Source organism: Candidatus Poriferisodalis sp. (assembly GCF_965208925.1).
Taxonomy (GTDB): domain Bacteria; phylum Actinomycetota; class Acidimicrobiia; order Acidimicrobiales; family Poriferisodalaceae; genus Poriferisodalis.
In genome coordinates this window covers 1,605,894-1,663,564 of record NZ_OZ242364.1, presented here as the reverse complement: position 1 = coordinate 1,663,564, position 57,671 = coordinate 1,605,894, and the positions used below count along the sequence as shown (strand labels likewise).

The following is a 57,671-nucleotide window of genomic DNA, read 5'->3' as shown; positions in this document are numbered from 1 at the left end:
CCCGGTACATCCGAAACAGCAAGATGCGTATAAGTCCCCGCGCCGCCCGCCACGCCCAGTATCCGGCAAAGCCGTCATCGGCCAGCAACCCCCCGGGGCCGCGCAGCTTCCATCTGCTGGACTGTCGCGCCACACAGAGATTCTGGCCTCTCGCATGCGATCCGCGACGATCCAGAATCCGCAATGTCACTACGCTGCGCGTCATGCCGGTTCCTTCAGACATGGTGGGCGAGACGATCGGACCCATCGACCATGACGTCGACGAACGCTGGACGATGGCATATGCGGCCTCGCTCGGCGACACCCACGACTGCTATTTCGACACGCTCGCCGATGACGGAGTGGTGGCTCACCCGATGTTCGCTGTGTGCCCGGAGTGGCCGGTGATCGTGGCGGGCCGTGACGTCTCGGACCGCTGGGGCATCGCGCCCGACGAGGTCCGGCGCTCGGTGCACGCCACGCACGACCTGACGGTTCACCGGTTGGTGCGCCCGGGTGACCGCCTGAGGTCGAGCCTGACGTATTCCGGCGTCGAGCAGCGAAAGCCGGGCACGTTCCAGACCATGCGCATCGACACGGTCGATGCCGATGGAGAGCCAGTGGCGACGACCTACCAAGGCGGCATGTACCTCAACGTCGATACCGCCGGGGGCGACAGGCCCGATGCTGATGCACCTGCAGAGCCGGACTTCGGCGAGCTGCCCGCTGAGCCGCTCATGGAGATCCCCGTGCCCGTTGCGCACGGCGCCGCGCACAGCTACACCGAGTGCGCCCGCATCTGGAATCCGATCCATACCGACGCGGCCGTTGCCCGCAAGGCGGGGCTGCCGGGCATCATCCTGCACGGAACCGCGACGCTGGCTTTGGGTGTCTCGGCTGTCGTCGACGCCGTCGCCGACCGCGACCCGTCGAGGGTGCGCCGCATCGTCTGCCGCTTCCGCGCCATGGTGCTCATGCCGTCGACCATCACGGTGCGCATCTGGGACGAATTCCCGGTTACCGACTTCGGCCCAGCGACCCGCGCCGTGCGCTTCGACGTGCTCAACGCCGAAGGCGGCCCCGCCGTGGACCGGGGTGTCATTCTCCTGAGCTAGAGGACGGTTTGTCGAGGGTGGACGGCATCTCGGGGCTGTAGAGCCACGAGACGAGCAGGGCCACTGCCTCGGGTCCGCCGAGGTGCGCCACGATCGCCATGAAGTCGGGCGTGGTTGCGCTGCCCCCGGCTGATTGCCGGTAGTGGTGCCGGACGATCTCGAAGAACGTCTCATCGCCGAGATGGCGATGCAGGGCATGCAGGGTCAGCGTGGATCGCTGGTACACGGAGGGGAAGTCGAAGAGCTGCTCCACGGTGACGCTGCCAGGCGGCACGGCATTCGCGCCCCGTGCAGCCTGCAGCTCACCGGCCATCAACGCGCCGATGTCGTGGCCCCCGTAGTCGGCCAGGTACAGGAAGGCCAGGTAGTGCGCGAAACCCTCGTTGAGCCAGATGTCGCTCCAGTCCCCCGGCGACACCGAGTTGCCGAACCACGCGTGCGCCAGCTCGTGGGCGATGATCAGCGGGATCAGCGTCTGGTTGCCATGCAGCGAGAGCGTCTGGTTCTCCATGGCGAAGCCGATGCTGAACGGCAGCACGAGCGTGCCGTAGGCATCGAACGGGTACGGCCCGAGCAGCCCCTCGAAGAACGCTATGGCGCCGGGCGTGACCGACAGGGCATCGAGCGTCGCCTGACGTTGCTCGTCGGTCAATGAGCTGGGGATGTAGTCGCGAATCAACAGACCTTCCCGGGTCTCCTGTTCATGACGATCGAACTCGCCGATGTACACAGCAGCCAAGTACGTGGCCATGGGGTCGTCCGTGTGCCACGTCGCAGTTCGACGCCCGCTGGCGACCGTCTCGCTCACCAGCAGGCCGTTCGAGGCGGCCGTCACGTGCTCGGGCACGGTGATGCTGATCGTGAACGTGGCCTTGTCGCTCGGGTGGTTGTTGGACGGGAACCACGACATCGAGCCCGACGGCTCATTGGCGGTGTAGATCACTCCGTCCTGGTTGAACCAGCCGATCCGGACGAACGGCACCCCTGGGTCGTCGATGCGCTCCGGCACGCCGGAGTACGCCACTTCCACGGTGAAGCCGACGCCGGCGGGCACCGGCGCAGTGGGCTGCACGATCAGCTCGGTGCGCTCGCGCGAGAACTCGGCTGCGACGCCGTCCACCTTCACCGCGCTGACCTCAAGGCCGGACAGGTCCAGGTAGATCGTCTTGAGCTCAGCGGTGGACACCGCGTGGACGGTCGTGATGCCGTCGATGGCGTTGGCCTCCGGATCGACCTCGAGCACGAGGTCGTAGTGGGTGACGTCGTAGCCGCTATTGCCCAGCCACGGGTAAAAGCTGTCGCCCGCGCCCGCGCCGGGCGGGGGGGCCGGTTCCTCTTCTGCCGGCGGCGGCGCCACTGTCGTCGAGGCGGTAGCCGGTTCGGTGACGGCTGGTGCCGTTGTTGCAGGCGCGGGCGCCGCTGTCGTGGTCAGTGGAGACGTCGCTGCCGTGGGCGTTTCGACCACGACCTCGGCCGTCGTCGGGGGTGGCAAGGCTGTTTCGCCACGCTCGTCATCGGTGGTGCTGCACGCCGAGAACGCCAGCGCAACGGCAAGCGCTGGAACGGCCGTCTTCATCCATCTGCGCATCGGCGTCACTCTTGCAGACGAAGCCGACGCAGCGACATCACCCCGGTGCTCGGTTTATGGGCATCCGGAGACACCCCAACCGGGACCGTCAGCTCAGCTCAGGTGTTCGGCAAAGTGTTCAAGGGTGCGCTGTTTGGCCAGGCCTGCCGCATCGGGATGGAAGCTGGCCCTGGCGTCGCAGTTGAATCCGTGATCGGCGCCGTCGTAGATGTGCACGGCGATGTGGTCCCAGCGCTCGGCGATGGCCTGCACGTTCTCGAGGGGGATGCCATGGTCCTCGGTGCCGAAGTGCAGCAGCAGCGGAGCGGTGGGCCGCTCGTCGAGGTGCGGCATGATCTGCCCGCCGTAATAGCCGGACGCCGCGGCGATCTTGTCGGCCAGGCGGGCTGAGGCCACGTAGCACATCGACCCGCCCCAGCAGTAGCCCACGATGCCGACCTTGCCGCCCTCGGCGGCGCAATCAGCCGCTGCTGCGATGTCATCCATGACCTGATCCACGGTCAGGTCGTCGAAGGCGATCTTGCGTCCGACGTCGATGCCCTCGGCGTCGTAGCCCAGCTCGACGCCGCCCCGCACACGGTCGAACAGTGCCGGCGCCACCGCCAGGTAGCCGTCGGCCGCATAGCCGTCGGCCACGCTGCGGATGTGGTCGTTCACACCGAAGATCTCCTGCACGACCACGACACCGCCCTTCGGCGACCCCGCAGGCTCGGCCCGGTAAGCGCTGAACGTCACGCCGTCAGAAGCTGTCAACTCGATCGTCTGTCCCATGGCGCCAATGTCTAGCGGCCCCTGCACCGTCGATGTCATGGCCACCGCGATCTTGGCTGGCTCGGCTGAGTTTCCTAGGGTGCTCCGCCATGGAGAACGTCGGTGCAGCAGGCAGCGAGCATGACCTCGTCGCCGAGCGACACCGCTGCGAGCGGTGGTTCGTCCGCAGAGGCCTGCCGCATCTGATTCACGACTACTCCGCAAGTGCCGACGTGCTCACCCGTGCCGCGCCATTCCTGGCGCTGGTGGTGTTCATTGAATTCTTCTTCGTGTTCGGAGACCGCTGGACGGGGTGGGCCCAAGCAGCCGTCTTCGTGGTGGGCCTAGCGGTGATGGCGGGCGTCGTGGTGCTCGTGAATCTCTTGCGGGGACGACGTCTGTGGCAACTCCCCGACCGGTTCGGCATCTGGGAGGTGCTGGCCTACCTCGTGCTCGGGGCCGTCTTCGCCGGTCTGGGATCGTCCGATTCGGTCATCGTCGATGCCGCATTCGCCGCAGGCTTGAACGCAGTGCTGCTGGTCGGCGCCTACGTCGTGACCAGCTGGGGTCTGCTGCCGATGGTGCGATGGTCGGTGGGCCAACTGTGGCGTCAAGTGGGCCAAGTCATGACGCTGCTGGCCAAGTCGCTCCCGATCCTGCTGGTGTTCTCGGCGTTCATCTTCCTGAATGCCGAGATGTGGCAGGTGGCGAACGACTTCACGCTGCCGTTCTTCGGGATGATCGCCGCGCTGCTCGTGGCCGTTGGGGCGCTGTTCGTCATCATCTCGGTGCGGCGCCTTGCAGTGGACATGGCCCGCTTCTCGTCCTGGGCCGATGTGCGCTCTCGTTGTGCGGAGACGCCTATCGCGAACTTGGTCCCAGCGGATGATTCCCCGGCACCCGATTCACCGCCCCTAGGACGCCGGGCACGATTCAACGTCAGCCTGCTGCTGTTCGTGGCCCAGAGCATCCAGATCGCTCTGGTGGCGGTGATCGTCACGTGCTTCTACGTGCTCTTCGGCGTGTTCACCGTGCGAGAGAGCACCCTGCTGCAGTGGACGACGTTGAGCCAGCTCACCTGGGAGGACTCGTGGATGGTGAGTCTCCCGCTCTGGAGCGGGGAACTGCTCTTCAGCCGTCAGCTCGTGCTGGTGGCAGCCTTCATCGGGCTGTTCTCCGGGCTGCAGTTCGCCGTCTCGGTCGTGCTCGACTCCAGCTACCGCTCAGAGTTCGCCGAGGACATGACCGATGAGCTGCGCGAGGCGCTCGCCGTGCGGGCCGTCTACCACCGAACCCTGGTCACCGACACGCCCTGAAACCTCCTCGATCCGCGGACCGCTGGCAACGTCGCCCACTGGCCACCAAGCAACAGCGACCTCGACGCTCAGTTTCGTGGCCCGGGTTCAAGAAAATCGATGCTGTCGTTCTGGGAGGCTTGAGATATCGTGCGATATCCTGAGAAAACGGAGGCTTGGAAGTGACCGACATTTTGATTCGAAATGTTCCCGATGATGTCGTTGCTGCGGTCGACGCCAATGCGAACAGGGCTGAACTCTCCCGAGTCGAATACCTGCGTCGATTGCTCGAGCGCGAATGCACTCGAGCGCCCGAGGTGACAGTGGAGGACTTTCGCCGCCTTGCGGAAGTGTGTGCCGACGCGAAGGACCCCGAGTTCATTGCCTCCGCATGGCGATAACCGAGTGGCTCATCGACACATCAGCGCTGGTTCGGTTGGAAGTCGCGACCGACGCTGACGAGTGGACGACACGAGTCCAGCGTGGACTCGTTCGCATCACGACATCAACGAGGCTCGAACTTGGCTTCTCAGCCCGGTCAGTCGAGGATCACCGCAGCACGCTCGAAGCGCTCCCGGTCAGTGCCATGCCGATCGAGTACCTCACGCCTGCAGCGGAGGATCGGGCGATCGAAGTTCAGCGAGCGCTCGCGCAAGCTGGCCGGCACCGTGCTCCGTCGATCCCAGACCTCTTGCTCGCCGCATCGGCAGAACTTGCCGGACTTACCGTCCTGCACGTCGACAAGGACTTCGACCTCATCGCGGAGATCACCGGCCAACCCGTCGAGCGTCTCGCACTCGAACCGTCGCAGTGAGGTCAGCCAGACCCAGCTGACGCTGCCGCGTCGTCGGTCTCGTCGTCAAACGCGTCGGCCAGCCACCGCAATCTCTGCGCAACGAGACTCCCCGGCGCCGTAGCCACGAAATCACCTGATTGTGCTGCCCCTTCTTCGTTGCACGCGATGGCCCCGAGCCATGGACTCGCTAGGAGGTCAACTGCCGCAGCGATCTCGGAAGGAGACGCCTGGATTCCCTTCATCATGTTGAGTGCCACTGCAATCGCAGACAGGTCGGCCTTCAAGCCCTCGGTGACGACATCAGTTACCACCTGGTGTACGGCCGACAGCACTTCACGGCGACGCGCTTGCTGAGTTCGTGCGTCGTCGATCGGCTCAAGTTCCACGATGCCGCCACGCGACTGGCCGTTCTCGTCAACGAACAGCGCGTGATACTCCATCAGTGCCAGCGGCACCCCGGTGTGCGCAGTGACAAGATCGGCGAGGTTTTCGGCTGCCAGCACGCCGATCCGGGCCTTTGCCGCAAAATCAAGTAACTGACCGCTCGGAGACGGACCAACCAAGAGCGCATACTCGGCTTGATGCTGGTCCCGGTGCTTCTCGATAGCAGGCCAAGTGACTTGGCCAGATGTCAGCGAGCCCTTGCTGACGGCTTTCGCATCCACGACAGCCTTGTATCGCCAATGATCCGCTGAACGCTCGCCACTACCTGCTGTCGCTCGAACTCCACTGACCAGGACATCCGTCTCTCCAGGTCCAGACCGCAGTTGGGCCTCAAAGCCCAAGTATTCGAACGCGTCACAAACCGCCTTCTCGAAGTCCTTGTGCCTTGCACCATCAACTGCCAATCGTCGGAGCCGTTCGGCGCATTCAACCGCCGGATGTTCTGACGAGGAAGGAGGAGCGGGCGGTGGTTTCGGAGGTGACGGCGGCGCTTTGTCGGGCCGATGTAGGTCAAGGTGTTCCAAGAACTCCAGCCCCGCCGATGTGGCTTGGTAGGTGTTGCCGGGCTCTTGTCGCGCGAAACCCGCCGACCGTAGCCAACCCAAGCGGTACGCAATCTGCGAGTCCTTCTGCCATGCGAATCCGTAGAGATTGTTGGCTGCACCGAGTAGCGACTTACGCGTGCGCGGTCGCCGTACCTCATGAATCAACTCGCCCACGAGCTTGAGGTTCGCGTGCATGGCTCCGATGATGAATTCAGCGCGACCCGTGTCAAGCCAGCGAACACTCGGTGCGGTTGCGGTGAGGTGGTTCCGTTCCTTCTCCAAGAGACCGTACTTCTGCAACCCTTGGATCTGTACGAGCGCCACGTAGGAGTCCAAGGAGTAGGCCGCCAGATAGCGCTGCTGGAGTTCGCCTTGATCCAAGTGTTCATCGCGGCACTGCTGCAGAATCCAAGCCAGCGTGTCCAAGTACCGCTTGTACCCGCCTGCTAGCGGCAGTACGCCATTAGCTCGGTCTTCCCATGGCTTGACCCGGGGCAGTTCTGCGGCGAGATCGTCCGACAAGGGTTACGAAAGACCCATGAAGCGGCGGGCGTTGGTGTAGACGACCTCGTCGCGCAGGGCGCTCACCTCGTCGTCGAAACCCGCGAAGGTCTCGTTGAGCTCGGCCAGGGCGCCGGGGAAGGTGCAGTCGTAGTGGGGGTAGTCCGAGCCCCACACGACCGTGTGCGCCAGGCCCATCGCCGCGACCTGCTCGAAGGCCTCGCCCTCGCCGGCTTCCATGGTGACGAAGCACTGCTCGGAGAAGATCTCCGTGGGATCGCGCTTGAGCCGCGGCACGAGGTGGCCCATGGCCTCCTTGTGCTCGTCGAGGCGGTCGAGCCAGTACGGCAGCCAGCCGAGGCCAGACTCGAAGAAACCCACCCGCAGCATCGGGTGGTCGTCGAGCACGCCGGAGGCCACCATCTCCATCACCGAGGCCATCTGCTCGAACGGGTGGCACACCATGTGGACGTAGAACTGGTTCTCGTAGCGGGTCTTGGCGAAGCTCGGCATGCTCGAGCCGAAGCTGCCGTGGATGCCGACGGTCAGGTCGTGGTGCTCGGCCGCCGACCAGACGCGGTTCATCTCGTCGGAGAACAGCTCCATCCCGCGATACCGCTCGGGCCGGAACGTGATGCCGGTCAGCCCGGCATTCGCCACTTCTTCGATCACCGCGACCGCTCCGTCAACCGACTGCAGCGGGCAGACGCCCATACCGAAGAGCCGGTTCGGGTCTTCCGAGCAGAAGTCGGTCATCCAGCGGTTGTAGGCACGGGCATTCTCGACGGCGATGTCTGGGTCGTTGATGTCGCCCGAGATCAGCATGAGCGACGGGAACATCAGCGCCGCGTCGAGGCCCTCGTCGTCCATCACCGACAGACGGGCGGCCGGGTCGTAGCTGCCGGGCACGATGTCGTCCCAGGTGACGTCGGTGCCGTACGCGTGCGGGATGCAGGCCGGCGCGATGCCGTTGCGCAGCTTCTTGCCCTCGACGAACATGGCGTCGCTGCCGTCACCCATGATCCGGCACTGCGCGATCAGATCCCGGTACTTGGGATCGGCGTACTCCTCCCACACCGACGTCGGCTCGGCGATGTGCGCGTCCGCGTCGTATACGGGCACTGTCCCATTTGACGCCAATGGTCCCGCGCTCTTGCGTGCTTCTGTCATGGCCATGTCGCAGCCTCCCCCGTCGTCTTGGTGCGACGTCCCGGTGCACCCATTCTGCCCCACCCCCGAAGCCCGGCGCTCAACGATCAAGCGGGCGCGGGAGCCCCCTCGCTGACGCCGGTCATCAGCAGGCCGATGCGGTCGGTGGTGGCCTCCGAGCGAGGCAGATCGCACATGGCGCGGCCTTCAAAGAGCACGACGACCCGATCCGAGAGCTGCAGGGCCTCGTCCAGATCCTCGGTGATGAGCAGAATCGCTGCGCCGGCCGCGCGCTTCTCCAGCAGGCGCTCATGCACGTACTCTGCGGCGCCGATGTCGATCCCGCGGGTCGGCTGGGCCACGACGAGCACATCGGCGTCGGCCGAGAACTCACGAGCGATGACGACCTTCTGGATGTTCCCGCCCGACAGGTGCGAGGTCTCGGTGCTCAGGGCCGGCGTCTTCACTGTGAATCGGCGCACCAACTCCCAGCAGCGCTCAGCAATCGTTCCGAACTGGAGCAGCCCGGCGCGGGCGAAGGGTGGCTTGTGGTAGTCGACGAGCATCAGGTTCTCCGACACGCTCATCTCGCCGACGGCACCGTGGCGCATGCGTTCCTCGGGCACGAACGCCACGCCGCGCCGGCGCACCTGCTTCGGCGACGGTGCGGCGATGGTCTCGCCGGAGACCTGCACGCTGCCGGATTCGATGGGTCGCAGGCCGAAGATCGCCTCGGCCAGCTCCCGCTGCCCGTTGCCCGACACGCCGGCGATGCCGACGATCTCCCCGCTGGCCACGTGCACCGAGAAGTCGTCGAGCGAGATGTTTCCCCGATCGCCGCGGACGTGCAGGCGATCCACGACCAGGCGTCGGTCGCCGGTGTCCTGATCAGGCACCTCGCGGCCCAGCTTCACCTCCCGCCCGACCATCATCGAGGCCAGGCCTTCACGGGTGGTTTCCGCAGGCGTGGTGCGCCCCACCACCAAGCCATCCCGCAGCACCGTGATCTGGTCGGAGATGACCATGACCTCGGCCAGCTTGTGGGAGATGAAGATGAGCCCGCGACCCTCGTCGGTCAGCGACCGCAGCGTGGCAAACAGGTCATCAACTTCGGGAGGCGTCAGCACCGCCGTCGGCTCGTCGAGCACCAGGAGCTGTGCTTCCCGGTAGAGCGCCTTGAGAATTTCCGCCCGCTGACGCTCGCCGACGGCTAGCTGCCAGATGTACGCATCGGGGTCGATGGCGAGACCGTGGCGCTCGGACACCTCCATCAGCCGCTCCCGCACGGGACCCATGTCCGCCAGGCCCCGGCGCCCATGCAGGCCCAACGCCACGTTCTCGGCCACCGTCAGCGTCGGGACCAGCATGAAGTGCTGGTGGATCATGCCGATGCCATGGTCGATCGCAGCCGCCGGCGAGGGAATCTCGACCGGCTCTCCCTGGATCTTGATCTCGCCCTCGTCGGGCCGGTACAGGCCGTAGAGGATCTTCACCAGCGTGCTCTTGCCGGCCCCGTTCTCCCCCAGCAGGGTGTGCACCTCGCCGGGCTGGACCACCAGGTCGACGTTCTCATTCGCAACGACACCCGGGAAACGCTTGGTGATGCCGGTCATCTCCAGCATCGGCGAGGCCGGGGCCTGGCCCCGCGGCTCAGACGCAGCTGAGTGCGGTGCCGCGGCCCCGGCCGCCGTGTTGTCGGTTGGTTCGACCATCCCCGAAATGCTGCCGATCAGGCCGGCAGAATCTGCTCGCCGTGTCCGGCTGTTCGGTGCTGGCCGTTCAAGCTGATCGTGCCTGTTACTGGCCGGTCGAGATCGAGCCGTCTGCGATACCAGCGATGACTTCCTCCGCAGCCGCCTGGATCCCGGCATCGAGGCCATAGCCGTCGTTGAACTCGATCACGATGCCTCCATTGGCGAGCGTGGCGGTCATCACTTCGCCGCCGAGCGTGCCGCCCTCGATCTTGTCGATCATCTCGTTGAGCAGCACCTCCCAGTGATACACCTGCGAAGCCACCACAATGCTCTCGCCGAGCGCCGTCTGATTGGCCTGAGTGCCAAACCACGCCACGCCGTGCTCGTTGGCGACGCCGGTCGCACCTACGACCATCTGCGCCGAACCGGTCAGCACGTCGGCATCGTTGGAGATGTGGGCCTCGGCCGCTTCGGCCGCCAATGCCACATCGCTGAACGAGTCGGTGTACACGATGTTGGTCGTCACCGACGAGTTCTGTGCAGCGACACCGGCCGCGAATCCGTCGACATACAGCTTGGCGTCGCCGACCTCGATCGGGCCGATCACGCCCACGACGCCCGTGCCGGTGATCTGGGCCGCAACAGTGCCCGAGACGTACCCGCCCTGATCGGAACGGACCGTGTAGGCGAAGACGTTGTCGAGACCCTTGAAGTCAACGGCCGTGCCCCATGCGAACGAGGTGTCCGGGAAGTCAGGTGCGATTTCCTCGAGCGGACCGCCGTACTGGCTGCCGTGCGCGATCACCAGGTCGTAGCCGTCCTCGGCATAACCACGGATCGCCGCAGCGGCCTCCTCCACGATGAACGTGCCGTCGGTCACCGCAACTTCGATCTCGCGCGTCTCGCCGACCGCGTTCACTGCATCGACCATGCTCTGCGTGAATGCCAAGTCGTTGCTGGCGCTCGGCGCCACGATGGCAATCCGGATCGGACCGGCTTCCTCCTCATCGGCACCGGTGCAGCCCGCAGCGAGCAGCAGTACGACTGCGGCGACCGCTGCGAGCTTGGCTGCAAGCGATCTGCGTGTGGTTTTCCTGAACATGTGTTCCCTCCCGGATCGGCCCTGTCGCGTACTCTCGCCGGAACTGTGCGCTGCCTTGCGGCGCGGCTCAGCGGAGCCCCGGGCCTGCAGGCGATGCTAGGCGACCCCGAATAGGCGCGATGCTCCCGTGCCCGCAATGCCTCGCACGGCCCCGCATGCGGGAACCGGTGTGGCCGTCGTCAGTTGTCTCGTTCGAACGGAACCGTCAGAGCGGACGGCGCCCCGATGCGACGGCTGACGAGCACGAGCACCACGATGGTCAGGATTGCGGGCGCCATCGCGGCAATGGTCGAGTTGGCGCCGACGATGATGCCGAGCGTCTTGAGCTGCAGCACGGTGGATGACACGACGCCGAACAACAGCGCCCCCGCCATCACGCCGCTCGAGCGCCACGCCCCGAAGTACACGAGCGCTACGGCGATGAAGCCCTGGCCCGAGGTGAGGTTCTGCTGGAAGATGCCGACGTCAAGCGCCAGGGTCCCGCCCGCGAGGCCCGCCATCACATTGCCGATAATGATCGCCTGCGTGCGCACCACGTTGACGCGCACGCCAAGCGTGTCGGCGGCCTCGGGGGTTTCGCCTACAGCTCGCACATTCAGCCCGAAGGTCGTGCGGTTCATGGCGAACCACACCACCGGCACCAGGGCGAACGCCACGTAGGTGAGCACGCTGTGCTGGAAGAACAGCTCCCCCACGACTGGCAGGTCTGAGAGCGCGCCCATGTCGAGGCCCCGAAGGCCGTCGATCGGCACCGGGGTGCCCACTTGTTGACGGAAGAGCAGATCGGTGAAGCCCAGACCGAACAGGAAGATGCCGATGCCGCTGATGCCCTGGGTGGCGTGCATCACCACCGTGATGAAGGCGTACACCACGCCCATTGCCGCACCAGCGGCCATGGCCGCAATCACGCCGGCTACGACGCTGCCGGTCCGCAGCGCCGTGATGTAGGCGGCATACGCGCCGATGAGCATCACGCCCTCGACGCCCAGATTCAGCACGCCGGATCGTTGACCGATGGTCTCACCCAGCGCCGACAGCAGGAACGGCGTCGCCAGCCGGATGCCGGACGCCAGGGTGGCAACGAGCACGCTCACGGTGAAGAAATCGCTCACGCCCGGCCTCCGTAGCTCGAGACCTCGCCTGCCCAGGTCCTGAGCCGATCACGCAGCCGCAAGCTGCCCACCACGAACACCACGACGACGCCGTTCAGCGCCACTACCAGCGCGGCGGGCACCTGGACTGCCCGTTGCATGTCGCTGCCGCCGGTGAGCATCCCGCCGAACAGGAACGACGCAGGCACTGTGAAGATCGGATGGAGTGCACCGAACAGCGCCGCCACGATCCCGTTGAAGCCGGCGTTCTGGGTGAACGCCGCCGCGCCGCCCTCGCCGATAAGGCGGTGTGACTCACTGCCGAACACCAGCACAGCGCCGGCAATACCGCAGCAGGCCCCGCTGAAGGCAAGTGCTTGAGTGACGCTCTTCTTGACGGCCATCCCGGCGTACTGGGAGGCGTCCGGATTGTGGCCGACGGCGCGCAGTCGCATGCCGAGCGCGCTGCGGAACAGCAGGAGGTAGCCCAGCACTGCCACCAGGATCGCGATGAGCACACCGATGTGCAGCCGGGTCCCGCCGGGGAGCAGCGGCAAATCGGCGTTCTCGCTGAGACGCCGTGTCTGCTGGATCTTGATGGCGCCCGGCTCGATCAGGAGATCCTGAAGCAGGAAGCTCAGGAAGTGGAACGCAACGAGGTTCATCATGATGGTGGACAAGATCTCGTTGACACCCGCGTAGGCCTTGAGCGCCCCGGGAATTGCGCCCCAGAAGCCGCCGCCGATCGCCCCCGCGACGATCACCATCGGCACCAGCAACACCCGCGGCACGTCGTCGAAGGCCATCGAAGTAACTGTGGCGGTGATCGCGCCCAGGATGATCTGACCTTCGCCGCCGATGTTGATCACGTCGGTGCGGAAGGCGATGCAGATGCCGACGCCGACGAGGGCCAGAGGCATGGCCCGCACCGCGGTGTCCGCAAGATTGTCGGCGCTGCCGAACGCACCCGTGACCAGCTCGCCGTAGGCCACCAGGGGGTTTGCGCCGAACGAGAGCAGCATGACAGCGCCCACCAGCAGAGCGGCGACCGCAGCGAATGCAGGCACAGCGACGCCCACGAAGGGGCGCATCAGGCGTGCCAGCCGGCCGGCGGCTAGGTCGCCAGACGCGTCTGCGTCATCGGCTTGTGGTGCTGTGAGCGCCATTCCCCCGTCGCCTTCTGCGTTCCCGCTCGCAATCACGCGAACTTAGAGCGTCAGAAACCCCTCAGTCGGCGTAGAGGGTCCGCAGGCCCCGGCTCACGGCCGATCCGACGACGGTGTTGTGGTTCTCGCCCGGGAATACGTGCCAGGTCGCATCGATGTTGCGGTAACCGCGGGCCGAGAACTGGTCCCAGAACTTGGCCTGGGGCGAGTACTCGTCGGTCTCGTGCTCCCCCATCGACATGAACACCTTGACGGCGGGGTCGCCGCCGTCTGCGGCGTGCTCGGCTTCGAGCCGGAACATCACCCCGTCGCCTTGTTCTTCTCGGTCCCACCACACCGACGGGCTGGCCAGCAGGTAGCGAGCAAACATGTCGGGCGCGTTGAACAGCACGTGCAGGCCGAACAGCGCGGTGAACGAATGGCCGACATAGGTCGGCTCGCCGACGTGGTACCGGTTGTACAGCAGCGGCATCACGTCGCCCGCAAGCCACTGGCGGAACGGCTCGGCCTGGCCGGTCTCGGCGGCGGGCACCCGAATGCCGGTCATCGGCGGGGCCTCGGCAGGCGTCACCGTGTAGTCGACGGCGCGCAGGTCGAGCATCTCGCGCATGTCCGCGGTGTCGTGCGCGATGCCGGCGACCACGCAGCGCGGCGTCTCCCGCGACATCGACAGGATCCGGGTGGTGTCCACTGCGGTGCCGAACGTCCAGGGCGCGTCGCAGCACACCACGAGCGGGTACGGGTTGGAGGCGTCGGGCCGGTAGCCCATCGGCAGCGCCACCCACAACTGGTAACTGCGATCGACGTCGCGCCGTTGGAGGATGTGCGTGTCGATCGGCCACGCGCCCGGGTCAGCCACGGCCGGGATGCTATTGGCGGCGGCTGATCATCGTCAGGCCATCACGATGAGCATTCGCCCAGCGCGTCAAGCAGACTTCGGGGGTTCGCGCCGTAGCTTCGACCGGGCAGGCGGCACAGACATGCTCACGGCCGTCACGCGGGAGTCACATGCCAGTACTGCGATCCCACATCGACACCTCCGCCGAGTGGTTCACCGAGAACTGCGACGACATGCGCGAGCAGCTCGCTGAGCTCGACCACCTGCAGCAGCAGGCCGCAGCGGGCGGCGGGGCGCGTGCGATGGCTCGCATGCGCAGTCGGGACAAGATGCCGGTGCGGGAGCGCATCTCGATGCTGGTGGACCGCGACTCGCCCTTCTACGAGATCAGCTCGCTGGCCGGCTACTGCTCGAACTACGCCGTGGGCGGCGGGCTGGTGATGGGCATCGGCGTCGTGAACGGCGTCGAGTGCATGATCGAGGGCAACGATCCCACGGTGCTCGGCGGCGCCATCACGGTGTTCGCCGGCCGCAAGATCATGCGGGCCATCGAGATCTCTCGCGACAACCGGCTGCCGTACATCCAGTTCGTGGAGTCCGCCGGCGGCGACCTGCGGGGCGACGACGACCCCGAGCGCCAGATGCTCGAGCAAGAGAGCCACTTTGCTGAGTCCGGCAGGCTGTTCTACGACGTGACCGAGCTGTCGAAGATGAAGATCCCGTCGATCTCGGTGGTGTTCGGCAGTTCGACGGCGGGCGGTGCCTACCAGCCGGGGATGAGCGACTACAACATCTTCATCCGCAACCAGTCGAAGGTGTTCCTGGGCGGACCACCGCTCGTGAAGATGGCCACCGGCGAGGACTCTGACGACGAGACGCTGGGCGGGGCGCAGATGCACGCCGAGATCTCCGGGCTCGCCGACTACCTCGCCGAGGACGAGGCCGACGCGCTGCGCATCTGCCGGGAAGTGGTGGCGCACCTCAATTGGCGCAAGCTCGGCCCCGGGCCGACGATGCCGGCCGATCCACCGGTGCACGATCCCGAAGAGCTGCTCGGGCTGATGCCGCGGGATCTTCAGGCGATGATCGACTGCCGCGAGGTGATCGCACGCATCGTGGACGGCTCGCGTTTCGAGGAGTTCAAGGCTCGCTACGGCACCACGCTCATCTGCGGCTGGGCGTCCGTGCACGGTTTCCCGGTAGGGATCTTGGGCAACAACGGCCCGCTGTTCAGCGACAGCTCCGAGAAGGCCACCCAGTTCATCCAGCTCTGCAACCAGCAGGACATCCCGCTGGTATTCCTGCAGAACATCACCGGCTACATGGTCGGCAAGGACTTCGAGCAGGGCGGCATCGTCAAGAACGGCTCCAAGATGATCAACGCCGTCTCAAACTCCATGGTGCCCCACATCACCGTCATCTTGGGCAACAGCTACGGCGCCGGGAACTACGGCATGTCGGGACGGGCCTTCAACACCCGCTTTACCTACCTCTGGCCGACGGCCAAGATCGCGATCATGGGCCCGAAGCAGATCGCCGGCGTGATGTCGATCGTGCGGCGGGGCCAAGCGATGCGCCGAGGCGTCGAGTTCGACGAGCAAGCCGATCGGCAGATCACCAAGCAGGTCGAGCACTACCACGAGCTGAAGTCGCTGGCTCCCTATGCCACCGGGCGAGTGACCGACGATGGCGTGATCGACCCTCGCGACACCCGGGACGTGATCGCCATGTCCCTGTCGGCCTGTCACAACAACGTGGTCAAGGGCGCCGACGGGTTCGGCGTCTTCCGGATGTAAGGGCGAAGAGCAATGAGTGACACCTCCCTCCGCCCGATCCGGCGATTGCTCGTGGCGAACCGCGGCGAGATCGCGCGTCGAGTGTTCCGCACAGCGCAGTCGATGGGCATCTCGACGGTTGCCGTCTATGCCGATGGCGACGCTGAGGCGCCATTCGTGACCGACGCGGACCTGTCCGTGCCGCTCGGCGGCCGGACCGCGGCCGACTCGTACCTGTCGATCGACAAGGTGATCGCCGCCGCCGACCACAGCGCCGCCGACGCCGTACACCCGGGCTACGGATTCCTGTCCGAGAACGCCGACTTCGCGCGAGCAGTGATCGATGCCGGCCTGATCTGGGTGGGTCCTCCCCCGCCGGCGATAGCGGCCATGGGCGACAAGCTGGCCGCCAAGGAATCGATGACCGCCGCCGGCGTGCCGACGCTGCCGTCGGTGCCGGTGGCTGACTCGATGACGGGTGACGAGCTGGCTGCTGCCGGCACCGAGGTCGGCTACCCCCTGCTGGTAAAGGCGTCGGCTGGCGGCGGCGGCAAAGGCATGCGCATCGTCGGCGCACCGGAGGAACTGGCCGACGCTGTTGCGGCTGCGCGACGCGAGGCCGCTGGCGCATTCGGCGACGACACCGTGTTCTTGGAGCGCTACCTGGGTGCGCCGCGCCACGTGGAGATCCAGGTGCTCGGCGACACGCACGGAAACCTTGTGCACTGCTTCGAACGGGAATGCTCCATCCAGCGGCGCCATCAGAAGGTCATCGAGGAGGCGCCGTCACCTGCCGTGACACCGGCGCTGCGCGACCGCATGGGTTCCGCAGCCGTCGCGGCCGTCCGCTCCATCGGCTACCACTCGGCCGGCACCGTCGAATTCCTCCTCGAGGGCAGCGGCGACGAGGCTGAGTTCTGGTTCCTCGAAGTCAACACGCGCCTGCAGGTGGAGCATCCGGTCACCGAGGAGATCACGGGCCTCGACCTGGTCCGGGAGCAGATCCGCGTCGCTGCCGGGGAGCCGCTGGGCTACGGCCAGGACGACCTGACAATCCGCGGGCATGCCATCGAAGCCCGCCTGTACGCGGAGGATCCCGCCAGCGGTTTCCTGCCCGCCACCGGAACGGTCGAGTTGTGGGCCCCCTCGCATGAGCCGCAGGCGCGATTCGATTCAGGCATCGAGGTGGGATCGGTGGTCGGCACCGAGTTCGACCCGATGCTGGCCAAGGTGGTCATGGCGGCGCCCACGCGCACGGAAGCGGCGCTCGGGCTGGCGTCAGCGCTCGACCGCACACGATTGGGCGGCGTGGTCACGAATCGTGACTTCCTGTCGGCGGCGCTGCGCAGCGACGAGTTCCTCGCCGGCGACACCACGACCGATTTCATCGAGCGAACCGGGCTCGCGAGCGAATCGCCGCCTTACCGAGGCCAGTTCCTTCACGCTGCGGCATCGGCAGTGGCGCTGGTATCGCAGGCCCGCAACCGCTCTCAGGCGACCGCACTGAGCTTCATGAGCTCCGGCTACCGCAACAGCGTGATGCCCGACGAGGTCCTGCCGCTGACTGCGCTGGATCCTTCCGCGGGAGATGCGGATGTGAGCGTCACCTACCGTCGACAACGAGACGGCAGCTACCGGCTGCGGGTCGCCCCGCTGCGGGCAGATGCCCCGTACGCCCCTCCCGACGACAACGACGCGCCGCCTGACGACGATGATCACGGCGACGGAGGCATGCCCGAGGCGAGCGAGTTCGTCGTTCGGCCCCACGCGATCCAGATCCACGCCATCAACGACGACCACATCCGAATCGACGCGGGCGGCGGGGTGACCGACGCGCCGCCCGCAGAAGAGTTCGACGCTGAGCTCGACGTCGAGACCGGCAGCATGCGCGGCACCTGGCAGGTGAGCAGGCGCGGTCACCACTGGTATGTGACCGGCCCGCTCACGGGTTCGGCGACCCTGCGGGAACGGTCGCGTTTCCCCGATCCCGATGCCGAGGCAGTCGAAGGCGGCTTGGTCGCTCCGATGCCCGGCAAGGTGCTCATGGTCGATGTGCAGCCCGGCGACCAGGTGACTGCCGGCCAAGTGCTGGTCGTGATGGAAGCCATGAAGATGGAGCACCAGATCACGGCTGCCGCTGACGGCGAGGTGGCCGAAGTTCGGGCCCACGTCGGTGACCAGGTCGACAACGGCGAGCTGCTCGTCGTCATCACGGCCGACCAGTAGCAATCTGACCTCGGTGCCGATGGCCACGGTGCAATAGCGTCGGCTATCGGATCCTCCAACGAGGGATTCCGGCTTCTCTCCTATGAGCTACGACCTTCACACACTGCGTGGAGACGTGTCGGGCGGCATCACCGCGGCGGCAGTTTCCATCACGCCCGCTGCGACGTTCGGCGTGGTGTCGGGGCTCGGAGCTGCAAGCGGCATCTACGGCGCTCTCGCAGTGGGCTTCTTCGTGGGCATCTTCGAACGGTCGCGGCCGCAGATGGGATCGGTGAGCGCCGTCTTGGCGGTGGCCATGGCCGCCGTCGTGGCGACGCACGCCGAGACTCCCGCCGAAGCGTTCACGGTGGTGATACTGGCCGGAGTCATCCAGCTCGTCTTGAGCCTGCTGCGCATCGGCAGCTATGTCACCTACACGCCGTACTCGGTGATCGCCGGCTTCACATCGGGAATCGGCGTGATGATGGTGCTCTCCCTGGTCAACTCGTTCTTGGGGGAACCGGTCAAGATCACCAAGCCCCTGAATGCAATCCAGAAATGGCCGGACGCACTGGCAGCGCTGAACGCGGGCGCATTGATCATCGGCTTGGTTGCGCTGGCTGTCGCGCTGCTGTGGCCCAAGCGACTTCGCGGGTACCTGCCCGCCATGGTCGCGGCGTTGCTGGTCGGCACCCTCCTGAACATCGTTTGGCTGAGCGACGTGCCGACACTCGAAGGCATCCCGCGCTCGCTGCCCGACCTGCAGCGTCCCGAGCTCTCGCTGGGCTTCCTGGCAGGCGCCGTGGTGCCGGCGCTGACCATCGCCCTGCTCAGCACGGTGCGAGGTCTGCTGGGTGCCTTGGCAGTGGATGCGCAGACTCGCACTCAGCTCGACCCGGACAAGGGCTTGCTCGGCACCGGCATCGGCAATGTCGCAGCCGGCCTGATCGGCGGCTTGCCGGGCAGCCCGACGTTCCTGTCGTCGATTCTGGCTTGGCGGATGGGAGCCCGTACCCCGATCTCGCCCATCGTCCGCTCGCTCACGCTTCTGGGGCTCGTGCTGGGATTGGCGCCGCTGCTCGCCTATGTGCCGCACGCCGCGTTGGCAGGAATACTCACAGTGACCGGCTGGCAGCTCATCGACTGGCGGTTCTTGGCGCGGCTGCGCCGGGTGCAGCGCGAGCACCTGCTGATCATGCTGACAACGCTCGGCATCACGATCTTCGTGGACCTGGTGACAGCGGTGGCCGTGGGATTGATCGTGGCCGGCATGATCGGCGCCCGCCAGTTCGAGCGCCTCCAGCTCGACAGCGTTATCTCGGTGCCCCTGCTCGATCAGATCTTCCTGCATGAGCACAGCGCAGAGTCCTACGGCATCAGCCCGTATTCCGCTCGCACCGGCATTGTGAAGCTGCGCGGCAGCTTCACGGTTGCATCCTCAAGCAAGCTCATCCGCACCATCGGCGACGACATCGTGGGTCACCAAGTGGTGATTCTCGACTTCTCCGAGACGGATCACATCGACGACAGCGCCGCGCTGGTCATCGAGCAGCTCATCGACACGGCGACGGAAAACGAAGTGCACTGCATCGTGCTGGCGCTTGACGGCGCGCCCGCTGCCACGCTCACGTCGCTGAATGCACTGCGTCGCATCCCGTCGGAGCAGCTGGTCGGAACGCTTGACGAGGCCCAGGACATCACCCGGCGCCTGCTCGTCGACGATCCAGATCGCGAACGCCCTCCCCCGCTGGCCGAACCCGAGTAGTCAAGGCCGTCAGGCGCTAGCAGCCGATTCTGCGATCAGAACTCATGCACCCACGACCATCCGGAGGTCGCGGTCGCTGAAGTAGGCGCATTGCGCGACGAGATCGCCGTCCTTCGCCCCGGCTTTGCCGATCTCGACGTAGTCGCTCGTGATCTGCCTGTAAGGGAACAGCCCCTCCCCGTACTGCACGCTGGGGAAATGGAGGGTCTGCGCCCGGTTCAGGTCGTAGCGCGACGACGCGTCGATGAAGCGCATGGCGTACGCAGCGCGACGCGGGAGTTCTCCCTCGCCGAGCACGATGCTGCGGTGCACGACGTTCTTGGTGAACAGGAGCGCATCGCCGGGAGCGAAGTCGTACTCGACCATGTGGACATCACAGAGCTCGTCCATCACCGGGGAATTCAGTATCTCGTTCCTGAGATCACGGTATTCCTGCGGGCTCGTCGGTCTCCCGGCCCGCTCCCTGGCCCTGATCACCTCGACGAGTGCCAGGTCCGTCGTGTGGACGAATTCGGCTGACAGCACATGGAGCGGAACGCAGGCGATGCCGCCGCGCTGTCCGCTGGTGTCGATGGGGTGCAGCGGCGCCCAGAGCGTGCACCCGAAGTCCTCGGCGTAGTGGAGCCCGAACGTCGACACGCCGGCATGCCACGGCAGCCCTTTGTCAACGCTCTTCTCGATCTCGAAGGACAAGTCGTAGGTGAGAAAGAGGTCGCGCCCGGCCAGCTCGGTCAAGCCCCGCTGGAAGTAGGGACGCTGGATCAGTCCGAAGACTTCCTTCTTGGCGGTCGCCAAGAAGTGCTGCATGTTGCTGAACCGGCGGCCCGGCGTGGGCGCGGGAGCATCGCCGGCGCCACGGGCCGATTCGGCGTCGACCTGATCGAGCAGCATGCCAACCACACTGGAGTTCAGGAATCCTTCGAGCTTGACGAAGCCGTCCCGCGAGAACTGCTCTTTCTGCGCGCTGGTGATGACGAATTCGTTGTCGAAAGGGTGATCGGTCATGCGCTCATAGTAATAAGAACGACTATGTAACTGCGCCTGCGGTCAGCGCAGCGGTCCTCGGCCGACGGCAGCCGCCTGGGAACCGAGTGGCCTTCACCCGGTGTCGCGCGGCGGGGCTACTGTCGGCGGCGCGACGGGACGGCAGGGGACCGTCCAGCGAACGGAAGGAACCAGCATGACTGCAGCTGAAGTACACCGGCCGGGACGGCTCGGCGACCCGGACATGACGCTCGGCACCGATCCGCGCGCCGACCCGCGCATGGTGGCGGTGCTGGCAGCAATGGGACTCGACGGGCATGGCGAGCCTGCGACAGCTACCGCGGACTCGTCAATGGAGGAGCTGTACGCCTGGGTCGATGAGGCCGAGCCAGGCTTCGAGATGCTCTTCGACGCGCTCTTCGCCGATCTGACGCCTCCCGACGGCGTGGTGGCGAGCACCGAAGTCATCAGCGGGGTCGACGACAACGACATCACGCTGTTCATCCACCGCCCGGCGGAGGCCGACGGTCCGCTGCCGTGCGTGTACCACATCCACGGCGGCGGCATGGTGCTGCTCTCGGCGGCCGGCATGTCGTACGTCGCGTGGCGGAATGAATTGGCGTCGCGCGGGCTCGTCGCGGTGGGCGTGGAGTTCCGCAACGGCGGCGGCAAGCTCGGCAATCACCCGTTCCCAGCCGGTCTCAACGACTGCACTTCCGGCCTGCAATGGGTGGCCGCCAACAAGTCGGACCTGGGGGTCTCCACGATCACCGTCTCAGGCGAGTCGGGCGGCGGCAATCTGACGCTGGCCACCACGCTGAAGGCCAAGCGAGAGGGGTATCTCGACATCATCGACGGCGTGTTTGCGCAGTGTCCGTACATCTGTGGGGCCTATGCGGACCCGCCTGCTGATCTGCCGTCGCTGCACGAGAACAACCAGTACTTCCTGGACTGCGAGAACATGGGCGGCATCGCCAAGGCGTACGACCTGGGCGGACCGGACCGGACCAACCCGCTGGCCTGGCCGCTGCACGCCACGGCCGACGATCTGGCCGGCCTGCCGCCGCACGTCATCTCGGTGAACGAGCTGGACCCGCTGCGCGACGAGGGCCTCGCCTACTACCACAAGCTGCTCGCGGCCGGAAACAGCGCCCAGGCCCGAACGGTCAACGGCACCTGCCACGCGGGCGATGTGATCTTCCGCACGGCCATGCCCGAGGTGTACGGGGCGACCGCCGCCGCACTGCGCGACTTCGCCTACTCGGTGTAGCGGATGGGAGCATCGCGTCCCCCGATGAATGACGCGCGCTCGGCCGCGAACGGCGCCGGCCGCGTGTTGCAGAACATCGGGGGGGGGGGGGTCGCTGCTCCGGGGGCGATTCGATCTCCGTGGCCGCGGTAGCTCCGGGCGAGGAGATCGCATACGAGCCGGACGAGAACTGCTCCTTCGCGCTGTCGTTGGGGATGGGCATCCAAGGCGTCGTGATCGCCTTGGCACCGACCGTGCTGACGATGTCGCTGTTCGTGCAGTCGACGAACCTCAGCGCGCGACAAGCGACATGGTCGGTGATCGCAGGCATCCTGGTCTGCGGCGTCGCAACTGCGGTTTCAGCAGCCCGTCTCGGGCCGGTCGGCGGGGGCCACAACGTGTTGATGGCCATCTCCCCGAGCTATCTGGCCGTCGCGATCCTGGCAGTGAACAGCGCCGGGCCGCAGACGCTGGCGTCGCTGGTGGTCGTGACCGCCGTGTTCCAGCTCGCGCTGGCCAGGTGGCTGCATCGCCTGAGCCGGATCATCACGCCGACGGTCTCGGGTGTCGTCGTCATGCTGATCGCGATCGGCGTCATGCAGGTCGTTGTCGAGCGTGTCGGAACGACGACCACCAACGCCCCCGACGTCGCGGCGCCGGTGGTCGCGCTCATCGCCGTGTTGGTGGCGGCAGTGCTGGCGCTGCGCGCCAAGGGGCTGCTCCGGCTGTGGTCGCCGATCATCGCCATTGTCGCTGCCACCATCGCTGCCGTCCTGTTCGGGCTGTATGACTCCGCCGGCATCGACAGCGCTGCTTGGCTCGCGGTGCCGCAGCCCGAGTTCCCCGGGCTCGACCTGACACCAGGGGCCGACTTCTGGGCACTGCTGCCGCTGTTCGTGGTCGTCTCGCTGGCCGTCACCATCAAGGCAATGACCACCGGTGTCGTGATCCAGCGAGTGTCGCAGCGGGATCCGGGAGCAGCCGACTACCGCCTCGTGCAGGGCACGGTCAACACCGTCGGCGTCGGCTCGCTCCTCGGCGGGCTCGCAGGAACGCTGTCCGTCGGAACCATGGATGCGACGTCGATCTCCTTCGCACAGTTCACCGGCGTCGCCTCGCGCAGGGTCGGGTACTGCATCGGCGCCATGCTCATCGCGCTGGCACTGACACCGAAACTGACCGCCGTCCTGCTCACTGTTCCCAGCGCAGTGGCTTCGGGCTACCTGCTCATCATCATGGGGCTGCTGTTCGTGGAGGGCCTCCGCTCCGTGCTGCAGGACGGCCTCCGGCCCCAGAAGGCCGTCGTGATCGGTGTCGCCGTTGCGGTAGGCGTGGGACTGCAGGGCTCCGACGTCATCGGCACCATCATCGGCGGCGCCTGGGGGACGCTGCTCAGCAACGGCATGGTGGTCGGCACGCTGATCGCGATCTTGTTGACGGCCTACCTCGAGTCAAGCGGTCGGAGGCGACGTCTCGAGACGGCATTGAATGCCGAGGCACTGCCGCAGGTCGACGAGTTCCTGGCCGAGATCGCGGAGGGCTCAGGCTGGGACGAGGTGTCGGCGAACCGGCTCAGGCTCGTCGGCGAGGAATCGCTGCTGAGCCTGATGGAGGAAAGCGAATCCGGCCAGGATCCGTCCCCGTCACGGCTGGTCATCGTCGCGCGGCCCTCGGCAACCAGCATCGAACTGCAGTTGCGCACCTCAGCGGATGCGCAGAATCTCGAAGACCGGCTCACCTTTGTGAGCGAACGTGCACCCGCAACCGAAGAGCACACGATCTCGCTCCGCCTGCTGCGTCACTTCGCCTCGACGGTGCGCCACCGGAAATATTCGGGCGTCGACATCATCACGGTCGAGGTCGAGCGGGTGCCGTGAAGACGTTGCTCGTCTTGGTCGCTGTGGCTCTGGCCGCAGCCGCGTGCGGCCAGCAGACGGAGGCCGCGACGGAGTGGCCGTTCGTCGGTTCTGATCAGGCGCACACCAAGTACTCCACTGCCGATCAGATCACGGTCGACAATGTCGGCAGGTTGGAGATCGCCTGGACGTGGGAACCCGGCGAGAGGCTGCTCCCCGAATACGAGACGCGCCCGGGTCCGTTCCAGGCCACGCCGGTCATGGTCGACGGCATCCTCTACCTGTCCACGATGTACACCCGGGTGGTCGCGCTCGACGCCGAGACGGGTGCAGAGCTGTGGGCGTTCGATCCGAAGGCTTACGAGGGCGGGCCGGTCGGTGCAGGGCCGACGGGCTTCAAGCACCGGGGCGTCGCCTACTGGAGCGACGGCGACGACGAGCGCATCTTCCTCAACAGCCGTGACCGGCTGTACGCGATCGACGCCGCCACAGGCGAACTGGACTCAGAATTCGGGGGGGGGGGGGGTAGCGTCCTGTTGACCGAAGGGCACGGCCGTGAGGTCACGCGCTTCGAGTTCGACCAGACGTCTCCCCCGGTGGTGTTCGAAGATCTCGTGATCGTCGGGAGCCGGGTGCCCGACGGGGTGCAGCGCGAGTTCGACCCTCCCGGCACGGTGCAGGCATTCGACGTCCGGACGGGCGAGCGGCGCTGGGTGTTCTTCACCGTCCCGCAGTCGAGCGACGACTTCGGGGCGGACACCTGGGAGGACGAGTCGTGGCGTTACACCGGCCACGCCAACGTGTGGGGGCTGATGTCGCTCGATGCCGAGCGGGGTCTGCTGTACGTGCCGACGAGCACGCCGAGCAGCGACTACTGGGGAGGGCGCCGCAAGGGGGCGAACCTGTTTGCCGAGTCGCTCGTGGCGCTCGATGCTCGCACGGGCGAGCGACAGTGGCACTTCCAGGCAGTGCACCACGGCGTGTGGGACTACGACCTCTCTGCCGCACCGAACCTGGTGACGATCACCGTGGACGGGCACGAGATCGACGCCGTGGCACAGGTCTCCAAGCAGGGATTCACCTATGTATTCGACCGGGTGTCCGGCGAGCCGGTGTGGCCGATCACCGAGAGCGCGGTCGACACATTCACCGATGTCCCCGGCGAAGAGCTGTATCCCACCCAGCCGTTCCCATCGAAGCCCCCGCCGTTCGCTCACCAGGGTGCGTCGCTGGACGACGCGAACGACCTGACGCCGGAGATCCATGCGCTCGCAGTGGCCGAGATGCAGCGGTTCCGGCTGGGTCCGCTGTTCACCCCGCCGAGCCTGCAGGGGACGCTGCAGCGCCCGGGTGGCAGCGGCGGCGCGAACTGGGGAGGAGCGGCGTTCGACCCAGAGACCGGGACGCTGTACGTGCGCACGTCGGAGGACGCCGACACCAACCAAGTCTGCGAGAACCGAGGTGACGACCCGCGCGTCGACGTCGCCTACAGCAACAACTGCCCTTACGGCGCCATTCGCGTCATGTTCGCCGAGGCCGGCGGACCGGGCGCTGTGGAATCACCCGACAGCGGGCTCGGTCCGATCCCGCTCACCAAGCCGCCGTGGGCGCACCTGGTGGCAATCGACCTCGACGAGGGCGAGATCGCATGGAAGGTGCCCTTCGGGGAAGGCAGCGACGAGATCCGCAGCCACCCGCTGCTCGATGGCGTCGAGCTGCCGGAGCGGCTGGGCAGGGTCGGCAATCCCGGGCCGCTGGCAACCGGGGGCGGACTGGTCTTCGTGGGCGGCGGCGAGCCGTACCTCTACGCATTCGACAGCGCAACAGGCGCCGAGCTCTGGCGTGGCGCAACGCCGTTGCCGACCAGCGCGAACCCGATGACCTACACAACCCAAGCAGGGCAGCAATTCGTCGTCATCGCCACCGGCCGCGGCGCCGACGCCGCACTCGTCGCTTTCGCACTGCCCCGACAGTGAGACCAAGCCGGAGGCGGATTGCATGAACCGCCGCCGCGGACAGGGGTCGGTCGTGACGGTTGGGGTCGAGAGAACTCAGTCGCGGCGGGGGTAGGCAGTTGCGAAGAGCAGGGCTTGCGCGGTGAATAGGGCCAGGGACAGCACCCACACCCAGCGCATCCCACTGAGGAACTCATCGGGCGAGGTGGGCCGGCCGACGATGCCGATCGCCGCTGCCACGCCGAGTGCGATCGAGAGCTGGAAGATGGTGGTGCGGCCGGCTCCGGCCATTGCATATCGAGGCGGCGGGACGTCGCGCATCGCTGCGCCGACCAAGGGTGCGAAGCCGCACGCGGCGCAGAGGCCGACGGCAAGTCCCGGGATCAGCATGCCCATGACGTAGTCGGGTTCGGTGCCGGTCCATGCCAAGTGCAACAGAGTCGCGGTTACGCCGAACAGCCCGCCGGTGACCAGCAGCGGGCGCACTCCGAACCGATCTGCCAGCCGGCCCGCTACCGGCGCGAGCATGGAGGACACCATCGGCCCCGGCGCCATGGCGAATCCCGATTTGAGCACGGACCAGCCCCAGGCCCGCTGCAGGAACTCGGGCAGCACGATCAGCCAGGAGAAGAATCCGGTCGCGAAGACGACCGCTCCCATGTTGCCCACGAGATAGCTGCGCAGCCGGAACAAGCCGAGGTCGAACAGCGGCGCTGGGTGGCGGCGGGAGCGCACGATGAACGAGCCCACGAGCACGACACCTGTGGCTGTCGCGGCGATGGTCCCCGGTGTGTTCCATCCCCAGTCGGACACCTGAACGATTGCCAGCACGAACGCCCCGACACCGATCGAGGCGAGTGGCACGCCGACAAGGTCGACGCGGCGGGCCACCCGGTCGCCCCTGCTCTCTGCCAGCCAGGTCGGGCCGAGCAGCAGCGCCAGCGCTGCCACGGGAACGTTGATCAGGAAGACCGAGCGCCATCCCAGCGCGTCCACCAGCAACCCGCCCACCGAGGGACCCAGCGCAGCCGCCAGCCCGCCCATGCCTCCCCAGACGCCGATCGCCATCTGGCGCCGTTCGATGGGAAACGCCGTCAGCAGCAGCGCCAGGCCGGCAGGGAATTGCAGCGCCCCGCCCAGCGACTGCACGACCCGCGCCGCGATGAGCAACTCGGCAGAGAGGGCGAGCCCAGCGAGCAGCGATCCGACAGCGAAGATCGCCAACCCCCACAGGAAGATCCTGCGACGGCCGAACCGGTCCGCCAGCCACCCGGCCGGCAACAGCACCGATGCGACGCCGATGTTGTAGGCGGTGATGACCCACGACAGCGTCGCCGCTGACGCGCCAGGAAATGCCTGGGCGATCTCGTCACGGGCCAAGGCGATGACGGTGATCTCCAGCGCCACCATGAAGCCCACGAGGGAGGTCACGAACAGCGTCCGGTACGGCGTCGAAGGGGACGTGGCGGCGGCGGTGCTCAAGTCGAACTCACCGAACGCTCAGAGGCCGAGGACGCGGGCGGCGTTGTCGCGCAGGTACTTGCGCTCGATGTGCGGCGGCAGTTCCCAGGCTGCGACGATGCGGCGCAGGTCGGTGAGCGGACCGCAGTTGGGATAGACGCTGCCGAACAGGATCTGGTCGGGCAGCTGGCGCGCCAGAGCCGTCACGTAGTCCTCGGAACCGGGGAAGCCGTAGTGGACGTACTGACCCGGCACGATCACGACGTTGGGCTGCTTGTACGCCACGCCCAGCGCCTCACGCACGTACGGCCAGCCGCCGTGCTGGATCGACACCGTGAGGTCGGGAATGTCAGTGGCGACGTGGTCGACGTACTCCGGGCGGCAGTCGTCCTGGTAGGGCCCGAGCAGGCAGCTCATGGTGGTGGACACGATGAGGCCGAGGCGCTGCGCCTCCTCATAGATCGGGTAGAGCGCGCGGTCGTCGAACCTGCGGCTGATCTGCGCAGTGGACGGGTCGACCGTCACGCCACGCATGCCCTGTGCCGCCAGCTCGCCGACAGCCACGACAGCAGCGGCGACATCGCTGGGCTCGATCGACCCGAAGCCCACGAACCGGTCCGGGTGCTCCGAGACGATCTGGCGGATCTCGGCAGAGCCGGTCGGGTCCAGCCCGCGGATGCCCGTCGGCCCTGGCACGCCGATGACGCCCAGCGATATCCCGGCGTCGTCCATCTCGGCGAACATCAAATCGCGGGACTGCTGCACGAAGCTGGGGCACGGCTCGAGGCCCATCCGCTCGAGGTAGTGGTAGGTGGTCTCGGGCGTCCAGCTGCGCGCCCCGATGGGGCGGAACCGGAAATCGATGACGGCCAGATCGTCGCTGTCGCCGCCGACGGCCGGAGGACTCCCGTCGCGGGCCACGGAAACGATGCTCAGACTGGCGCGTCGGCCGTGATGACGATCTTGCCGAAGAAGCGGCGCTCCTCCATCGCCCGGTGCGCCTCCACGCCGTCGGGCAGCGGCACCAGTGAATCGATGACCGGCACCAGTTCGCGGGCTTGCACCATTCTCAGCAGCTCGTCAAGGTCGCTGCGCTGCCAGCCGTTGGAGCCCCGGATGTCCATCTCGGCGGTCCAGATGAACCGCAGATCGGTGGGCGGGTCGTAGCCCGCGGTTGCACCGCAGGTGAGCACGCGCCCGCCCTGGCGCACGCAGCGCAGCGAGCGGGCCCAGGTGTCGCCGCCGGTGAAGTTGACCACCACGTCGTAGCCGCCCCCGCCGAACAAACCGCCGGTCTGCTCCCGGCAATACCGGGCGATGTCGACTTCGGAGTAGTTGATGGTCTCGTCAGCGCCGAGGTCGGCGAGCCGCTGGCACTTCTCGTCGGTTCCTGCTGCAGCAATGACCTTGGCACCACGCATCACCGAGATCAGGAGGGCACTGGTGCCCACTCCCCCACTGGCACCCAAGATCAGCACCGTGTCGTCGGGGCCGACCTCGCCCCGGGTGATCATCATCCGGTGGGCCGTGCCATAGGCCACCGGCAAACACGAAGCATCCTCGTAGGAGACATCGTCGGCCAGCGCGATCAGCTGGCTCGCTGCCACTACGACGTACTCGGCGTACGCACCCCACAGGGTGTCGCCGATCATGGAGAACTTGCCGGTGCCGCGGTCCCAACGCACAGGGTCCACGAGCACCCGGTCGCCCACCGACCACCCCTCAACGTCAGAACCGAGCTCGGCGACCTGACCGGCCGCGTCGCAGCCGGGGATGCCGGGCAGCGGCACCTTGATGCCGGGCATGCCCCGGCGCGTGAACACGTCGTGGTAGTTGAGCGAGCAGGCCCGCACTGCTATCCGAACTTCGTCGGGTTGCAGCTCAGGCGTCTCGATGTCGCGATACGCCAGCACGTCGATATCGCCGTGCTCATCGAAGACGATTGCTTTCATCGCTGAGTCCCCATTCCGCTGACACTCGTCACTGTGTCACGGTGTCTTCCGTAAACGCCGCCTCACTCCGCAGCGGCCCGGTCCCGCTCGACCGATGCATCCATTGCGGCAAGCACATCGCTGCGCAGTGCTCGCACTGTCCCGGCGTAGGCGCGAGCGTCGAGTGTCTCGGCCAGCTCTGCGGCCACCTCGAGCGCCCTGTCCACCACGGCGTCGGCGCTGACGGCTTCGTCGAGGTAGCCGGCCTCCACCGCTCCGTTGCCGTCCAGCAGGCGGGCGTTGGCCACGCAGCGCTGCAAGTGCCGCCTGGAGAGGCGTTCCTTGGCGATGGTCATGGCCCAGTCCGGCAGCGTCAGCGCGATGGCCACCTCGTTCAGACCGATCTTGACCGGCGCATCGGGCCCGACACGGTGATCGCAGCCGAGCAGCAGCAGGGCCCCCGCCGCGACCGCATGACCGGTGCAGGCCGCCACCACCGGCACCGACGACCCGTATGCGCGCCGCACCATCGCGCCGCCGGCGGTAACCAGCTCGGTCATGGCCGCGAGATCGCCGCCGCGGATCACGTTGAGGTCGAATCCAGCGAAGAACGCCCGGTCGTTGCCCGCAATGACCACTGCGCCGATGTCGTCGTCGGCTTCGGCGGCGTCGATCTGCGCATCGAGCGCCGCAAGCATCGGCACCGAGAAGGCATTCGCCTTGCCATCGTCCACCCGCACCAGCAGCACGCTGCCGTGCTGCTCAGCCGAGACGGTGCTGTCACCGATGGGGCCGTCGATCGAATCTGCAGAAGCGCTCATTGCCCGAATGCTACGGCTGCACCTGCTGGCGTGCCCGGGGCGAAGCGGGCGCCTGAGCCGGGATGGTTAGGGTGCGCCCATGGCTGTGCCGGTTGCCGATGTCAAGATGCGCGAAACGGAGCTGGATCCGGTCACGTGGGAGGAACAGCGGCAGGCGCTGCTCAAGCTCCTGGAGAATGACGACTGGATCGTGCGGACGCCCCTCGGCTATCTCATTACCCGCTACGACGACGCCACAGCCATGCTGCGCGACGACCGCTGGCACTCGGCCATCGGGCTCATCGCGGACATGCAGGGCTACGACAACCCAGACTTCCGCAGGCGCAGCAGTCGCAACATTCTGGCGATGGAGGGTGAGGAGCATCACCGGATCCGACGTTTGGTCGGACCTGCCTTCACGCCGAAGTCGGCCGAACGCCTGCGGCCGTTCATGGCAGAGGTGATCGACGAGCTGCTCGACCCGATCTGCGCTCGGGGCAGTGCCGAGTTCGTCAGCGAAGTGTGCGAGCCCTACCCGATCCCGATCATCTGCGAGATGCTCGGCGCTCCTCGAGAGGACTGGAAGTTCTTCGGGCGCATCGCGACAGACGTCTTCCGCATCTTCAACGGCAACCTGAACCGCGACGGTCCGGCAATCGTGGCTGCGCAGGACGAGATGGAGACGTACATGCTGGCGCTCATCGCCGAGCGCCGCTCGAATCCGCGTGACGACCTGCTGTCCGACCTGATCGCCGTCGAGGAGGCGGGTGATCGGCTGTCCACCGAGGAACTCGTGTCGCTCGCGAATTCCCTGCTGCTGGCAGGCACCGACACCACTCGCAATCAGCTCGCATGCGCCGTGGCGTTGTTCGCGCAGCATCCAGATCAGCTTCAGCTGCTTGCCGACGACCCCACCTTGGCGCAAGGAGCGGTCGAGGAGGTCATGCGCTATCTCGGTGCGATTCGGGCTACCGCTCGCTACGCCAGCGAGCCGATTACGTACCGCGAAATCGAGTTCCCGGCCGACACCTTCATCTTCCCGAGCCTGGTGGGCGCCAATTACGACGACGCGAAGTTTGCAGAACCCACCGACTTCGACATCACCCGCCGATCCGGCACCCCGCACATGACCTTCGGCAGCGGCATCCACCACTGCTTGGGCGCCTTCCTGGCCCGGGCCGAGCTGCAGGAGGCGTTCAAGGCGGTGGCACAGCGAATGCCAGACCTGCGTGTCGACGGAGACGTGGAGTGGAAGCCGCTGTCGAACGGCATCTGGGGCCCGGCGGTGCTGCCGATCAGGTTCACGCCGGGGCACTGAGCCTCGCCAAGAGCCGCTGATGGGCCGCCTGCCCGACGTCTTCGGGGTTGCGCCGGGCCAGATTGCTTCAAGCCCAGGCGGATCCGGCGACGGAGCTGGACCGTCGCCCGCACCCGCCGCCGCCGTCGCTGACGGAACCCCGCGAGAGAGGGTGCGATGGGGCCGGGTGGTGCTGGTGGCTCTCTCCGGGGTCGTATCGCACGTCTTCGGGCGGGCCACGGTGGGGGTGCTGGTGCCCGCGATGGCCGATGATCTCGAGCTCAGCGACACGCTGATCGGCGCGCTCGGCTCGGCGAACATGGGCGCCTACTTCACCGGTGTGATCATCGTCACGTTCACTGCCGGTCGAATAGAGCCGTTCACCTTGCTGCGCGCCGGCATCGTCACTTCCACATTGGGCCTCGCAGTGATCGGCACTGCATCGAGCCCGGCAGCCATCGTGATCGGCACCGCGCTCGCCGGGCTGGGTGGCGGCGGCATCTGGCTCACCGCGCCGGTCATCGCCAGCGAGGGCGTGCCAGCGTCTCGCCGCGGAGCTGCGCTGGGCACACTCACCGCCACGATGGGTGCCGCTTTGATCGGCGTACCCATCGCCACCACTGCCTTGCGCAACGCGGCAGGCGACGATGCGCTCTGGCGCCCTGTCTGGTTGGCCCAGGCGGCGCTCTCGGTTGTGCTGTTGCTGGCGCTGTCGCTGCTGGTTCGGGCTCGGCGCACCGAGCGAGTCGCGGCCGTGGGCGGCCTGGGTGCGCTGCGACAGATCCAAGGCTGGAAGCGAGCCGTCGCCGCATACGTCGGGTTCGCCTACATGGCGTCCTCGTTTGCGAATTTCCTGGGGCGGACGCTCGAAAGCGACCACGACTTCAGCCGGACGGCTGCAACGCTGGCGTTCTCCGTGATGGGCGCCGGCTCGATCGTGGGCGCGCTTGCATTCGGACGTCTCAGCGATCGGATCGGACGTCCCGCGACCATGGCGACCGTCATGGTCCTCAGCGCCGTTGCCGGCGCCATCTTGGCGGCACGGATCCCCAGCGGGGCGATCGTCGTCGCCGCCGTCGTGATCTTCGGCGGCGCGTCATTCTCGTTCCCGTCACTCACCGCAACGTTCGTCAGCGATCACGTCTCTGACCGGACATTCGCGGCGGTCCTCGGAACAATGACGATGTTCTACGGTCCCGCTTCGGTGGTCGGTCCGGCCGCGAGCGGTTGGCTCGCCGACCGCACCGGTGACTTCAGCGCGACGTACTGGGCTATCGCAGCGATAGCCCTCACGTCGGGTGTCTGCATGGCGACGATGCGCCGCAGGAATGGAGCGGCGCCGCAGTCGGCGCCGCTGAGCTGAGCGTCAGCTCAGGCCATCAGCTGCTTCTTCATGGCAGCAGCAGTTGCCAGCTTCAGCGAGCGGCTCGGACCGATCTGAATGGACTCGCCGGTCTGGGGGTTGCGGCCCATGCGGGCGCCACGCTCGGACATGGAGAAGGAGCCGAATCCCGGCCAGGTCACCTTGCCGCCGGCCTTCACTTCGGCCGCAACGAGATCGAAGAATGCTGACAGCGTCCGCTCCGCGTCGCTCGCAGTCACGCCGGCTTCGCCGGCTACCGCTTTGATGGTCTCTGCCTTGTTCGCCACAGTCCAGTTCCTCTCTGAAACGATTCGGGGTACCACCTCAGCACACAAAAGCCCTGAAGTGGTGGAATTGCGGCCCGCTGTCTATCGGGGCGTTCCGGCGCTTGCACCCCGCGGCGATGCTCGGCGGGGCTGTCGCTCATGCCCGTCGCTGCGCACATCGAAGGCGTCGCGCAAGCCGTCGCCGACGAAATTGACGGCCAAGACGGTGACGACGATGGCGATGCCAGGCGAGATCACGAGCCAAGGCGCGACCGTCATGAAGCCCTCGTTGCCGCCGAGCATGTTCCCCCAGGTGGGCGTGTGGGCTGCGCTGACGCCGAACCCCAGGAAGCTCAGCACCGACTCGGCCAGAATGGCGCCCGCCGTCGCAAGCGAGACGGCCACGGCCATCTCCCCCACCAGATTCGGCAGCAGGTGACGGAACATGACTCGCCCGGGGCCCGCGCCCATCGCCCGTGCCGCAGCGACGAATTCCTGCTCGCGCAGCGACAGCACCTTGCCCCGGATGATCCGGGCCACCGCCATCCAGCCCAGCAGCGACAGCACCAGCACCACGTCGAAGATGCTGTCGCCCAGCATCCGGGCGCCCATCATCACCACCATCAGCGCCGGCAGCGCGAGCAGCGTGTCGGTCAGCCGCATCAACGCTGTGTCGACGGCACCTCCCACGTAGCCCGCGACCATGCCGATCAGCGTCCCGCCGAAGGTGGCCAGCAGCGCCACCGACACGCCGACTGCGAGGGTGACCCGACCGGCGTACAGCATCTGGCTCAGCGTGTCCCGGCCCAAGGTGTCGGTGCCCAGCAGGTAGTCGCGACCCGGATCGGCGAGCACATCGGTGGCGTGTGTGCGGCCCTGCGGGTACGGCGCCAGCAGCTCGGCGCCGACTGTCGCCAGCGCAATGCCCACGAGCACCGCCAGCGACACCAGCGCGACGCGGCGATGGGAGAACCTGCGCCAGGCGAGGACCGCCGGCCGTTCGATGGCGGGGGTCTCAGCGGCTGCCACGACGGATCCTGGGGTCGAGCACGCCGTAGAACAGATCGGCGGCCAGATTCAACAACATCACCGCGGCGGCGACAATCATGGTGGTCGCCAGCAGCATGGGGTAGTCGCCGCCGGTCATGGCATCGACGAACAGCCGGCCCATGCCCGGGTACTGGAACACCAGCTCGGTCACGATGAGCCCACCCACGAGCTGTCCCATGTCGACTGCGGCCTGCGTCGTCACCGGAATCAGCGCATTGCGGACGCCGTGACGGACCACCACGGTGCGCTCCGGCAAGCCCCTGCCGCGGGCGGCCCGGATGTGATCCGAACTCATGACATCGAGCAGGCTCGCCCGCATGTAGCGGCTGTAGACGGCGATGAGCTGCAGCGACAGCGTCATGGCCGGCAGCACCAGGTGCCGCAGGCGGTCCACCAGGTCGAAGCCCTGCTGGCCCGGTGAGTAGAGCCCCGCAGTCGGCAGCAATGGTGGCGTGATGCCCAGCCAATTCGCCAGATACAGCCCGAAGAAGAGCTGCAGCATCAGGCCGAGCCAGAACACCGGGATCGAAATCCCCAAGAAGGAGACCGTCGTGGCCAGATAGTCGACGAACGAGCCGCGGCGAATGGCCGAGATCGCGCCGATCGTGATTCCCGCCGCCAGCGAGAGCACGACCGCCAAGCTCACCAGCACCAGCGTGTTGACCAGCGCCGTACGCACGAACGGCCACACGTCCGATCCGTTGCGGACGAGCGACGCGCCCAGATCGCCCCGTACGAAGTCGCCCAGCCAACTCAGGTAGCGCAAGAAGAACGGATCGTTGAGCCCCAGCGATTCGAAATACTCAGCCCGGTCCTCCGGGCTGACTCTGGGATTGATGGCCAGGTCGCCCCCCGGCCTGGCGATCCGGTTCGCTGCCCAGAACACAGCGATCGAGATGGCCAGCAGGATCGGCACCATCGTCGCAATGCGCCGCAGGACGTAGCGCGTCACGGTCGAGAGCCTGCCAGCCGCTGGCCGGTTAGTCGTTCGCTTGGAGCGTTCTCACGCAGCGAGCGTTCAGTCGGACGTTCAATTCGGGTGCACCGTCCAGTCGAAGATGTCGAAGAACCCGCCGTAAGGGCTCGACACGTAGGCACCGGGGCCTGAGACCGCCGTGGTGTCCCAGATGATCATGTTGGGCAGCATGTACAGCGGGATCCACGGCACGTCGTCCGCCAGGATCTCGCTCAGCTCGTGGACCAGCTCGAGACGGGCGTCCGGGTCCACCTCTGCGTCGATGGCGAACGCCAAGTCGCTGGCCTGCTGATTGCGGTAGGCCGTGAAGTTCTGACCCTTGTACTCGTTCTCTTCGGTGGGAATGCCGTCGATGTCGTAGAGATTGGCCACGGAGGGATCGGGGTCTGTGCTGTTCGCGAACAGCGCCACTGGGCCGAAGTTCAGCGCCGGCAGCCGGTTCTGGAACAGCTCGCCGGGGTCGTAGTTGATGATCTCCCAGCCGATGCCCAGCGGAGCGGTCATGTCGACCACGAGCGCCTGCACGTCCTCTCGCCGCTTGTTGCCGGCCACGGTGTTCCAGGCCAGCACCAGCTCTTCGCCGTCGGCGTTCACCCACAGGCCGTCGGGGTCTGGGCGCGTCCAGCCCTCCGCCTCGAGCAGCTCGGCAACCTTGGCCGCATCCTGGGTGTAACGCGCGAAGTCGTCTTGGCACCAAGGGCCGAACCCGGGATTCCATCCCGTGCACTGCAGGACCGGCGGGTCAGCCGTGATCGTGCCGAGCGCAATCTCGGCTATGCGTTCGCGGTCGAGTGCGTAGGCGACGGCTTGGCGGACGCTGCGCGTCATGTCAAAGCGACGGTCGGGTGCGTCCTGGTTGATCCAGAGGCCTTCCATATAGGTGCCCTCGGCAACCCGATAGGCCAAATCACCGGTGATGCGCTCCCGTGCCCCGGGGAAGGGCTGAGGGAAGGCGGCCATGACTTCGCCGGTCTGTACCGCGAGCAGCTGCGAGTCGGTGTCCTGGCGGGGCACCATCACCACCCGGTCCACCAGCGGGATGCGCTCGGCATCCCAGTAGGAACGGTTGGGCACCAAGATGTGCTGCTCCTGGTTCCATTCCTCCTGGATCCACGGCCCACCCGAAACGGTGATCTCGTCATTCCACTTGTCGGCGATGTCGGTGTCCGGGCCCAGCTCATGCGCCGGCAGCAAGCCGCCGAACAGCGTCGGCCAGGGTGCGTACGGCTCGCTGAACGTGATGACGGCCGTGTGGGGATCGGAATGGTCGATGTCGGTGATGAGATCCAGCCCGATGGTGCTGAGCTTGCCGGTGGTGTCGAGCCCGGCGCGCCAGCTGAACCAGACATCGGTGCTGGTGATGGGCGTGCCGTCGCTCCACGTCGCATCGGGGTTCAGGCGGTACGTCAGCGTGAACGTGCCGTCGTCTGCGGTGACGAGGCCGCCGTTCGCAACCGTCGGTTCCCCGACCAGCAGCGACGACGCCACGTACGTGTTGGTCGGATCGAGCTCCATGAGCCTCGGCAGATAGTGGATCAGCACCGACCAGATCGTCCAGGTGGCATTCGCGCACGATGTGACGGGGTTGACGCACTCGGGCCACTGCTCGACAGCCAGCACGAGCGTGCCGCCGCTCGGTGCCGCAGCATCGTCGAGGGCATCGGTGGCTCCAGGTGCGGCGGCTGGCTCCTCGGTTGCGGGTGCGGCCGCGGGCTCGTCGGTCGACGTGTCGCTGCTGCATGCAGCGAGCAGCAGCGTTGCTGCGATGGCGACAGCCCCGATGCCCCAGCCGCTGGCCCGCCGCAGTCCCGCCGGGGCAAGGAACAGCCGCGCTTGTGTCCGAAGCATCGTCATGCCGTCAAAGTAACGCTCTGGCACTCGGGCACGATGTGATTCGGCCAGCAAGAAGGAAGGGATGCAGCCGGCCCGCCGCGCATCGCACGCATAATGCGAGCGCTTCTGGCAGAGTTTGCCGGACTCGGCGGGCCCTGCCGGCCCATCTTCGACACCTGGGGGGAGCTTCAACGTGCTGGATGGGTACCGGATACTGGATCTGACCGACGACCGGGGCCACCTCGCCGGCTTGCTGCTGGCCCAGCTCGGCGCGGAGGTGGTGCTCTGCGAGCCGCCTGGCGGGCACCGAACCCGGCACCGGGGCCCGCACGTCGACGACGTGGTCGATCCGGAGCGTGCCATCGAGTTCCTCGTCTACAACCGGGGCAAGCACTCGCTGGTCATCGAGGACCCGGCCTGGATTGCCGAGCTGGCCGCCGGCTGTGACGCGGTGATCTCGTGCGGCGCGTTCGACGTCGACCTCGATGCGCTGCGCGCCGCCGACCCGGCGCTGGTGACCGCGTCCATCACGCCGTTCGGCGAGACCGGTCCCAAGACGGCCTGGGCCGCTACCGACCTCACCATCGCCGCGTCGAGCGGCACGATGTCGCTGACCGGCGACCGTGACCGGGCACCCGTGCGGATCGGCTCGCCGCAGACGTGGCACAACGCTGCAGTGGACACTGCAGGCGCGGTGCTCATGGCCCTGCACGAACGGCAGACCTCAGGGCTGGGCCAGCACGTGGACACGTCGGCCCAGCAGTCCTTCGTGGACTGCACGCAGTTCCAGATGATGACGGTGCTGACCGGCGGCGACGTGCCGGTTCGGCTCCCCGGAGCCGTCGACCTTGGGGGCTTCCTCATCCCATGGGTGTACGAGTGCGCCGACGGCCACGTGACCGTCACCTTCCTGTTCGGACCCATGATCGCCCCGTTCACCAGCAGGATCTTGAGCTGGGCGTGCGACGAAGGCTTCTGCGAGCCCGATCTGCGCGACAAGGACTGGGTGGACTTCGGCATGGCAATCGTGGAGGGCCGCGAGTCGATGGACACCTTCGACCGGGCCATCAAGGCCCTGACGGCGTTCGTGGCCAGCAAGACCAAGGCCGAGCTGCTGGAACGCGCACTGACCGACAACCTGCTGATCGCGCCCGTCACGACTACGGCCGACGTACTCGCGCTCGAGCAGCTCGAAGTACGCGACTACTGGGAGCACGTCGACGTGCCCCGTGCCGGCGGTCCCGCGCCAGTGCGCCTGTGCGGTTCGCTGGCCAAGACCACGGCCGGCCCACTGCCGGTCCTGCCGGTCGCGCCGAAGCTCGGCGAGCACACCGAGCTGTACCTTGGCGACAGCGGTCCTGCAGGCACCGGCATCACTTCCCGCCCTCGCGCCGAGATCGCTGCCACAGGTCGCTCGATGGAGCGCCCGCTCGATGACGTCAAGGTGCTCGATTTCATGTGGGCGCTGGCGGGGCCGGGCGCCACGCGCACGCTTGCCGACTACGGCGCCACCGTCGTGAAGGTCGAGAGCGAGCTGAAGCCCGATGTGCTGCGCGGCGTCCACCCGTTCATCGGCGAGGAAGGCGGCCAGGAGAACGCCCTGCAGTTCCACTCGATCAACGCCGGGAAGATGGACCTGACGCTCGACCTGTCTCTGCCCGAGGCGCGAGAGGTGGTGCTCGACCTTGTCGCATGGTGCGACGTGCTCACCGAGTCGTTCTCGCCCAAGGCGATGGAGAACTGGGGCCTCACCTACGACGTGCTGCGCGAGGTGAACCCCGAACTGGTGATGTTCTCGAGCTGCCTGATGGGCCAGACCGGGCCGATGCGCCTGTATGCCGGCTTCGGCACGATGGCGGCGGCAATCGCGGGCTTCTACCCGGTGACGGGATGGCCAGACCGCATCCCGGCGGGGCCGTTCACCGCCTACACCGACTACATCTCGCCGAAGCTGGGCGTGATGCTGATTCTGTCCGCGCTGGCCGAGCGGGACCGCACCGGGCGGGGCCAGCACATCGACTTCGCCCAGATGGAGGGCGCGCTGCACTTCCTGGCGACCGAGTTCGCTGACGAGGAGATCAACGGGCGCACTGCCGGCCGGAGCGGCAACGCCGACCGCCACATGTGCCCCCACAGCGTGTATCCGGCGGCCGGCGACGACCGCTGGGTGGCGATCGCCTGCGAGACCGACGAGCACTGGGGCGCGCTGGCGGCGCTGCTGGCTGAGGCTGCGGCCGGCAACGCTGAACTGGCACAGGCGCTGGACACGCTGAGCGCGGATGCGAGCGGAGGCGGCAACGCGAGCAGCGCAGGGGGCTTGAGCGGTCTCAATACCGACAGTCGTCGAGCGCACGCTGAGACCATCGACGCCGCGATCACCGCGTGGACAGAGCCTCGGGAAGCAGCGGACATCGAGGCGGCGCTCCAAGCCTGCGGTGTGCCCGCCCACCGGGTCAGCGACGCCGCGGATCTGATGGCTGACCCCCAGATCGTCGCCCGCGAGCACTTCCTGTCGGTGCCGCACGCCAAGCACGGCCACACCTGGGTCGAGAACAGCAACTTCGAGCTGTCGCGCACGCCCGGCCGGCCGCTGTGGGGCGGCCCGATGTTCGGCGAGCACAACATGGAGGTGCTCGAAGGGATCCTCGGCTACGACGCCGACAAGGTCGCCGAGCTCGTCATCGCCGGCGCCCTCACCTGAGAACTCAGCGCCAGAGAAGGTGCTGCGACTGGCGCTAGGAGCTGCCGTTATGCGGGTGGATCTCGAATATGACGCTCGTTTCGTCGTCCGGCCTGTCAGCGAGAAATATCGGTGAGTAGGGGTCGCCGGAAACGACCGCCTCCCAAGGATACGACGCGGGCGGGTCCGACGGCACAAAGCTGACCTCGAGCTTGAGGCCGAGGGCTGCGCTGGCCTCGTCGAAGGTCATGCCGATGCGGACGGGGCCAAAGCCGGCGTCGGTGGCCTCGATCCCCGATGTCGGGCTCATCGACTCGGGAAGCAGCCAGATGGTGGGCATCGGGAAGGGTGCTGCGCTGATGTCGTTGGGGCCGGCCCGAAGCACATTGCCGATGGGCCCTGAGTCGAAGTGCTCATCAATGGCGACTCGGCGCTCCCCGCCGGGCCAGTCGACGGTCATCGGCTCGAAACCCTTGTTCCACACCTGCACGTCCTGGAACTCGGCTACGACCACGCAGGGCTGCGTCAGCGAGCGGTCCCACAGGATGATCCACGGCTGGGGACCGTGGAGTGCCACGCAGTCCGGACCTGGGGCCATCGACTCGGGCACCACGTCGGGCTGGTCATCTGATCGCAGCAGAATGCCCGTCCCGATCCCTGCGGCGGCAAGCACAACGAGCACCGCGACGGCACCGATCACCAAGGTTCGTCGGCGCCAAGCCAGTCCCGGGCGTCGGTCACAGCGGCGGCGTCGGGCCACGCTCACAATGGTGTGCGTCGATAGCGCGATGCGAGGTACTCATCGACCCATCTACGACTGCTCCTCCAGCGACCATCGCTGCCGCGTGTCGCCTGGAGCCGTCCGCGATTCGCTGCGCCGCGCAGCGCTACATCGCTGATCTCGCTCGAAGCCAGCGCTTCCAGCGGCACGAGACGGGCGGGACCCGCCACCGCGGGCAGGACGAACCTGTACAGGCTGTCCAGCATCGAGCGAGCGAGCATTGCGCCGAGCGGACCGGGATCGCCGTCGTCAGCCTTGCGGAGCGCTCGCAGGTACCGATCGCGATCCCGCTTGTAGATGATCGCCGGCGGGAATCCGAGTCGGACGAGCACCAGGTTGAGCACCAGCCGTCCCGTTCTTCCGTTGCCATCGAGAAACGGGTGTATCTGCTCGAAGCGGCAGTGCGCCGCCGCCAGCGCCTCGGGGAACGCGAGCGCCTCCGAGTCCAGCAGGTTGACCTGCTTTGCCCACTCGGCCATCTCCGCATCGACGAGCGGCCACGAGACTGGCGTCATCCCGTCTGGGAACGGCCAGATGTCGTGACGGCGATAGCTGCCCGGAGACTCCGCCGGTGTGGCGTTCGGATGCGGCGACACCTCCCAAGCAGGCGCAAGGACCGCGCGGTGAATCTCACGAACTTCCGACAGCGTCACGACTTGCTGGTGCTCACCGAGTCCCGCCGGGCGCGTCGCCTGGGAATACACCCACTCGGCGGCATCGCCATAACCTTTGACCTCTAGGTACTCCCCGAGATCCTTGTTGCCGACTGCCCGGCCTTCGCCAAGCAACTGCTCCACCTGCCGGAGCACCAAGGTGTTGCCCTCCAGCGCAGTCGAGTGGTGAGCTTCCGCGTACCAGATGCCGCGCCAGATGTCGGAGGCCTCTTCGGGCAGCGGCAACCCGCCCAGGTTCTCTCGAAGTTCGGTGACCTGTATCTGGAGCCGTTCGTATACCTGCAAATGCGTCGGGCGGCCCGGCGGTTTCGGCATCACAGCATCTCCGAGGTAGGCGTACGTGATTCCGGTTGGTTGGACTAGTGAATTTGTTGAGTTCGCGCCAAACTAATCGAACAGTTCAACTTCGGGGACGTAGTTCCAAGTCGTCGCTGTTGCATCAGGCTCAGCACATGCCGTTCGCGCGGCCCACAATGTGGGCATGAGTGAACGACAGAACATCTCAAGCGGCGGGCCGATGGAGGCTGTCGCCGGCTACTCACGGGCAGTCCGCGTCGGGGACTGGGTCGCCGTGTCGGGCAGCACATCGCTGGGCCCTGACGGCGTGGTGCATCCAGGTGACTGCTACGGGCAGGCGAGATACACGCTGGGGATCATCGAGCGGGCGCTGTCAGAGGCCGGGGCCCAGATGACCGACGTGGTACGGGTGCGGACGTTCATCACCGACATGGCATTCCTGGACGACTTCGTCCGTGCACACGGCGAGGCGTTCGGCGACATCCGCCCTGCGTCAACCCTGGTCGAGGTATCGGCACTGCTGCACCCCGACCTGGTCATCGAGATCGAAGTCGACGCGATCGTTCTCTGAGCGCATGCGGGCACTGGTGCAGCGGGTCGCCAAGGCCCGTGTGCGCGTCGACGGCGAGGTGATCGGCGAAATCGGCCCCGGACTGTGCTGCCTGATCGGTGCCACGCACGACGACAGCGCCGATTCGGCCCGCAAGCTGGCCGGCAAACTATGGAATCTGCGCATCTTCGCCGACGAGAACGGTCAGATGAACCGTTCGGTCGCAGAGACAAACGGCGAGATGCTCGTCGTGAGCCAGTTCACACTGTACGGGGACACGCGCAAGGGTCGACGGCCGTCGTTCGTGGCCGCGGCAGAGCCAGATGAGGCCACACGCCTGATCGACGAGCTGATCGACGAGCTGCGCCGGCTCGGCGCCACAGTGGCCACCGGATCATTCGGCGCTCACATGGAGGTCGAAATGACCAACGACGGCCCCGTGACCTTGATGCTCGAAGTCTGACCGTCGGCGCTCGGCCGCCCAGGTGATGATCGAGGGTGTAGCAGCACGGCCGCGACATCTGACTTTAGGCGTGCAAGAGCGCGGCTCCGCCCACAGCAAGTCGACTAGGTGTAATGACCACAGAGGTTGTTGACGCGGCTGGCGGGTGTGCCTGCGATGGCGGTGTGGTGTCGGTGGAGATTGTAGGTGTGGACTGGCGGGTGTGCCTGCGATGGCGGTGGAGATTGTAGGTGTGGACCCAGTTCTGGAGGCGTCGGCGGCGGTCGGGTTCTGAGCGGAATTTGTGGTTGTAGAGGAATTCTTCGGCCATGGTGCGGTTGAACCGTTCGACTTTGCCGTTGGTCTGAGGCCGGTAGGGGCGGGTGAGCCGGTGTTTGGTGCGGTTCTCGGCGAGTGCCTCGGCGAACTTGTCGGACGTGAAGTTCTTGGCGTTGTCGGTCATGACGGCGTCGATGCCGACGTTGAGCCGGTCGAACCAGTCGCGGGCGTTGCGCCAGAACGCCGCCGCGGTGACAGCGCGTTCGTTGTCGTGGGCCTCGACGTAGGCGACGCGGGAGTGATCGTCCACAGCGACATGCAGGTAGGTGTATCCCCGCCGTTTGCGCTTGGCGCGCTTGGCCTTGGCCGAGCCGCGGCCGTGGACGCGCCAGCCCCCGCCGGGGGGCACCTTGGCGACCTTCTTCACGTCGATATGGACCAGCTCGCCCGCATGGGCCTTCTCATAGCGGCGCACCCGCTCACCGGTGGGCCGGTCGATCCAGCTCAGCCGGTTCAGGCCGTGGCGCACCAGCACCCGATGCACCGTCGACGCCGGCACGCCCACCCGCGCGGCCAGCCGCGCCGGGCCGAGCCGCTCCCGGCGCCGCAGCGAGCAGATCCTCTGCTCGACCCGCCCCGGAGTGCGGGCCGGCGAGCTGACGGGCCGGCTCGACCGGTCCTCGAGGCCAGCTCGCCCTTCGGCCTGGTAGCGCTTCACCCACTTGTCCACCGTCTGACGGGCGCAGCCCATCTGAGCCGCCACCGCCGTCTTGGACTGGCCAGCCGCCACCCGCTCCACCATCACCAGCCGAGAATGCGGCGACAGCCTCGGCCGCGGCGCAGCCCGCCGCACCGCCACTGCACTACTGTCGATCACTGAGCCTCCGTTCGCAGACGGGATCCCAACAGACCCCACACTGCCACGGAGGCTCAACTCATCCCAAGACCAGAACCGTCAACAACGTCCATGGGCACTACAACTAGCTTAATCAATCCACGCAGCACTGAACTCGGAGCGCAACATATGGCTGATACTGAATCAGAATCCGGCAGCGTGCCGAATCAGGCGGTCGCAGAAGAGCTAAAGCGAATGCTCGAAGAAGATGACTCGCGACTAGGTGAAGTTTATCGTCTATCGAATGCTGGCAAGACACCCGAAGCTATCGGCGAAGAACTAGGGGTGACCACACATAGTTTCGTGTATAGCTATCTGAGCATGAGTCGCGCGCTGCTAGAGGGAGAGATTGCAAAGGCTCCTACTGTTGCAAGACAGAATGCTGCGAGGCTCCGAAGCGTCCTTAAGCAAGACAACCTGTCTCCCGACGCGAGAGCGGTACTTGAGCATAATCTGAATCTCCTGAGTGCCGCTGCAAGCGACGATGCCGCTTCGCAAGAGGAGATAGCTACTGCGAAACAAGGTTCTCGGGATTTGGAGGAAGTACTCAAGTCAACTACAGTATCGGGCGTGTACGTATATTCGTTCCCGACTCTGTTGTTACATCCTCGGAACGAAGATACAGGTCAGACTCTATTGAAGATTGGACGTGGAGACGACGTAGAGGACCGTGTCTTTCGGCAAGTAAAGACTGCCTGGCCAGAAAATCCCATCATGCTGCGGGTTTATCGACCACGTGATGACACGACCAAAACGGTGAACATCGAGAAGCGTATTCACTCTATTCTGAGCGCTGCTTCGCACGACTGGGACGAGGGAGGCAGCGAATGGTTCTTGACTTCACTTGTGTTTCTTGACGAGATTGCGAGTCTAATGGGATTGAGCATTCTGGAAAACAAGAGATTCGGTTCCAAGACTTGAACTAAGCACGAATTCAATTGTTTGGCGAGGATTGTCGGCATTGGCTTAGCCTGCATTTGAGTTCAACAGTGCAGGCCTTGCTGGTCCAGTTGGCTCGAAATGTGGGATGCACCGCTCGGCAACCCGAGCCGCTGTCAGGCGGGGGTGAAGCGCAGCAGGGCGGGGCCGTCGGGAGTGGGGTCGAAGACGGCTTGCACTGCCTGGCCAATGTGGACCGTCTCAGGATCGCAGCCGACGATGTTGGTGAGCACGCGAGGACCCTCTTCGAGTTCGACATAGGCCAGCACAAACGGTGTCGCGGCGCGCCACGAACCCCCGATGCGCCGGGTGACCGTGCAGCTATAGACAGTGCCGCGTCCAGAGGCTTCGAACCACGTCACCGATCCGCTGCCGAGCGGGCCGCAGCGTTCACGCGGGTACCACACGACATCGCCGCAGTCGTCGCAGCGAGGCAGCTCCAGCCGGCCCTCGCGGGTGGCATCCCAGAATCGCTGGGTTTCGAGGTTCACCATGGGCGGCGGCACGGGCAGTCCGAAGGTCCCGGGTTCGCTCATGTCGACCTGCCCAGCACGAGCGTGGCGCTGCCCATGCGGGTGGCGAGGCTGCCGCCCGTGCCATGCGCCAGGGCCAGCTCGCAGTCGGGCACCTGCACGGCGGCGTGCGCCTCGCCGCGCAGTTGCCGTACGGCTTCGACCACCTTGGTCATGCCGCCGCGGTTGGCCGGGTGGTTGTTGCACAGGCCGCCGCCGTCGGTGTTGAACGGCAGCGCGCCGTTGGGCGCCTGCAGTGCGCCGTCGGACACGAATGATCCGCCCTCGCCCTTCGCGCAGAACCCGAGGTCCTCCAGCGTCATCAGCACCGTGATGGTGAAGCTGTCATAGATGGACACGTAGTCGATGTCGGCGGGTGTGACGCCGGCTTCGGCGAACGCCAGCGGGCCCGAGCGCACGGCGCCGGTGTGGGTCAGATCGATGCGACCGCCCGAGGTGTGCTTGATCGACGTGCCCGTGCCCAGCACCGGGGTGCAATGGCGGTCGAGCGACGCCGCCACGGCTTCGCTGACCACCACCAGGGCACCACCGCCGTCGGTGATCACGCAGCAGTCCAGCCGGTGCAGCGGGTCCGAGATCACCGGCGAGGACACCACCTCGTCCACCGTGACGACGTCTTGCAGGAAGGCGTTGGGATTGTGCTGCGCATGGGTCGAAGCGGCCACCTTGACCTCGGCGAGCTGCTCGGAGGTCGTGCCGAACTCGTGCATGTGCCGGGCCGCGGCCAGTGCGTAGCCGCCGGGCACCGACATGCCGAACTGGTTCTCGAACGAGGCCTCCGGCGCCGAGCTGAACCGGGCGCTGCCGCCTGGCCCGGCGCCGCCCGTGCGCGGCTTGCCGGCCAGCGTGATCAGCGCCACATTCACCTGGCCGGCGGCGATGGCTGCCGCGGCGTGCTGGACGTGCACGAGATAGGCCGAGCCGCCGGTCTCGGTGTCGTCGATGTAGCTGCAGTCGAGGCCGAGGTACTCCACCATCGACAGCGCACCGAATCCAGGAGCATCGCCGGCGGAGTAGTAGGCGTCGACATCGGCCAGCGTCAGCCCCGCATCGGCCAGCGCGCCGGCAGCCACCTCGGCGTGGATCTGCGGCAGCGTGCGGTCGGGCAGCTCCCGTCCCGGATGCTCGTACGCACCCGCGATCAATGCCCGCCCTCGAATGCTCACCGGCGGCAACCTAGTCGCAGGGTCCAAGACGGTGCCGGAACAGGACCGACCGGCTGAAACCCTCCAGCGCCAACCCGTCCTGCCGGCGAGCGTTAGCTTCGCGGCGATGCTGAAGCCGTACCGGATACTCGATCTCACCGACCACCGGGGCGCGATGTGCTCCGCCATCTTGGGCTCGCTCGGCGCCGAGGTGGTCCTTGTCGAAGGACCCGACGGTCGGGGCCGCGACCACCGCAGTCAAGGCCCCGACGGCACGTCGCTCCAATGGTGGGCGCAGCGCCGGGGCGCACAGAGTTGCGTCATCACCGATCGCAATGAGCTGCTGGAGCTCGTCGCTGGTGCCGATGCGCTGATCGAGTCGCCCGACCCTGGCCTGGGTCTCGACTACGACGAGCTGCGCGCGATCAACCCGGGACTCGTGCACACCACGGTCACTGCGTTCGGCAGCACCGGCCCGAAGGCCGGCTGGGCGGCGACAGACCTCACCATCGCAGCGTCCGCATGCAGTGCGGCCATCACCGGCGACACTGACCGGGCGCCGCTGCGCATCACCGCGCCGCAGAGCTGGCTGCACGCCGGTTCCCATGGAGCGGTCGGCACCGCGCTCGCGCTGCGCCAGCGCGACCGCAGCGGCTGGGGCCAGCACGTCGACATCTCCGCCCAGCAGGCGATGATGCAGACCGCCTTTCCCGGCATCGTGCACAGTGCGAATGCGTACCCGTCGGCGCGCAGGACGTCCGGTGGGATTCTGCTGCTGAACTTCCATCTGCAGTTCGTGTATGCCGCTGCGGACGGCTTCGTCTCCATCACGCTGCTGTTCGGCGACACCATCGGCCGCTTCACCGCCCGGCTGATGGAGTGGGTCCATGAGCTGGGGTTCTGCGACGACGAGCTGGCCGGGCTCGACTGGGTCGAATTCGGCATGCGTTTGTTCACCGATCCCGAAGTGGCGCCCGCGCAGATGGAGGCAGCGAAAGCCGCCATCGCTGCCATGACGTCGTCGATGACGCGGGCTGACTTGTTCTCCGAGGCCCAGCGCCGGGAGGTGCTGCTGGCACCCGTCTACGCCCCTGCCGAGCTCGTGAACGTTGACCACTTCTCGCAGCGGGGCTACTGGGACGTGGTGGACGACGCCGCATGGGGCAGTGTCACCACTCCCGGGCGCTGGTGCCAGCCCAGCCGCACGCCCTTGCGTGCACTCGGCGGGCCGCCCGCGCTCGGCGCCGACACCGAGGCAGTGAAGGCTGCGCCGCGCTCGCCGCTGCTGGAGTCCGCCGAGGCGTTGCGGGACGCCGGCAGCGACCCGGCGTCGCCACGACCGCTCGAAGGCCTCAAGGTGCTCGACACCACCTGGGTGTACGCCGGACCGTTCACGACGCGGCTGCTCGCCGACTTCGGCGCCACGGTCATCAAGGTGGAAGGACCGGCTCGCTTCGACGCCGCCCGGGGGGCCGGCGGCGGCCTGCGGGGGGATATGGGGCCCGATGCCTCCATCCAGTTCGGAACCTTGAACGCCGGCAAGCGGGGCGTGACCCTGGATCTCAATACCGAGGCCGGCAGGGAGGTGCTGTGCGACCTGGTCGAGTGGGCCGACATCTTCGTCGAGTCCTATACGCCGGGGACGCTCGAGGCGTGGGGAATCGGCTACGACGTGCTGGCCGAACGGAACCCGGAGTTGATCCTGCTCAGCACGAGTCTGATGGGCCAAAGCGGTCCGCTGTCCACGTTCGCCGGGTTCGGCAACCTGGCCGGCGCCATCACCGGCTACTACGAGATGACCGGCTGGCCGGACCGACCTCCGGCGGGGCCGTTCCTGGCCTACACCGACTACGTCACACCGCAGTTCATGGTGCCGCTGCTCATGGCGGCGCTCGATGCCCGCGATGCCGACCCCGACGGTCGCGGCCAGCATCTGGACTTCGCGCAGGCCGAGGCCGCCATTCACTTCCTGGCGACCGAGGTGCTCGCGAAGACCGTGAACGGCGACGAAGCGACACGGATGGGCAACGCGGACGCATTCATGTGTCCCCACGCCATGTACCCGTGCGACGCCGGCGACGCCGAGCCCGACAACCCGCTCGAACCGCCGGACCCATGGGTGGCGATCGTCTGCGAGACCGAGCATCACTGGGAATCGCTGTGCAGGGTGCTCGATGCGGACGGTCATGCAGTTCCTGCCGAGCTGGCCGGCCTGGACGCAGCGGGGCGACTTGGACGTGTCGATGAGATCGACGCCATCGTCGGAGGCTGGGCGGCCCAGCGCACCCCCGCCGAAGCCGAAGCCGCTCTGCAAGCGGCCGGCATCCCGTCGCACGCAAACCAGAACAGCTTGGGCTGCTTCGCCGATCCGCAACTGAACCACCGGGGCCATTGGCTGGAAGTCGAACACCCGCTGTACGACCGCATGGTCGTGGAGGCGCCTCGCCTGCAGCTCAGCACGACGCCCCATGCCATCACCCGTTCAGGCCCCAGCCTGGGCGAGCACAACGATGACGTCTTGCGGGAAGTGCTCGGCTACGACGACGACCGCGTCGTCGAGCTCGCCGTAGCCGGTGCCATCGGCTGACCTGCCGCCCGCAATTCAGGGGCCGATGTACCAAGCGAACACCCTTGAACCGACCAAAAGTCGGGTTCGCGCTGTACCAAAAGACGGGGGTCCGCAAGAGCAACGCACGCACGTTCATCTGCCCCGCCAGCGGCATCTATCGGGTCAGTCGGGGGTGAAGCCGGTGCCTTCGTCGAAGTCGAGTTCTCGGGTGTTCTCGTTGACGTTGCGAATCACGTCGCTGTCGAAGCCTTCCGCTGCCGCCAATCAGCCGGTTGCAGTGACGAAGGCCGTCAGCGGCGAGAGATCGTGGGACCAGAAAATCGTCAGCCCTCGGTCCTGAGCCTGGACGAGGTTGAGGGTCTTGAACACTCCAGACAGCACGGCTACAGGAACGACACCGTGACTCCCCAGCTTGTCGATCCACACCGCCGCCTTCACGGCAGCATCGTTGTTGAGGCGCTTGACGGAATTCGTTGAGGAGTTCGAGACCTTGCACTCGATGGGCATGACCCGGCCATCGTGCAAGCCGACGACGACGTCGGCCTTGCGCCCGACGACCGAACATTCGCCGCAGAACTCACCTCGCAAGGGTGCATCCGATGGCGTCCATATCTCCCGCGTGGTTACTTCGGTCAAGCCCGAAGCGGCGAGGTGCGAACGGACACGCGCTTCTTGATCCATCTTGGCGGTGTTGGCACGGTTGGTTCGCACTCGTTGGCTCGCCATGAGGGACGCAGAGGCCATGGCGGCGGCGGATCGCTCGCTGTCGGACGGATCCCGCTCTTCGGCCACCCAGGCGAAACGACGGCTGTCGAGCATGTCCAAGACCGTCTCAATCACACGTTGCGCAGCGACTTCGTCGTCGCGCAAGCGGCTCGCCGTCAACTGGGTCTCTGCCAACTCCATGAGATCGTCCGCAGAAACCGGTGGTCCCGCGAGATAGCGAATGGCCTCTAGCAGATCTGTGTCAGTCAGTACCTCCTGCGCGACATCGTGGAGCGACCGGAGGTCGCCGCTCTCGCGCATGAGGCGGTCAACGCTGGCTGCATAGTCATCGAACGCCTCGAGGTACCTCTCCAAGGGCTCGGTGAGCCGCTCCTCGCGGAAGATCTCGATGGCCTTGAGACGTTCTCGTCCGAGCACCTCTTCCGACCAGCGTGGAGGATCTACGAGGGCCATGGCTCGTCCGATTCCAGCCAGCTCGGCGGCGGGACCATCACCTGAGCCATCTCCGAAGGCTCAAACTTCGTCAGACCGCCGGCGTATGTACGACCGCCAGTCAAGGAAGCGCCGTTGCGAAGCGCCATGGTCAAGCGGCAAAGCGCAGGATCGGACAGCGGCTGCAACGGGTAGATGCCGTGCACTGCGTTGATGTTCCTGACCGATGCGAGATTGCGCACGAACGTCGGCGGGCGACGAGCCATGTACGTGGCCAGAATCGGGGCGGGGTCACGCAACCTGACAGACCACCAAGGCTTTCTGTGACGGGCGATGTAGCTGTTCGCCGCACCCCCCCGTCGGGCAGAGCGCAAGAACCGCTCGACGAGCTCTCGGTCTTCCGCACCCAGGACGTCCAGATCATCCGGCAGGTCAATCACTGCACGTAGATGGTGGTCATCTCTCAAGAATGCCGAGTCCAGGTCGATCAGCTCGGACGCCCTAGTCACTGCTGGGAACAACACTGCTGTCGGCAATCTCGGGTCGCGTTGCTTGGTCACCCACGTGGCATTCGCCCCAGTGACCGCTCCCCGGTGCACACGGCAGAAGTCGCCGAGCGGAACGAATTCTGACGGCACCCTGACCTTGGGTTCCAGTAGTGACGACCAGCGACGCGTCGTGCGCAACTTCTCACGGCCGAACCGTTTGCCGCCTTGCAGACCTCGCAAGTCTTCGGTTCGTTTGATCTTGCGCACACGGACGCCGCGCCGCGATTCCCCCACTTCAAATGCCGTAACGGCCGCCGTGGTAGCGGCATCCGCGAAGGCCTGGCTGCGGGCATCGAGAACATGAACAGAGAGGCCACCCAAAGGCCCCGCAACCAGTTCGCGGGCGAGCTGTCCGTAGCCGACGTCGAGCCATTCAGACGAGGTGACGAAGATGCCGTAGTCACCCGTTCGCGCGAGATGTGCGGTTGCGAGCAGGAAGTGAACGTGAAGGCCCGCGAGCGCCGACGCCTTCAAGCCCAGTTCCTCGGAACGCTCTCGTAGCCATGCTTTCCACTTGGGCGCAATGTCATGGTGCCGCACGTAAGGAGGGTTGCCGATGAACGCTGTTGGGCCAGGATCAGCTGCCAGCTTCAGCGAACGGAAGTCGGCCGTATGCACTTCTGACCGCTCATCGAAGCCCAAGGCAGTCAGGTTCGCGCGCGCGATCAGCGAAGCGAGCGGGTCAATCTCGACTGCAACAAGCCGAGCCTCTGGCAGGAGCCGACCCGCCGCGACAAGGAATCTCGCTGACCCAGCACCGGGATCCACGACACGAGATGCACGCTTGTGATTCGCCAGCCAGTCCGACATCGGACCGATCAACGATGCGGGTGTGTACGTCGCACCCAGCTTGCGCCGCTGCGCCGCTGATCGAAGCGACGCAAATGCAGTGCCCAGGGGATCCTCACCCGACCGAATTGTTGCCGCAACGCGCTCGACTGCAGCCGATGAAGGCGACCCATCCGCCTTCGCGATGAGGCCCGCCTCAACACGGTTCACGTCTTTGAGGCAGCCATCGCTGGCGAGGGCCCACGCAACCGCGCACAGTTGCTGCTCGTCAACGATGCCGCCGGCCGGCTCGTCATCAAGTGCCGTTCCCGGCATGGTCAAGACCATCTGCTGGCATGTTCGCATACGACACCTCCGGTTCGGCGGAGCGAAGATTCCGTCCGCTGGGCCATAGTCATTCGGCGGTGTGACAACAATCGTTCGGCGCATGCGGATGTCCTACTTGAGCGACTAACCGCAATGCGTCGGGACTGCGCTCGCGGGCTGCGACTTGACGTCGAACAAGAAGCTTGAATCACACGCACGAAGTGCACGGCGAGGGGACCACGAGGCGAAAGAGTGACACCTGACGAGCGGCTGATGGCAATCCACTTCCTCGTAACCGAGGTGCTCGAGCACACCGGCAACGGCTCCGCCGTCACCCGGATAGGCAACGCCGGTGCATGCCTGTGCCCCACGCGATATACAAGTGCAATCCCGATGAATCAGACCCCGACAAGCCGCTCGCGCCGTCGGATCAGGAGGGTTGCAATCGTCTGCGCGACCGAGCACCACTGGACAGCGCTGTGCGGGGTGCCCGAAGCGGACAGCCAACCTCCATCGTGCAGCCCATCAAGTCCTCTGCAAGTCTAAGATCAGCTACTCGGCTTCGAGCGCCTCCAATAGACGCTCGAGTTCATACGCTCTTAGCGTCGCATCCAGGTAATCTTTGTATTGGTTTCGCGCATTGCGGACGAGTTGGCGATAGAGAACATAGCGCCCGTTGATCTCATCCAATCTACGAGTGATGTATTCCCTATCGTTATACTTGTGACTACGATTCACGCGCGGTGCTTGGCCAAGTACAAAGACCACCTCAATAGGCTCATCGCTAGAATCCTGTTGCTCTAGCACAGAGGCAACTCCGCCGTAGTATTTCTGTCCCTGCGCAATCAGCTCATCGATGGTACAAGACTTGCCATAGCGCTTAAGCTCTACAATGACATGGGTGCCAGCAGCCGTCCGATACCGAATATCTATCCGGCCGGTGATTTCATCTCCCCTATCGTCCAATGGGAAGACATCCGGCGCGATATTGTTCAAGCGTTGCTCCATGTAAGTATCTTCAGTGGCGCGTTCCCACGACGGATCCAGAAGCCACAGATTCTTGTACACATGCTCTTGAACCACTCGCTCTAACTCATTGTCGTCTGCGAGGTTGTCAAGCTTTTGTATCGCCTCGACGCGTCCACGGAGAATGTCCGCCCAGAGACTTGCCTCATATTCTTCCTGAGCCCCGAAGAGCTGCAGTAGATGCTCGGCATCGAGTGTGCTCAATCGGTCGAGTTCATCAGATTTCTCCCGCAGTCCAATGCGTGCAAACGCGAGAACACCCGAACGGTAGAGGGAAGCTCGATATGTTCGTTCGTTAGCCTGGTCCAACGTCAAGGCCGCGATAGTGGAGATCATCTTCGTTGCAGGCTCCTGCTGCCAGCCGGGCAGCGAATCGCGCCAAGTTTCTAGCTCCGGGAATTCCTCGAAAGCATCTTTAGATTTGCGCTTGGGGCGTTCAGCATTCCATTGATCCGACGCTGTCTTGAATGCTTCTCGCAGGAATTTGTGTAAGCCTTCTACCCGTGGATCGTCTTCGATCAGACGTTGCCGGTCACTTGTGGCGATGTCGTCCTCGTCCGGGTTATCTGAGTCAAGGTAGTCGGCCTCAATCTGGCCGGTGACGTAATTGCCGAAGACCCGAGAGAAGTCGAGCTTGTCGATGATTCCCTCATGAATTGGGCGCTTGCGCGCCAGCACGATAATGTTCTTGAGCGAACCCACTCCATCCTGATCGGCCAAGTCCGACGGGGTGCGGGCAGTGCCGATCCAGCCCCGCACTCGCCAGTCGTCGCGGCCTTCAACCGTGCAATCATCGAGCACATATTTGTTGACTCCGGCCGGCAAGGCGTGATCTGGTAGTCGCTGCTCGCCAAATTCCCACAGAAACTCAAGTCGCTTCAGATCCTGTCGGTCTTCGAATGTCAGTCGCTCACCATCGATTTCGATCTTGAAGCCACCTTCCTCGGACGGAGTTTGATCAAGCACATCGAATCGCCGAGCAAGCCGCTTACGGAGCGCTGAGGCCGTCAGAGACACACGCTTGCTGGTCAGGCGGTTCAGAACTATTGCCGTACCGCTTCTCGCTGCCTCGCCAGCGAAGGAGTACTCCTCGGGAGCCTCGACTGGCTCAGGGTGATATGGAAGACCCGAGGAAATCCGCTGCTTCAAGTCATCGACAACAATCCTACATCCGGTGCTCTCGCCTACTTTCGTCGTGTAGACGAAAACCTCATCCGCAATCGAGAAAACACTCAGCTTGCCAATGCCTTTGCGACCCATGAATGGACGGTTCCACAGTTTCGAGTGCGTTCCCTCGACACGTCGCTTCTGATACCCAGTGACAAGAAAACGGTCGTTGAGTTCCTGTTGGGTCATCCCACTGCCGTTGTCCACGACAACAACGCTGGATTCGCTGATGTTCCACTCGATCTGCACAAGCGTCGCGTCAGCGTCGTAGGCATTTGCAACCAGTTCGGTGAGAACTGCGGCTGCATTGCTGTAAAGTTTGATGCCGAGTGCCTCTAAGGCACCCATGTCTATGCTCATCGTGAACGGAGACTGATCGGTCATGGATTGCCGGCCCCGATCAGTGTTTCGAGCATAGACCTGCCTATGGCTTCTCCTAACGGTGGCGGGACGGCGTTGCCGATGTGTCTGCCTAGTGTCGTCAACGGCGCAGCCTCGCCATCTGGCACGAACCGGTAATCGTCGGGAAAGCCCTGGAGAATGGCAGCCTCCCGCACGGAGATCGTGCGGTGCTGCTCTGGGTGGCCGAAGCGGCCGGCTCCGAAGTTGTGGAAGTAGGTCGTGATCGTTGGAGATGGCTTGTCCCATTCCATGCGGGCGTAGACGTTCTTGAACGCAGCGCCGCTGGCACGGCGATGACACGGGGCGCGCAGTTGCTCATCCCAGTCGCGCCACGTGCCACCCGGTGTAGATGCTTCCATCCTCTCCCGGTTGCGCGCCGACAGGCCCCGACTGCGGTGCACAGGGTCGGTGTCGTGAGCGCTGCCAGCCTCAATAGCGGGAAGGTTCCCGATTGCCTGCCGGACGGTCGGGGAGGGCTGATCGCTCTGGTCTCCAGCCGGGACTGCGGCGGTGCCGACCCGGGAAGCCACCAGCACGAGGCGGCGGCGATTTTGAGGAAGTCCGTAGTCGGTACACCTGCGGACATCGCTGTCCACGGAGTAGTCGAGGTCTTCGAGCATCGCCACGAATTCGGCGAAAACGGCCTTGCTTTCGATGCGGGGGACGTTCTCAGTCGTGACGAACTCGGGTTGCGTCTCTTCGACCAGGCGGCCGAACTCGTTCAGGAGTTCCCAACGATGATCATTGGACGGGCGGACATCCTTTCGATACGAAGAGAACGGCTGGCACGGTGCGCAACCGGCCAAGAGCCTCGTCGCGCCCTCGGGCCACAGGCTGGACAGGTCCTCAGCCGTGACGTCGCGGACGTCCCGCTCGATGAACTGCGCGCCGCTCACGTTGGCCTCGAAAGGAAACTTGCAGGAACCGTCTACGTCGATGCCTGCTACCACTTCGACCCCGGCGGACGCCAAACCGTACGACAAGCCTCCGATTCCACAGAAGAGGTCAACTGCGGCTATGCCAGCGGAAGAGGCAACTGCATCGCTGCTCGGCACCACCGAACCGTTTGGGTTCGCGTGCGGGTCGTCCGCATCCATCAGAAACCCCCAGGTACCGCGACTCGGTCGCCACCGACCTCGCCTTTCACCCCCAAGGATGCCAGCGGCTCGCTCGATTCGAGCCAACTCGGAGGCGGAACCATTATCTGCTCCATCTCCTTGGGCTCGAACTTGACGAGGCCGCCAGCGTACGCGCGTCCACCCCTCGTGCTGGCTTGTGTACGCAGAGCGCCGGCCAGCCTGCACAGCGCTGCGTCCGATAGCGGCTCGACCGGGTAGAGGCCATGCACGTTGTTGAGGTTCCGAGCCGCGACAAGGTTTCGCACGAACGTTGGCGATCGGCGAGCCATGTATGTAGCCAGGATGGGTGCCGGACTCCGCAGTTTGACCGACCACCACGAGCGTCGATGACGCGCGATGTAGCCGTCGGCAACACCAGCGCTGCACGCAGTCTGGAGAAATGCGTCAACCAGCGCTCGGTCATCCTCGTCGAATACGTCTAAGTCGGCAGGCAGCTCGATGACAGCCCGCAAATCGCGATCTTCGCTGAGAACCGCTGAATCGAGGGCGAAGAGCTCCCATGCCTTAGTCACCGTTGGCCGAAGCACCTCTGCGGGGAGCCGCGGATCGTTCTGATCAGTCACCCACACTGCGTTTGCGCCTGTGGCCGTCCCGCGATGAACCCGGCACAGCTCTCCTAGCGGCACGAACTCGCGTGGCACCGAGACTCGTGGCTCCAGCAGCGACGACCAGCGCGACGTCGAACGCAGTTCTGCACGACCGAATTGCGTGCCCCCACGCAGTCCTCGCAGATCATCGGTCGAAGCAACCTTGCGTATCCGAACCTGGCGCCGTTGCTGGCCGACTTCGAACGCTGTCACGGTTGCCGTCGTCATAGCGTCGGCGAAGGCACGCTCTCGAGCATCCAAGATGTGTACGGACAGACCACCCAAGGGGCCGGTGACCAGTTCGCGCGCTATGTGTCCATAGCCGACATCCAGCCATTCGGACGACGTGACGAACACGCCATAGTCGCCGTCGCGCGCTAAGTGCGCAGTTGCGAGCAGAAAATGCACGTGCAATCCCGAGAGTGCCGACGCCTTCAAGTTCAACTCAGCGGCGCGCCGACGAAGCCAGTCCTTCCATTCCGGTGAGATGCCGTGATGCCGCACGTACGGCGGGTTGCCGATGAACGCCGTCGGGCCGCTCGTCGGCGGCAACTGCACCGCTCGGTAGTCACACATGTGCATCTGCGATCGCCCGTCGAGCCCAAGAACTGTCAGGTTCGCGCGGGCGATTAGTGCAGCCAACGGATCGAGTTCAATTGCCACAAGTTCCGCGTTCGGCAGCGAGAGTCCAGTCGCGCACAGGAAGCGCCCCGAACCAGCGCCTGGGTCAACCACGCGCCCCGGCCGCCTGTAGCTGACCAACCAGTCCGACATCAGTTTCACCAGCACAGTCGGGGTGTACGTCGCGCCCTGTTGACGACGGCGTTCGGCCGAACGCAGTCGCAGGAAGGCCGTGCCCAACGGGTCGCCGCCCGCGTGGACCGCCGCCCGTAGGAAGTCCAGCGCTACCGGCGAATGCACTTCCGACGTAGCACGAAGCAGCGACGCTTCGGCCTCGCTCAGTTCGGCGAGCGCACCGCCACGCGCCAACATCCATGCGGCGGCGCACAGCGCCTGCTCATCGTCGATGCCGACCTCGCCCACATCGGCGATCGACGTCTTGCTCGAACTAGCTGCCATCCCGCCGAATGCTCGCACAATGCACCTCCCGCGCAGCGACGAACGTGCTGCCTATCTGTCACTCGGCATCCTCTAGGAGGGGTGTCACAATTGTTCGTTGCTGCGCGGTGTCGAATGCGACGGCTAGCAGCGATACTCGGCGCTGGATTCAGCGATTACGGCTCCTTTTCGAACGAACAGGCCGGATTGCAGGCACGGCGGGCAACGCCAGGCACAACAGGGCGGAAACATGACAGCTGACGAGCGACTGGCTCTTGTCCGGGCGATCCATGACTCGCCCTTGCGGATTGTGCTGGCGGTCACCGGCGGCGGCATGTTGGCGGTAAGCGACCTGCTGACGATCCCCGGTGGCTCCCGCACGATCCTGGAGGCGTCGGTGCCCTATTCGGTGAGGTCGCTGTACGAGCTGATGGGTTCCGAGCTCGAGCCGCACGTATCCGACGAGGCGGCACTCGCGATGGCTGACGGTTGCCTGGCCCGGGCACAGCACCTGGTCTCGACGCCCAAGCCGGGCACCGAGCCGTGGCCGCTGGCGGGCATCTCCTGCACTGCGGCGCTGGTGACCGACCCGCCTCGACGAGGGCAGGACCGGGCCCACATCGCTGCGGTGAGCGACGCCGGCGTGCGCGTCGCCCGCAAGATCACCTTTGCGACCGCAGATCGGATCGAGCAGGACCGCGAGACCTCCGACGCCGTGCTGACCCTCATCGCCGAGATCGCTGCCGGCTGACGATCGCCGGATGTGATCTGCCGGGCGCGTCCAAGCGCGCAGTCCGGGGCCTTGGACAACCAGTTAGCTGGAGGGCAACTTTGTCTGCCGTCAAAGAATCAGGTAGCTAGTTGTAATGACCACAGAGGTTGTTGAC

At 65.9% G+C, this 57,671-nt stretch carries 46 protein-coding genes and 1 pseudogene (2 of these 47 cut by a window edge); 17 read left to right on the top strand and 30 right to left on the bottom strand.

The window, feature by feature from the left end; all coding sequences use genetic code 11:
* Positions 1-133: the beginning of a lysophospholipid acyltransferase family protein gene (locus ACOGI5_RS07390; RefSeq protein ID WP_419863779.1), read on the bottom strand. Its footprint begins 614 nt before the window's first position; the window shows 133 of its 747 coding nt (coding positions 1-133); its start codon is at positions 131-133; the stop codon falls past the left edge of the window.
* A gap of 70 nt (positions 134-203) precedes the next feature.
* On the opposite strand from ACOGI5_RS07390, the gene ACOGI5_RS07385 reads away from it, so the two are divergent.
* Positions 204-1,094 (top strand): MaoC/PaaZ C-terminal domain-containing protein, encoded by an 891-nt coding sequence (locus ACOGI5_RS07385; protein WP_419863778.1) that lies wholly within the window; start codon positions 204-206, stop codon positions 1,092-1,094.
* Here the strand turns inward: ACOGI5_RS07385 and ACOGI5_RS07380 are convergent.
* Both ACOGI5_RS07380 and ACOGI5_RS07375 read right to left on the bottom strand, forming a co-directional pair.
* Positions 1,078-2,670, bottom strand: a complete 1,593-nt coding sequence (locus tag ACOGI5_RS07380; RefSeq protein ID WP_419863777.1) for a M1 family metallopeptidase — start codon at positions 2,668-2,670, stop codon at positions 1,078-1,080. The two genes, ACOGI5_RS07385 and ACOGI5_RS07380, sit on opposite strands and share 17 nt — an antisense overlap.
* Before the next feature lie 105 nt (positions 2,671-2,775).
* On the bottom strand, positions 2,776-3,453 hold the full coding sequence (locus ACOGI5_RS07375) for a dienelactone hydrolase family protein (RefSeq protein ID WP_419863776.1): 678 nt from the start codon (positions 3,451-3,453) through the stop codon (positions 2,776-2,778).
* 89 nt (positions 3,454-3,542) lie between these two features.
* Between ACOGI5_RS07375 and ACOGI5_RS07370 the strand changes: the two genes are divergently transcribed.
* Both ACOGI5_RS07370 and ACOGI5_RS07365 read left to right on the top strand, forming a co-directional pair.
* Complete coding sequence (locus ACOGI5_RS07370) at positions 3,543-4,748, top strand: hypothetical protein (RefSeq protein ID WP_419863775.1); 1,206 nt, start codon at positions 3,543-3,545, stop codon at positions 4,746-4,748.
* 370 nt (positions 4,749-5,118) lie between these two features.
* Positions 5,119-5,541 (top strand): PIN domain-containing protein, encoded by a 423-nt coding sequence (locus tag ACOGI5_RS07365; protein ID WP_419863774.1) that lies wholly within the window; start codon positions 5,119-5,121, stop codon positions 5,539-5,541.
* 2 nt (positions 5,542-5,543) lie between these two features.
* Here ACOGI5_RS07365 and ACOGI5_RS07360 read toward each other — a convergent pair whose 3' ends face one another.
* The 7 genes from ACOGI5_RS07360 to ACOGI5_RS07330 all read right to left on the bottom strand — a co-directional run bounded on the left by ACOGI5_RS07360 (position 5,544) and on the right by ACOGI5_RS07330 (position 14,074).
* Positions 5,544-6,938 (bottom strand): hypothetical protein, encoded by a 1,395-nt coding sequence (locus ACOGI5_RS07360; protein WP_419863773.1) that lies wholly within the window; start codon positions 6,936-6,938, stop codon positions 5,544-5,546.
* Positions 6,939-7,037: 99 nt separating this feature from the next.
* Positions 7,038-8,189, bottom strand: a complete 1,152-nt coding sequence (locus ACOGI5_RS07355) for an amidohydrolase family protein (protein WP_419863772.1) — start codon at positions 8,187-8,189, stop codon at positions 7,038-7,040.
* Between the two features lie 80 nt (positions 8,190-8,269).
* A complete protein-coding gene (locus tag ACOGI5_RS07350; protein WP_419863771.1) occupies positions 8,270-9,874 on the bottom strand; it encodes an ABC transporter ATP-binding protein in 1,605 nt (534 codons plus the stop codon).
* Between the two features lie 85 nt (positions 9,875-9,959).
* On the bottom strand, positions 9,960-10,958 hold the full coding sequence (locus ACOGI5_RS07345) for a BMP family protein (RefSeq protein ID WP_419863770.1): 999 nt from the start codon (positions 10,956-10,958) through the stop codon (positions 9,960-9,962).
* Positions 10,959-11,137: 179 nt separating this feature from the next.
* On the bottom strand, positions 11,138-12,070 hold the full coding sequence (locus tag ACOGI5_RS07340; RefSeq protein ID WP_419863769.1) for an ABC transporter permease: 933 nt from the start codon (positions 12,068-12,070) through the stop codon (positions 11,138-11,140).
* The gene (locus tag ACOGI5_RS07335; protein WP_419863768.1) at positions 12,067-13,215 is read right to left on the bottom strand and encodes an ABC transporter permease; all 1,149 of its coding nucleotides are present in this window, start codon (positions 13,213-13,215) and stop codon (positions 12,067-12,069) included. The genes ACOGI5_RS07340 and ACOGI5_RS07335 overlap by 4 nt, the downstream gene beginning before the upstream one ends.
* 61 nt (positions 13,216-13,276) lie before the next feature.
* On the bottom strand, positions 13,277-14,074 hold the full coding sequence (locus ACOGI5_RS07330) for an alpha/beta hydrolase (protein WP_419863767.1): 798 nt from the start codon (positions 14,072-14,074) through the stop codon (positions 13,277-13,279).
* Positions 14,075-14,223: 149 nt separating this feature from the next.
* Here ACOGI5_RS07330 and ACOGI5_RS07325 point away from each other — a divergent pair, with 149 nt between their 5' ends.
* The 3 genes from ACOGI5_RS07325 (at position 14,224) to ACOGI5_RS07315 (ending at position 19,798) form a co-directional block, all read left to right on the top strand.
* Complete coding sequence (locus tag ACOGI5_RS07325; protein ID WP_419863766.1) at positions 14,224-15,849, top strand: acyl-CoA carboxylase subunit beta; 1,626 nt, start codon at positions 14,224-14,226, stop codon at positions 15,847-15,849.
* A 12-nt stretch (positions 15,850-15,861) separates the two neighbouring features.
* Positions 15,862-18,054 carry an acetyl/propionyl/methylcrotonyl-CoA carboxylase subunit alpha gene (locus ACOGI5_RS07320; RefSeq protein WP_419863765.1) on the top strand — a complete coding sequence of 731 codons (2,193 nt, stop codon included), beginning with the start codon at positions 15,862-15,864 and terminating at the stop codon, positions 18,052-18,054.
* 82 nt (positions 18,055-18,136) lie between these two features.
* Positions 18,137-19,798 (top strand): SulP family inorganic anion transporter, encoded by a 1,662-nt coding sequence (locus tag ACOGI5_RS07315; RefSeq protein ID WP_419863764.1) that lies wholly within the window; start codon positions 18,137-18,139, stop codon positions 19,796-19,798.
* 42 nt (positions 19,799-19,840) lie between these two features.
* Here the strand turns inward: ACOGI5_RS07315 and ACOGI5_RS07310 are convergent, their stop codons facing one another.
* On the bottom strand, positions 19,841-20,803 hold the full coding sequence (locus ACOGI5_RS07310) for a hypothetical protein (RefSeq protein WP_419863763.1): 963 nt from the start codon (positions 20,801-20,803) through the stop codon (positions 19,841-19,843).
* A 175-nt stretch (positions 20,804-20,978) separates the two neighbouring features.
* Here ACOGI5_RS07310 and ACOGI5_RS07305 point away from each other — a divergent pair, with 175 nt between their 5' ends.
* The 3 genes from ACOGI5_RS07305 to ACOGI5_RS07295 all read left to right on the top strand — a co-directional run bounded on the left by ACOGI5_RS07305 (position 20,979) and on the right by ACOGI5_RS07295 (position 25,863).
* Positions 20,979-22,052: an alpha/beta hydrolase fold domain-containing protein gene (locus ACOGI5_RS07305; protein WP_419863762.1), complete on the top strand. Its 1,074-nt coding sequence runs from the start codon at positions 20,979-20,981 to the stop codon at positions 22,050-22,052.
* 119 nt (positions 22,053-22,171) lie between these two features.
* Entirely contained in the window at positions 22,172-23,908 is a 1,737-nt protein-coding gene (locus ACOGI5_RS07300; RefSeq protein WP_419863761.1) for a solute carrier family 23 protein, read from the top strand.
* Positions 23,905-25,863: a PQQ-binding-like beta-propeller repeat protein gene (locus tag ACOGI5_RS07295; RefSeq protein WP_419863760.1), complete on the top strand. Its 1,959-nt coding sequence runs from the start codon at positions 23,905-23,907 to the stop codon at positions 25,861-25,863. The genes ACOGI5_RS07300 and ACOGI5_RS07295 overlap by 4 nt, the downstream gene beginning before the upstream one ends.
* A 75-nt stretch (positions 25,864-25,938) precedes the next feature.
* Here the strand turns inward: ACOGI5_RS07295 and ACOGI5_RS07290 are convergent, their stop codons facing one another.
* From ACOGI5_RS07290 to ACOGI5_RS07275, 4 genes are all read right to left on the bottom strand, one after another.
* Complete coding sequence (locus tag ACOGI5_RS07290; RefSeq protein WP_419863759.1) at positions 25,939-27,324, bottom strand: DHA2 family efflux MFS transporter permease subunit; 1,386 nt, start codon at positions 27,322-27,324, stop codon at positions 25,939-25,941.
* 18 nt (positions 27,325-27,342) lie between these two features.
* Complete coding sequence (locus ACOGI5_RS07285; protein ID WP_419863758.1) at positions 27,343-28,224, bottom strand: amidohydrolase family protein; 882 nt, start codon at positions 28,222-28,224, stop codon at positions 27,343-27,345.
* 11 nt (positions 28,225-28,235) lie between these two features.
* A complete protein-coding gene (locus tag ACOGI5_RS07280) occupies positions 28,236-29,255 on the bottom strand; it encodes a zinc-binding dehydrogenase (RefSeq protein ID WP_419863757.1) in 1,020 nt (339 codons plus the stop codon).
* Positions 29,256-29,317: 62 nt separating this feature from the next.
* Entirely contained in the window at positions 29,318-30,055 is a 738-nt protein-coding gene (locus ACOGI5_RS07275; protein ID WP_419863756.1) for a crotonase/enoyl-CoA hydratase family protein, read from the bottom strand.
* Positions 30,056-30,134: 79 nt separating this feature from the next.
* On the opposite strand from ACOGI5_RS07275, the gene ACOGI5_RS07270 reads away from it, so the two are divergent.
* Together ACOGI5_RS07270 and ACOGI5_RS07265 are read left to right on the top strand one after the other, a co-directional pair.
* Positions 30,135-31,352 carry a cytochrome P450 gene (locus ACOGI5_RS07270; RefSeq protein ID WP_419863755.1) on the top strand — a complete coding sequence of 406 codons (1,218 nt, stop codon included), beginning with the start codon at positions 30,135-30,137 and terminating at the stop codon, positions 31,350-31,352.
* A 19-nt stretch (positions 31,353-31,371) separates the two neighbouring features.
* Positions 31,372-32,694, top strand: a complete 1,323-nt coding sequence (locus tag ACOGI5_RS07265) for an MFS transporter (protein WP_419863754.1) — start codon at positions 31,372-31,374, stop codon at positions 32,692-32,694.
* A gap of 8 nt (positions 32,695-32,702) precedes the next feature.
* Here ACOGI5_RS07265 and ACOGI5_RS07260 read toward each other — a convergent pair whose 3' ends face one another.
* From ACOGI5_RS07260 to ACOGI5_RS07245, 4 genes are all read right to left on the bottom strand, one after another.
* Positions 32,703-32,981 carry an HU family DNA-binding protein gene (locus tag ACOGI5_RS07260; protein ID WP_419863753.1) on the bottom strand — a complete coding sequence of 93 codons (279 nt, stop codon included), beginning with the start codon at positions 32,979-32,981 and terminating at the stop codon, positions 32,703-32,705.
* An 81-nt stretch (positions 32,982-33,062) separates the two neighbouring features.
* The gene (locus ACOGI5_RS07255) at positions 33,063-33,989 is read right to left on the bottom strand and encodes an ABC transporter permease (RefSeq protein ID WP_419863752.1); all 927 of its coding nucleotides are present in this window, start codon (positions 33,987-33,989) and stop codon (positions 33,063-33,065) included.
* Positions 33,976-34,962 (bottom strand): ABC transporter permease, encoded by a 987-nt coding sequence (locus tag ACOGI5_RS07250; protein WP_419863751.1) that lies wholly within the window; start codon positions 34,960-34,962, stop codon positions 33,976-33,978. The genes ACOGI5_RS07255 and ACOGI5_RS07250 overlap by 14 nt, the downstream gene beginning before the upstream one ends.
* A 78-nt stretch (positions 34,963-35,040) precedes the next feature.
* The gene (locus ACOGI5_RS07245; protein ID WP_419863750.1) at positions 35,041-36,840 is read right to left on the bottom strand and encodes an ABC transporter substrate-binding protein; all 1,800 of its coding nucleotides are present in this window, start codon (positions 36,838-36,840) and stop codon (positions 35,041-35,043) included.
* Between the two features lie 172 nt (positions 36,841-37,012).
* On the opposite strand from ACOGI5_RS07245, the gene ACOGI5_RS07240 reads away from it, so the two are divergent.
* On the top strand, positions 37,013-39,520 hold the full coding sequence (locus tag ACOGI5_RS07240) for a CoA transferase (protein WP_419863749.1): 2,508 nt from the start codon (positions 37,013-37,015) through the stop codon (positions 39,518-39,520).
* A 34-nt stretch (positions 39,521-39,554) separates the two neighbouring features.
* Here the strand turns inward: ACOGI5_RS07240 and ACOGI5_RS07235 are convergent, their stop codons facing one another.
* Complete coding sequence (locus ACOGI5_RS07235; protein ID WP_419863748.1) at positions 39,555-40,199, bottom strand: hypothetical protein; 645 nt, start codon at positions 40,197-40,199, stop codon at positions 39,555-39,557.
* A gap of 62 nt (positions 40,200-40,261) precedes the next feature.
* Positions 40,262-41,269, bottom strand: a complete 1,008-nt coding sequence (locus tag ACOGI5_RS07230) for a Fic family protein (RefSeq protein WP_419863747.1) — start codon at positions 41,267-41,269, stop codon at positions 40,262-40,264.
* A 166-nt stretch (positions 41,270-41,435) separates the two neighbouring features.
* Here ACOGI5_RS07230 and ACOGI5_RS07225 point away from each other — a divergent pair, with 166 nt between their 5' ends.
* Both ACOGI5_RS07225 and dtd read left to right on the top strand, forming a co-directional pair.
* Positions 41,436-41,822: a RidA family protein gene (locus tag ACOGI5_RS07225; protein ID WP_419863746.1), complete on the top strand. Its 387-nt coding sequence runs from the start codon at positions 41,436-41,438 to the stop codon at positions 41,820-41,822.
* A 4-nt stretch (positions 41,823-41,826) separates the two neighbouring features.
* Positions 41,827-42,264 (top strand): D-aminoacyl-tRNA deacylase, encoded by a 438-nt coding sequence (dtd, locus tag ACOGI5_RS07220; protein WP_419863745.1) that lies wholly within the window; start codon positions 41,827-41,829, stop codon positions 42,262-42,264.
* A gap of 104 nt (positions 42,265-42,368) precedes the next feature.
* On the opposite strand, the pseudogene ACOGI5_RS07215 reads toward dtd, so the two are convergent.
* A pseudogene (locus tag ACOGI5_RS07215) lies at positions 42,369-43,324 on the bottom strand (IS481 family transposase).
* A 222-nt stretch (positions 43,325-43,546) separates the two neighbouring features.
* On the opposite strand from ACOGI5_RS07215, the gene ACOGI5_RS07210 reads away from it, so the two are divergent.
* Entirely contained in the window at positions 43,547-44,338 is a 792-nt protein-coding gene (locus tag ACOGI5_RS07210; protein WP_419863744.1) for a GIY-YIG nuclease family protein, read from the top strand.
* Positions 44,339-44,472: 134 nt separating this feature from the next.
* Here ACOGI5_RS07210 and ACOGI5_RS07205 read toward each other — a convergent pair whose 3' ends face one another.
* A complete protein-coding gene (locus ACOGI5_RS07205; RefSeq protein ID WP_419863743.1) occupies positions 44,473-44,892 on the bottom strand; it encodes a Zn-ribbon domain-containing OB-fold protein in 420 nt (139 codons plus the stop codon).
* Positions 44,889-46,055 (bottom strand): thiolase domain-containing protein, encoded by a 1,167-nt coding sequence (locus ACOGI5_RS07200; protein ID WP_419863742.1) that lies wholly within the window; start codon positions 46,053-46,055, stop codon positions 44,889-44,891. Before ACOGI5_RS07200 ends, ACOGI5_RS07205 begins: the two co-directional genes overlap by 4 nt.
* 106 nt (positions 46,056-46,161) lie before the next feature.
* Here ACOGI5_RS07200 and ACOGI5_RS07195 point away from each other — a divergent pair, with 106 nt between their 5' ends.
* Complete coding sequence (locus ACOGI5_RS07195) at positions 46,162-48,621, top strand: CoA transferase (RefSeq protein ID WP_419863741.1); 2,460 nt, start codon at positions 46,162-46,164, stop codon at positions 48,619-48,621.
* Positions 48,622-48,867: 246 nt separating this feature from the next.
* Here ACOGI5_RS07195 and ACOGI5_RS07190 read toward each other — a convergent pair whose 3' ends face one another.
* The 5 genes from ACOGI5_RS07190 to ACOGI5_RS07170 form a co-directional block, all read right to left on the bottom strand.
* Complete coding sequence (locus ACOGI5_RS07190; protein WP_419863740.1) at positions 48,868-49,782, bottom strand: XamI family restriction endonuclease; 915 nt, start codon at positions 49,780-49,782, stop codon at positions 48,868-48,870.
* On the bottom strand, positions 49,770-51,425 hold the full coding sequence (locus tag ACOGI5_RS07185) for an Eco57I restriction-modification methylase domain-containing protein (protein WP_419863739.1): 1,656 nt from the start codon (positions 51,423-51,425) through the stop codon (positions 49,770-49,772). The genes ACOGI5_RS07190 and ACOGI5_RS07185 overlap by 13 nt, the downstream gene beginning before the upstream one ends.
* Before the next feature lie 531 nt (positions 51,426-51,956).
* Positions 51,957-53,957: an ATP-binding protein gene (locus tag ACOGI5_RS07180; protein WP_419863738.1), complete on the bottom strand. Its 2,001-nt coding sequence runs from the start codon at positions 53,955-53,957 to the stop codon at positions 51,957-51,959.
* 20 nt (positions 53,958-53,977) lie between these two features.
* Entirely contained in the window at positions 53,978-55,096 is a 1,119-nt protein-coding gene (locus ACOGI5_RS07175; protein WP_419863737.1) for a DNA cytosine methyltransferase, read from the bottom strand.
* Complete coding sequence (locus ACOGI5_RS07170; protein ID WP_419863736.1) at positions 55,096-56,805, bottom strand: Eco57I restriction-modification methylase domain-containing protein; 1,710 nt, start codon at positions 56,803-56,805, stop codon at positions 55,096-55,098. The genes ACOGI5_RS07175 and ACOGI5_RS07170 overlap by 1 nt, the downstream gene beginning before the upstream one ends.
* A gap of 229 nt (positions 56,806-57,034) precedes the next feature.
* On the opposite strand from ACOGI5_RS07170, the gene ACOGI5_RS07165 reads away from it, so the two are divergent.
* Positions 57,035-57,535, top strand: a complete 501-nt coding sequence (locus ACOGI5_RS07165; RefSeq protein WP_419863735.1) for a hypothetical protein — start codon at positions 57,035-57,037, stop codon at positions 57,533-57,535.
* A 106-nt stretch (positions 57,536-57,641) separates the two neighbouring features.
* On the opposite strand, the gene ACOGI5_RS07160 is transcribed toward ACOGI5_RS07165, so the two are convergent.
* A protein-coding gene (locus tag ACOGI5_RS07160) for an IS481 family transposase (protein ID WP_419865454.1) crosses the window boundary here: on the bottom strand, positions 57,642-57,671 show its 3' end. Its footprint extends 933 nt past the window's final position; 30 of the gene's 963 nt are visible here — the last part of the coding sequence; its start codon lies off the right edge, out of view — the gene reads right to left on this strand; its stop codon occupies positions 57,642-57,644.

What these genes read in the sequence shown, in the direction of transcription:
- ACOGI5_RS07350 (WP_419863771.1), bottom strand. Translation starts at nt 9,874, where the DNA reads ATGGTCGAACCAACCGACAACACGGCGGCCGGGGCCGCGGCACCGCAC.
- ACOGI5_RS07380 (WP_419863777.1), bottom strand. Translation starts at nt 2,670, where the DNA reads ATGAAGACGGCCGTTCCAGCGCTTGCCGTTGCGCTGGCGTTCTCGGCG.
- ACOGI5_RS07165 (WP_419863735.1), top strand. Translation starts at nt 57,035, where the DNA reads ATGACAGCTGACGAGCGACTGGCTCTTGTCCGGGCGATCCATGACTCG.
- ACOGI5_RS07185 (WP_419863739.1), bottom strand. Translation starts at nt 51,425, where the DNA reads ATGGTCTTGACCATGCCGGGAACGGCACTTGATGACGAGCCGGCCGGC.
- ACOGI5_RS07205 (WP_419863743.1), bottom strand. Translation starts at nt 44,892, where the DNA reads ATGAGCGAACCCGGGACCTTCGGACTGCCCGTGCCGCCGCCCATGGTG.
- ACOGI5_RS07385 (WP_419863778.1), top strand. Translation starts at nt 204, where the DNA reads ATGCCGGTTCCTTCAGACATGGTGGGCGAGACGATCGGACCCATCGAC.
- ACOGI5_RS07325 (WP_419863766.1), top strand. Translation starts at nt 14,224, where the DNA reads ATGCCAGTACTGCGATCCCACATCGACACCTCCGCCGAGTGGTTCACC.
- ACOGI5_RS07275 (WP_419863756.1), bottom strand. Translation starts at nt 30,055, where the DNA reads ATGAGCGCTTCTGCAGATTCGATCGACGGCCCCATCGGTGACAGCACC.
- ACOGI5_RS07365 (WP_419863774.1), top strand. Translation starts at nt 5,119, where the DNA reads ATGGCGATAACCGAGTGGCTCATCGACACATCAGCGCTGGTTCGGTTG.
- ACOGI5_RS07310 (WP_419863763.1), bottom strand. Translation starts at nt 20,803, where the DNA reads ATGACCGATCACCCTTTCGACAACGAATTCGTCATCACCAGCGCGCAG.
- ACOGI5_RS07320 (WP_419863765.1), top strand. Translation starts at nt 15,862, where the DNA reads ATGAGTGACACCTCCCTCCGCCCGATCCGGCGATTGCTCGTGGCGAAC.
- ACOGI5_RS07375 (WP_419863776.1), bottom strand. Translation starts at nt 3,453, where the DNA reads ATGGGACAGACGATCGAGTTGACAGCTTCTGACGGCGTGACGTTCAGC.
- ACOGI5_RS07280 (WP_419863757.1), bottom strand. Translation starts at nt 29,255, where the DNA reads ATGAAAGCAATCGTCTTCGATGAGCACGGCGATATCGACGTGCTGGCG.
- ACOGI5_RS07210 (WP_419863744.1), top strand. Translation starts at nt 43,547, where the DNA reads ATGGCTGATACTGAATCAGAATCCGGCAGCGTGCCGAATCAGGCGGTC.
- ACOGI5_RS07335 (WP_419863768.1), bottom strand. Translation starts at nt 13,215, where the DNA reads ATGGCGCTCACAGCACCACAAGCCGATGACGCAGACGCGTCTGGCGAC.
- ACOGI5_RS07265 (WP_419863754.1), top strand. Translation starts at nt 31,372, where the DNA reads ATGGGCCGCCTGCCCGACGTCTTCGGGGTTGCGCCGGGCCAGATTGCT.
- ACOGI5_RS07355 (WP_419863772.1), bottom strand. Translation starts at nt 8,189, where the DNA reads ATGGCCATGACAGAAGCACGCAAGAGCGCGGGACCATTGGCGTCAAAT.
- ACOGI5_RS07315 (WP_419863764.1), top strand. Translation starts at nt 18,137, where the DNA reads ATGAGCTACGACCTTCACACACTGCGTGGAGACGTGTCGGGCGGCATC.
- ACOGI5_RS07195 (WP_419863741.1), top strand. Translation starts at nt 46,162, where the DNA reads ATGCTGAAGCCGTACCGGATACTCGATCTCACCGACCACCGGGGCGCG.
- ACOGI5_RS07175 (WP_419863737.1), bottom strand. Translation starts at nt 55,096, where the DNA reads ATGGATGCGGACGACCCGCACGCGAACCCAAACGGTTCGGTGGTGCCG.
- ACOGI5_RS07230 (WP_419863747.1), bottom strand. Translation starts at nt 41,269, where the DNA reads ATGCCGAAACCGCCGGGCCGCCCGACGCATTTGCAGGTATACGAACGG.
- ACOGI5_RS07190 (WP_419863740.1), bottom strand. Translation starts at nt 49,782, where the DNA reads ATGGCCCTCGTAGATCCTCCACGCTGGTCGGAAGAGGTGCTCGGACGA.
- ACOGI5_RS07225 (WP_419863746.1), top strand. Translation starts at nt 41,436, where the DNA reads ATGAGTGAACGACAGAACATCTCAAGCGGCGGGCCGATGGAGGCTGTC.
- ACOGI5_RS07245 (WP_419863750.1), bottom strand. Translation starts at nt 36,840, where the DNA reads ATGACGATGCTTCGGACACAAGCGCGGCTGTTCCTTGCCCCGGCGGGA.
- dtd (WP_419863745.1), top strand. Translation starts at nt 41,827, where the DNA reads ATGCGGGCACTGGTGCAGCGGGTCGCCAAGGCCCGTGTGCGCGTCGAC.
- ACOGI5_RS07180 (WP_419863738.1), bottom strand. Translation starts at nt 53,957, where the DNA reads ATGAGCATAGACATGGGTGCCTTAGAGGCACTCGGCATCAAACTTTAC.
- ACOGI5_RS07270 (WP_419863755.1), top strand. Translation starts at nt 30,135, where the DNA reads ATGGCTGTGCCGGTTGCCGATGTCAAGATGCGCGAAACGGAGCTGGAT.
- ACOGI5_RS07345 (WP_419863770.1), bottom strand. Translation starts at nt 10,958, where the DNA reads ATGTTCAGGAAAACCACACGCAGATCGCTTGCAGCCAAGCTCGCAGCG.
- ACOGI5_RS07170 (WP_419863736.1), bottom strand. Translation starts at nt 56,805, where the DNA reads ATGGCAGCTAGTTCGAGCAAGACGTCGATCGCCGATGTGGGCGAGGTC.
- ACOGI5_RS07305 (WP_419863762.1), top strand. Translation starts at nt 20,979, where the DNA reads ATGACTGCAGCTGAAGTACACCGGCCGGGACGGCTCGGCGACCCGGAC.
- ACOGI5_RS07370 (WP_419863775.1), top strand. Translation starts at nt 3,543, where the DNA reads ATGGAGAACGTCGGTGCAGCAGGCAGCGAGCATGACCTCGTCGCCGAG.